Source organism: Streptomyces sp. WG7, from assembly GCF_049975785.1.
Taxonomy (GTDB): domain Bacteria; phylum Actinomycetota; class Actinomycetes; order Streptomycetales; family Streptomycetaceae; genus Streptomyces.
Window position 1 is genome coordinate 56028 of the sequence record NZ_JBNGGE010000031.1, and the last position, 43202, is coordinate 99229.

The following is a 43202-nucleotide window of genomic DNA, read 5'->3' on the forward strand; positions in this document are numbered from 1 at the left end:
GGCGAGGAGGAGGTCGAGGTTGGCCTTGTCGTCGCCGTGGGTGCCGGACCAACGGGCGGAGAAGATGCCGGGGGCGCCGTTGAGGACGTCGACGCAGAGGCCGGAGTCGTCGGCGACGGCGGGGTGGCCGGTGGCCTGGGCGAGGGCGTGGGCCTTGAGGAGGGCGTTCTCGGCGAAGGTGACGCCGGTTTCCCTGACGTCGGGGATCTCCGGGTAGGCGTCCGCGCCGACGAGGTCGTGGGGCAGGCCTGCGTCGGCGAGGATGGCCCTCAGTTCGGTGATCTTTCCGGCGTTGCGGGTGGCGAGGATCAGGCGGGTCATGGGTTCAGTATCGCGGCCCTCGCCGGCCCGCTCGCACCGCCCTTACGGCGTTGCCGGCCTTCGTCCCTTACGGCGTGCAGACCTTCGTCAGTTCGCCGGCGGCGTCGGTGACGGGGCTGAGGTCGGGGGTGTTGTCGCCGTTCTCGACCGAGGTGCGGACGTTGCCGATGGCCTTGCCGAGGTCGTCGACGGCCTTGCTGACGTCGGCGTCGTCGGTCTGGTCGCCGATCTTGTCGAGGTTCTTGTCTATGGAGTTGAGGGATTCCTCGAGCTGCGTCGGGTCGTTGGAGGCGTTCTCCACGGCCTGCTGGAGTGCGGTGACGCTGTCGGCGATGGCGTCGGCGGTCTGGACGCAGTCGAGGGCCTTGTCGACGGCGTCGCATCCGGTGGTGAGGCCGGTCGTCAGGGCGAGGGTCGCCACGGCTGCGGCGGTGACGGTGATGCGGCGAAGGCGTCGGTGGCGGCTCGCGGCCATGGGTCTCGGTCCCCCCTTGGGACAGGGCCGGGTGGCCCGTGTGCGGTCGGTGCGGCGTCGGGCGTACGGCGGGTGTGTCCGGCCGTACGCCCGTAGAACTGCTGTGCTTCTGTACTGCTAGTGACGCGGTGGTGGGCGGCGGAGTTGCGTGTCCGGGCCGTCTTTCTTGATGCGTCCTTGGGGTGCTCTTTACTTTTCGACGACCGTGCCGAGGGCCTTGCGCTGGAGTTCGGCGAGTTCGGTGCAGCCGGCGGCGGCGAGGTCGAGGAGGGCGTTGAGTTCGTCGCGGTCGAAGGGTTCGGCCTCGGCGGTGCCCTGGACCTCGACGAAGCGTCCGTCTCCGGTGCAGACGACGTTCATGTCGGTGTCGGCGCGTACGTCTTCCTCGTAGCAGAGGTCGAGGAGGGGGGTGCCGTCGACGATGCCGACGGAGACGGCGGCGACGGTGCCGGTGAGGGGCTTGCGGCTGGGCTTGATGAGTTTCCTGGTGGTCTGGGCCCAGGTGATGGCGTCGGCGAGGGCGACGTAGGCGCCGGTGATGGCGGCGGTGCGGGTGCCGCCGTCGGCCTGGAGGACGTCGCAGTCGAGGACGATGGTGTTCTCGCCGAGGGCCTTGTAGTCGATGACGGCGCGCAGGGAGCGGCCGATGAGGCGGCTGATCTCGTGGGTGCGGCCGCCGATGCGGCCCTTGACGGACTCGCGGTCGCCGCGGGTGTTGGTGGCGCGGGGGAGCATGGCGTATTCGGCGGTGACCCAGCCTTCGCCGCTGCCCTTGCGCCAGCGGGGGACGCCTTCGGTGACGGAGGCGTTGCAGAGGACTTTGGTGTCGCCGAAGGAGACGAGGACGGAGCCTTCGGCGTGCTTGCTCCAGCCGCGTTCGATGGTGACGGGGCGGAGTTGCTGGGGGGTGCGGCCGTCGATGCGTGACATGCGGGTGAGCCTAGCGGGGCATGGGGAGGGGCCCTTCCCGTGGTGTGTGGTGGGAGGGGCCCCTGGGGCGCTTTTGGGCGCCGGGTGCGGGCGTTCTTCGGCGCCGGGTGCGGGCGTCTTCCGGTGCCCGGTGCGGGCGTCTTCCGGTGCCCGGTGCGGGCGTCTTCCGGTGCCCGGTGCGCTGGGGGCGCGCTTACATCATGTCTTCGATTTCCGCGGCGATCGGGTCGGCGTCGGTGCCGATGACGACCTGGATGGCGGTGCCCATCTTGACGACGCCGTGGGCGCCGGCGGCCTTCAGGGCGGCTTCGTTGACGAGGGCGGGGTCGTTGACCTCGGTGCGGAGGCGGGTGATGCAGCCTTCGATCTCGTCGATGTTGTCGATGCCGCCGAGGCCGGCGACGATCTTCTCAGCCTTGCTGGCCATGTTCCTTCTCCCTGATCCGAACCGCTTTGTCGCAGTAACCCACAGTTGGCCCATCTTCGCGAGCGTTCATACGGTGTGTACCGAATGATGGCGTCACGTCAGCGGAACCGTCGTCAACTGGTCTACACCACCCGGCCGACGGCCGCCAAACCGCCTCCCGCCGAGGGGGACTCCGAGGGGACCGGAGGGAGACCGGATGAGTGCCGACAGCGCGGTCAGCCCTGCTCGTGCCCGTTGGAACAAGGGGTTCCAGGGCTTGCAGAAGATGGGCCGCAGTCTTCAGTTGCCCATCGCGGTGCTGCCCGCGGCCGGCATTCTCAACCGGCTGGGGCAGCCGGATGTCTTCGGGGACGACGGGCTGGGCTGGTCGAACGTCTCGAAGGTGATGACGGGCGCGGGTGGTGCGCTGCTGGACGGGTCGTTGGGGCTGCCGCTGCTGTTCTGTGTGGGTGTGGCCATCGGGATGGCGAAGAAGGCGGACGGTTCGACGGCTTTGGCGGCGGTGGCGGGGTTCCTCGTCTACTTCAACGTGCTGCGGCAGTTTCCGGAGGACTGTCCGGAGGGTTCGGAGGCGGTGGCGCAGGTCGGGTGCCGGCTGACGGACGGGTCGGGGGCGGTGACGGCGTTCACGTTCCAGAACCCGGGGGTGTTCGGCGGCATCGTGATGGGGTTGCTGACGGCGTATTTCTGGCAGCGGTTCCATCGGACGAAGTTGGTGGACTGGCTCGGGTTCTTCAACGGGCGCCGACTGGTGCCGATCATCATGGCGTTCGTGGCGATCGCGTTCGCTGCGCTGTGCCTGTGGGTGTGGCCGCCGATCGGTGACGGGCTGGAGGGTTTCAGTGACTGGCTGACAGGGCTGGGCGCGTGGGGTGCGGGTGTGTTCGGGGTGGCGAACCGGGCGTTGCTGGTGATCGGTCTGCATCAGTTCCTGAACGTGCCGATGTGGTTCCAGTTCGGTTCGTACACGAAGCCGGACGGCTCGGTGGTGCACGGGGACATCAACATGTTCCTGGCGGGTGATCCGGACGCGGGTCAGTTCACCTCGGGTTTCTTCCCGATCATGATGTTCGCGCTGCCCGCGGCCGCGTTGGCGATCACGCACTGTGCGAAGCCGCACCGGCGCAAGGAGGTCGGCGGTCTGATGCTGTCGCTGGCGTTGACGTCGTTCGTGACGGGGATCACGGAGCCGCTGGAGTACTCGTTCCTGTTCATCGCTCCGGTGCTGTACGCGGTGCACGCGGTGCTGACGGGTGTGTCGATGGCGGTGACGTGGGGGCTGGGGGTGAAGGACGGGTTCAGTTTCTCGGCGGGGCTGATCGACTACGTCATCAACTGGAATCTGGCGACCCGGCCGTGGCTGATCATTCCGATCGGTCTGTGTTTCGCGGTGGTGTACTACGTGGTCTTCCGGTTCGCGATCATGAAGTTCGATCTGCGGACTCCGGGGCGGGAGCCGGAGGAGGAGGTGGAGGACGTCACGAAGGTGTAGACCTCTCGTACCCTCACGTACCCTTTGCGGGTGGTCTTACGGAGGCCCTCGGACCGTTCGCCCGGTCCGGGGGCCTTCGGCGCGCCTCTGCGCGGGCGGGTGCGCGCACGTACGCGCGCGGGCGCGTGCGCGGTGCTGATCGGGTACGGGGTGTAGTGCCCCGGTCGCGGAATCGCGGGTTCCTTACGCGGCCTTCATCGTGCTACAACAGGTCTACACCACTGAGTGGTGTAGACCACCACCCGATGGAGGAAGTATGAGCACCGCCACCGACAAGGCGGCCCCCGCAAAGAAGCGGGGTTCTGGTCTTTTCCAGGGTTTGCAGAAGGTCGGCCGCAGCCTGCAGCTCCCGATCGCCGTGCTCCCGGCGGCGGGCATCATGGTCCGGCTCGGCCAGGACGACATCTTCGGCAAGGACGGCCTGGGCTGGGACCGGGTCGCCGCCGTCTTCAACAACGCGGGCGGTGCCCTGACCGGCTCGCTGCCGATCCTGTTCTGCATAGGCGTGGCCATCGGCTTCGCCAAGAAGGCGGACGGCTCGACCGCGCTGGCCGCGGTGGTCGGCTTCCTCGTCTACAGCAAGGTCCTGGAGGCCTTCCCGGTCACCGAGGCGGTGGTCAAGCAGGGCGAGGACGTCGCGGCGACGTACAACAACCCGGGTGTCCTCGGCGGCATCATCATGGGTCTGCTCTCCGCCGTCCTGTGGCAGCGGTTCCACCGCACCAAGCTGGTGGACTGGCTCGGCTTCTTCAACGGCCGCCGGCTGGTGCCGATCATCATGGCCTTCGTCGGCATCGTGGTCGGTGTCTTCTTCGGTCTGGTCTGGGAGCCCATCGGTACCGGCATCTCCAACTTCGGCGAGTGGATGACCGGTCTCGGCGCGGGTGGCGCGGCCCTGTTCGGCGGCGTGAACCGTGCGCTGATCCCGGTCGGCATGCACCAGTTCGTCAACACCGTGGCCTGGTTCCAGCTCGGCGACTTCACGAACGCCGCCGGTGAGGTCGTGCACGGCGACATCACCCGCTTCCTGGCCGGTGACCCGTCCGCCGGCATCTTCCAGTCGGGCTTCTTCCCGATCATGATGTTCGGTCTGCCGGCCGCCGCGATCGCCATCGCGCACTGCGCCCGCCCGGAGCGCCGCAAGGCCGTGATGGGCATGATGGTCTCCCTGGCCGCGACCTCGTTCGTCACCGGTGTGACCGAGCCGATCGAGTTCTCGTTCATGTTCATCGCGCCGGTCCTGTACGTGCTGCACGCGGTGCTCACCGCCATCTCGATGGCGATCACCTGGGGTCTGGGCGTGCACGCCGGCTTCAACTTCTCGGCGGGTGCCATCGACTACGCCCTGAACTGGCACCTGGCGACCAAGCCCTGGCTGATCATCCCGATCGGTCTGGTGTTCGCGGTGATCTACTACGTGACGTTCCGCTTCGCGATCGTCAAGTTCAACCTGAAGACCCCGGGCCGCGAGCCCGAGGAGGAGATCGAGGACCTCACGAAGGCGTGAGTCCCCGCCGTAGCGCATGACGCGGGCCCCGGAACCGGGATGGTTCCGGGGCCCGCGTCATGCCCGGGGCGCCTGCGTACGGGTTCGATCTCATACACCGTCGTACGGATCAGGTCTCGTACACCGTCGTATGGATCAGGTCTCGTACACCGCCGTACGGGTCAGATCTCGTACACCGCGCCCGGTGCGGCGACCTCCACCGTCCCGTCGTAGGCCTCGCGTGCGTCGGCGAGGTTGACCTGGGGGTCGGTCCACGGGGGGATGTGGGTGAGGACGAGGCGCCGGGCGCCGGCGCGGGCGGCGCTCTCGCCCGCCTGGCGGCCGTTGAGGTGCAGGTCGGGGATGTCTTCCTTGCCGTGCGTGAAGGCGGCCTCGCACAGGAACAGGTCGGTGTCGCGGGCGAGTTCGTCCAGTGTGGCGGTGACGCCCGTGTCGCCGGAGTAGGTCAGGGACCTGCCGCCGTGCTCGACGCGGACGGCGTAGGCCTCGACGGGGTGGGCGACGCGTTCGGTGTGCAGGGTGAAGGGCCCGACCTCGAAGGTGGACGGCTTGACCGTGTGGAAGTCGAAGACCTCGCTCATGGAGGAGGCGGAGGGGGTGTCGGCGTAGGCGGTGGTGAGCCGGTGTTCGGTGCCCTCGGGTCCGTAGACCGGGAGGGGGTCGCAGCGGCCGCCGTCGTGCCGGTAGTAGCGCGCCACGAAGTAGGCGCACATGTCGATGCAGTGGTCGGCGTGCAGGTGGCTGAGGAAGATCGCGTCGAGGTCGTAGAGACCGCAGTGGCGCTGCAGCTCGCCGAGGGCGCCGTTGCCCATGTCGAGGAGCAGCCGGAAGCCGTCGGCCTCGACGAGGTAGCTCGAGCAGGCCGATTCCGCGGACGGGAACGACCCCGAGCAGCCGACGACGGTGAGCTTCATGAAGCAGAAACCTCCGCTGGCGGGTGTGGAGAGACGGGGGTCGTGCGGTTTGTCGAGCGTAAGGCGCAAAACCTGCGGTCGCTCCTCCGCCAGGGGCCGTTGTGGGCGAACTCACCTGTGGTGTCACCGGTTCGGCTGGTCGCGGGGCGCGCGGGACCACCGGGGGGCGCGCGGGGGCGGTGTGCGCCGGTACGGTCGTCGGTATGGACACGTCCTGGTGGCTCGCTCTCGCGGCGGTGGTGCTGCTCGCGCTCGTCGCCGCGGTCGTCGACGGCTGGGGGCGGGGGCGTCGGCCGCCCCGGCCGGGCGGCAGCCGGCGTCCGCCGGGGCGGCCGACGGGGCCGAGGGGGCGGGCGGCGCGGCCGCGGCCGGCGGAGATCTGGTGGGCGAACGTGCCGTACGAGGACCGTGACGGTGCGAAGGACCGGCCGTGTCTGGTGCTTTCGGTGCGCGGACGGCGGGTGCTGGTCGCGAAGATCACCAGCCGGTACCGGGACGAGCGGGCCGGGGTGGTCACGCTGCCGCCGGGCTCGGTCGGGGACGCGCGGGGGCGGACGAGCTTCCTGGAGACGGACGAGTTGCGGGAGGTTCCCCTGGGGGACTTCCGGCGCCGGGTGGGTGTGGTGGACCCGGCCCTGTGGGACCAGGTCCGTCACCTCGCGTCGTAGGGAACGTCGTGCGGAACGTCGTGGGGAATCCCGGCGAGCCCCGTCAGGCCCAGAGCTGGCCCTGGAGGGTGTCGATGGCTTCCTCGGTGGTGGCTGCCGTGTAGACGCCGGTGGAGAGGTACTTCCAGCCGCCGTCGGCGACGACGAACACGATGTCCGCGCTCTCGCCGGCCTTCACCGCCTTGTTGCCGACACCGATCGCGGCGTGCAGGGCGGCGCCGGTGGAGACGCCCGCGAAGATGCCCTCCTGCTGGAGGAGCTCGCGGGTGCGGGTGACCGCGTCGGCGGAGCCGACCGAGAAGCGGGTGGTGAGCACGGAGGCGTCGTACAGCTCGGGTACGAAGCCCTCGTCGAGGTTGCGCAGGCCGTAGACCAGGTCGTCGTAGCGCGGTTCGGCGGCGACGATCTTCACGTCCGGCTTGTTCTCGCGCAGGTAGCGGCCGACGCCCATGAGGGTGCCGGTGGTGCCGAGGCCGGCCACGAAGTGGGTGATGGAGGGCAGGTCGGCGAGGATCTCCGGGCCGGTGCCGGCGTAGTGGGCGCCGGCGTTGTCGGGGTTGCCGTACTGGTAGAGCATCACCCAGTCGGGGTGCTCGGCGGAGAGTTCCTTGGCGACCCGTACGGCGGTGTTGGAGCCGCCCGCGGCCGGCGAGGAGATGATCTCCGCGCCCCACATGGCGAGTAGGTCGCGACGCTCCTGCGAGGTGTTCTCGGGCATGACGCAGACGATGCGGTAGCCCTTGAGCTTGGCGGCCATGGCGAGCGAGATGCCGGTGTTGCCGCTGGTCGGTTCGAGGATCGTGCAGCCCTTGGTGAGGCGGCCGTCCTTCTCGGCCTGCTCGATCATGTGGAGCGCGGGGCGGTCCTTGATCGAGCCGGTCGGGTTGCGGTCCTCCAGCTTGGCCCATACCCGGACGTCGTCGGACGGCGAGAGCCGCGGCAGGCGCACCAGGGGGGTGTTGCCCACCGCGGCCAGCGGGGAGTCGTAGCGCATCGCCGATCAGGCCATACCGCCGGCGACGGCCGGCAGGATCGTGATGCTGTCGCCGTCGGTCAGCTTGGTGTCGATGCCGTCGAGGAAGCGGACGTCCTCGTCGTTCAGGTAGACGTTGACGAAGCGGCGGAGCTGGTCCCCGTTCGCCTTGTCGATGAGTCGGTCCTGGATGCCCGTGTGCCGGGTCTCGAGGTCGGCGAAGAGCTGGGCGAGGGTGTCCCCGGTGCCCTCCACGGCCTTCTGGCCGTCGGTGTACTGGCGGAGGATGGTCGGGATGCGGACCTCGATGGCCATGGCTGAGGGCTCCTGTCGGAAGGTGTCGTGGGTTCGGTGGGGCGCGCGGTGGCGCGCGGCAGCCCGCCGCGGCTCACGGCCGTACGGCGGCAGCGGAGATCAACAGATGGCGCTGTTCAGCCTGCACAGGTCGACGTGCAGGCGTGCCACGAGCAGCGTGCCCGGCGCCTTTTCGCTCACGTCGAGAAGAACCATGGGCTCATCGTATCGATTCCCGGTCCGGCTTTCGGAGTGTGATCTCACGTGATGGACTCATTCCGTCCGCCATGCGGTATCAGTAGGCGTCCACGACCTTGACCTCCTCCTCCGTCACCTCTCCGTCCAGGATCCGGAACGACCGGAACTGGAATTCGCCGGCGCCGTCGGTGTCCGCCGTGGAGACCAGGACGTAGTGGGCTCCGGGCTCGTTGGCGTAGGTGATGTCGGTGCGGGAGGGGTGGGCCTCGGTGGCGGTGTGGGAGTGGTAGATGATCACCGGCTCCTCGTCGCGGTCGTCCATCTCCCGGTAGAGCTTGAGCAGGTCCTGCGAGTCGAACTCGTAGAAGGTCGGCGAGCGGGCGGCGTTGAGCATCGGGATGAACCGCTCGGGGCGGCCCTCGCCCACGGGACCGGCCACCACGCCGCACGCCTCGTCGGGGTGGTCCTCGCGCGCGTGGGCGACGATCTGGTCGTACAGGGCCTGTGTGATGGTCAGCATGCGGCCAGCATAAGCAGAAGGACCGGTCCGTACCGGTGGGTGGTACGGACCGGTCCATATGCCGGACGACTTGAGCGGTGGCGGTCGGGGACACCGCGAGGGTTCCCGGTTGCCGGGCGTCCTGGGTGCGCGTGAACGCGCTGGTCAGCCGATCTTTTCGAGCTCCGGCTCGCCGGGCCGGTCGGTGATCTCCGGGTTGCGGGCCTTGAGTACCGCCCAGCCGATGCCGAGGGCGGCGGCCCAGCCGGCCATCACGTACAGGCAGACGCGGGCGTCGGCGTCGTAGGCGATGAGGCAGGTGACGAAGAGGAGGAAGGCGATGGCGATGTAGGAGCAGACCGAGCCGCCCGGGGCGGGGAAGGAGGAGGCGGGCAGGCGGCCCGCGACGACCTTGCGGCGGTAGAGGACGTGGCTGATCAGGATCATCAGCCACGTCCAGATGCCGGCGGCGGTGGCGATGGAGGTGACGTAGCCGAAGGCCTTCTCGGGGACGACGTAGTTCAGGACGACGCCGATGCCCATGAAGACGACCGAGACGCCGATGCCGATGGCCGGGGTCTTGGTCGACGACAGCCTGTTGAAGATCCTCGGGGCCTCGCCGTTGTCCGCGAGGGTGCGCAGCATGCGGCCCGTGGAGTACATGCCGGAGTTGCAGGACGACAGGGCGGCGGTGAGGACGACGAAGTTGACGATGCCGGCGCCGGCCGGGATGCCGATGACGGTGAAGGCCTCCACGAAGGGGCTGACGCCCTCGGCGAACTCGGTCCACTTGACCACGGCCAGGATGACGGTGAGGGCGCCGACGTAGAAGAGGGCGATGCGCCAGGGCAGGGTGTTGATCGCCTTGGGGAGGGTCTTCTCCGGGTTCTCCGACTCGCCGGCGGTGACGCCGACCAGTTCGACGGCGAGGTAGGCGAACATGACGCCCTGGAGGGTCATCAGGGAGGAGCCGATGCCCTTGGGGAAGAAGCCGTCGAAGGCCCACAGGTTGGAGACGGCGGCGGTGTCGCCGGCCTGGCTGAAGCCGAGGGTGAGTACGCCGATGCCGATCACGATCATGCCGATGATGGCGGTGACCTTGACCATCGAGAACCAGAACTCGATCTCGCCGAACAGCTTCACCGAGATCAGGTTGGCCACGAACAGCAGGACCAGGAAGACGAGGGCGGACACCCACTGCGGGATGTCGGGGAACCAGTAGTGGATGTAGATGGCGGCGGCGGTGAGTTCCGCCATGCCGGTGACCACCCACATCAGCCAGTACGTCCAGCCGGTGAAGTACCCGAAGAAGGGACCGAGGAATTCTCGCGAGTACTCGGCGAAGGAGCCGGAGACGGGGCGGTAGAGCAGGAGCTCGCCGAGGGCCCGCATGATGAAGAAGATGATCACGCCCGCGAGGGCGTACATGAGGATGATGCTGGGGCCGGCCTTGGCGATGTTCGCCCCGGCGCCGAGGAAGAGGCCGACGCCGATGGCGCCGCCGATCGCGATCATCTGGACCTGGCGGCTGTTGAGTCCGCGCTCGTAGCCCTCTTCGGGGGCCTTCTCCGTGTCGACCTGCGCAGAGGTCATGTGTGATGCGCCTTTCTCCATGCCGACCCGGGCCTCGACTCGGCCTCGGATCGGGTCTCGATCCCCCCGGATGATGGAGCTGAGCGGGCCTCACGTCCCGCTCGGTGCCTGGCCGGCGGTCCGCCGGCTCGGTGGCGCACCCGGTCGAACATTCGGGTGGTGTTCGCCGGGCGGTCGTGAAGATTTACCACGGTGGCGTCACTGATCACAGGGGCGGACTGTGACGTGTCACACGGACAGAAGCGAACAAAGGGCGCCCCTGCGGTGCAAAAAAGGGCGCCGGTTTGACGGGATCGTTATCCGGATTTGAATCTCCGCTGAGCGGTGTCGTCCCCGCGTGCGCGGAACGCGGACGTACCGTCCCGTTCAGGGCATCAGGGCATCAGGGCATCAGGGCATCAGGGCATCAGGGTCGCGACGAGCGTCTCCTGGAGTCCGCCGAGCCACAGGTAGGCCATCACCATCGGCTTGCGGGGGTCCTCGTCCGGGAGCCGGTAGAGCAGGTCGGTGTCGTGCTCGTCGGCGATCTCCAGCCGGGAGCCGATCGCGAGGCGCAGGTCGTTCAGGGCGCTCAGCCACTGCCGGGACTCCTCGGCCGACAGCTTCAGCACCGCCCCTTCCTCGCCCGCGGCCGCCGAGGAGAGGGCGTCCAGGGTGCGGATCACCGCGAGCGCGTTCTCCCGCTTGCCGGCCCTGAGGTCGTTCTCGGTGTAGCGGCGGAACTCGGCGGAGTGCGCCCGCTGCTCCTCGGCCTCCCTGGCCTGCGGGGTGCCCTCGGGGTCGCCGTAGGCGTCCGGGAACAGGCGCCGCAGCACCGGGTCGGAGGGCGGCTCGCTCGGGCCCTCGGCGAAGAGCTCGGCGAGCGGGTCGTCGGAGGCGTCCTCGGCGGGGCCGGGGCCGATCAGCTCCAGGAGCTGCACGGCCAGGGACCGGATGATGGAGATCTCGACGTCGTCGAGTGCGACGGCCGCGCCGCCGCCGGGGAGCGGTTCGAACTGTCCTGGCATGGAGGTGATTCAGCTACTTCCGTCCTGCGGGCGGGCGTGGGTCATTTCCGGTCCTGCTGGAGGGTGGCCCACAGGCCGTAGCCGTGCATGGCCTGCACATCCCGTTCCATCTCCTCGCGCGAGCCACTGGAGACGACCGCCCGGCCCTTGTGATGGACGTCCATCATGAGCTTGGTGGCCTTGTCCTTCGAGTAGCCGAAGTACGACTGGAAGACGTACGTCACGTAGCTCATGAGGTTGACGGGATCGTTGTGGACGATCGTCACCCAGGGCACGTCGGGCTCGGGTACGGCGAAGACCTCCTCCGCCGACTCGGTCTTCTCGATCTCCATGGGTGCGGCTGCCGTCACATGGCCCATGCTGCCACCACAGGGGGGCACTCGCACAAACGGGCCTGTGGCCGGCACCACGCTCCCATAAATCGTCAGACTGACGAAATGGGGGTACGATCCCGGTCGTGCTGCACACGCCGGGGGACAGCCCCCGGGCCCCCGGCCTGCTCGGGGGTGCCCGGAAAGCCATAGCTAGGAGAGTTCGGTGGACGTAGCGGACCTTGGGCTGCCGGTGGACGTTCCCTCGACGGCGCTCTTCACGGACCAGTACGAGCTGACCATGCTCCGAGCCGCCCTGCGGGCGGGTACGGCCGAGCGGCGGAGCGTCTTCGAGGTGTTCACCCGCCGGCTTCCCGACGGGCGCCGTTACGGCGTCGTGGCGGGCACCGGGCGGGTGCTGGACGCGGTGGAGAACTTCCGCTTCGACGCGGGCGTCCTGCGCTTCCTTCGCGAGCGGGGCATCGTCGACGAGCAGACCCTGGACTGGCTCGCCGGGTACCGCTTCAGCGGCGACATCTGGGGCTACCCCGAGGGCGAGGTGTACTTCCCGGGCTCGCCGATCATGCGGGTCGAGGGGACCTTCGGCGAGTGCGTGCTGCTGGAGACGGTGATCCTCTCCATCCTCAACCACGACTCGGCGATCGCCGCCGCCGCCTCCCGGATGTCCTCGGCCGCCGGGGACCGCCCGCTGATCGAGATGGGCGCCCGCCGCACCCACGAGCTCGCCGCCGTCGCCGCCGCCCGCGCCGCCTACGTCGGCGGCTTCGCGACCACCTCCGACCTGGCCGCCGGCTTCCGCTACAACATCCCCACCGTCGGCACCTCCGCCCACGCCTTCACCCTGCTCCACGACAACGAGCGCGACGCCTTCCGGGCCCAGGTGGACGCGCTCGGCCGGGACACCACGCTGCTGGTGGACACCTACGACGTCGCCGAGGCCGTCCGTACGGCCGTGGAGATCGCCGGGCCCGAGCTGGGCGCCGTGCGCATCGACTCCGGCGACCTGCTGCTGGTCGCCCACCGGGTGCGGCAGCAGCTGGACGAGCTCGGCGCCACGGAGACGAAGATAGTCGTCACCTCGGACCTGGACGAGTACGCCATCGCCTCGCTGGCGGCGGCGCCCGTGGACGCGTACGGCGTCGGCACCCAGCTGGTGACCGGGTCCGGGCACCCGACGGCCTCGATGGTCTACAAGCTGGTCGCCCGCGCCGAGTCCGGCGGTTCCACCGGCGAGGGGGCGCCGCTGGTGCCGGTGGCGAAGAAGTCCAGCGGCGGCAAGACCTCGGTCGGCGGACGCAAGTGGGCCGCCCGGCGGCTGGACGCCCACGGCTACGCCGAGGCCGAGGTGGTCGGCACCGGACCGGTACCCGCCGACCTCGCCGGCCGGCAGCTCCTCGTCGAGCTGGTCAAGGGCGGTGAGGTCGTGGCCCGTGAGCCCCTGGACGCCGCCCGGGACCGGCACGCGGCCGCCCGCGCCAACCTCCCGCTGTCCGCCACCCAGCTCTCCCGAGGGGAACCCGTCATTCCGACGGAGTACGTGCACGGGGGCTCGGGTAGCTAAAGCTGGTGCCCCCGATACGGGGCGCGCCCACTGTCCCCCGATCCCCGGCATCTCCCCCGTCCCTCCCCCTTCCTCCACATCCCCTCCACACGATCTCTCCCCCGCCCCACAGTCGCCCCAGCCGAAGGACACCGACCATGCGCCGCGCCTTGATCGTCGTAGACGTGCAGAACGACTTCTGCGAGGGAGGCAGCCTCGCGGTGTCCGGCGGTGCCGACGTGGCCGCCGCCATCACCGAGCTGATCGGGCAGGCGCCCGCCGGCTACCGCCACGTCGTGGCCACCCGCGACCACCACGTCGCACCGGGCGGCCACTTCGCCGACAACCCCGACTACGTCCACTCCTGGCCGGCGCACTGCGTGGCCGGCACGGAGGGCGTCGGCTTCCACCCGAACTTCGCCCCCGCCGTCGCCTCCGGCGCGATAGACGCCGTCTTCGACAAGGGGGCGTACGCGGCGGCCTACAGCGGCTTCGAGGGCACCGACGAGAACGGCACGTCCCTCGGCGACTGGCTGCGGACCCGGAAGATCGACGAGGTCGACGTCGTGGGCATCGCCACCGACCACTGCGTACGGGCCACCGCCCTGGACGCCGCGCGCGAGGGCTTCCGTACGCAGGTGCTGCTCGACCTGACCGCCGGGGTGGCCGCGGAGACCACCGAGCGGGCGCTGGAAGAGCTGCGGGAGGCGGGAGTGGAGCTGTCCGGGAAGCCGGTCGTCCAGTAGCGGGCGCCGCCGGGCGTCCGCCGCCGCGCGTGCGCTGCCCCGGCGCCCGTCCCGCGCCCTGGGGCGGTTCGCCTCACGTCTGGGCCGTCGGGCGTCTGATCAGGGCCCGGATGGGATGCCACAGCTCCTGGACCAGTTCCGGACCGCCCAAGGCGCCGGCCACCGGCGCCGTGCGCCATATGAGGCCGTCCGGATGGTGCAGGACCGCCGTGACCTCGTCCGGGGTCGGCGGTGCGGCGTTGCCCCGCAGGTAGACCGCGCGCAGGCCCAGGTTGCGCAGCCTGGTCAGGGCGCGCGCCCGGTTGAGCGCGTGGACGAGGACGCGCACGCTGCCCTCGGGGGCGGCGGGGCTCGGCAGGTTCAGTGCCACCACCACCGTGCCGTTCGGCAGCTTGCAGAAGCCTCCTGCGGCCATGCGGTCATACCCCCGTGTCAGCCGGTGTCGGTGCGGGTGTCAGTAAGAGAACCACAGGACGCACCTAAACACGGATCGGCGGCGACCCGCCAGGGGTCACCGCCGATCATGCCTTGACCTGGGCAGATGCTATTTACCTGCCCGCAGGACCGACCTCGAGCTCGATCGTCGAGCCGTTCTTGGCCTCCTTGAGGATCTCGATCTTCGTGTTGGTGTCAGTGATCCTGACGCCGCCGGTCGGGTTCGACTCGTCGTAGTAGTCGTTGGTGCGGTCGTTGAAGACCGGCACTCCCTTGGAGCCGGGGATCCAGGTCGCCACGTCGCTCTTGTGCAGCGTCATGCCGTCCGTGCGGTAGCGGCTGAACGGCGAGTCGTACGTCTGGACGCGGTTGCGCATCAGCGTGCCGTCGGAGTACTTCAGCGCGGTCGGGTGGGAGTCGACCGGGAGGAGCAGGCCGGTGCCCGGGTGCTGGCTGGTGTTGTTGTCCGCCTGGGAGGTGTCCCACTTCCAGATCAGCAGGCCGTTCTGGTACGCGTAGTGCTCCACCCAGTTCGGGCGCGACGTGAAGCCGAAGTTGTACGGGCCGGTCTTCAGCGTCTTGTCGTACGACACGTACTGCCGGTTCTCGGCGATGTAGTACTGCGCGTAGTCCTTGGTGAAGGACGCGCCGACGCGGGTGAAGCCGTCGGCCGTCCAGGCGGCGTCCGCGCTCTCGGCGTTGTCGGAGAAGAGCGTCTCGCCGTCGGCCGTCACCGTGATCCCGTCGGCCGCGAAGCCCTTCTGGGCCACGCCGCCGTCGGTCTGGTAGCGGAAGCGCAGGTCGATCTTCTTCCCGGCGTACGCGTCCAGCGGGTAGGCGAGCTTGCCGTAGGCCTCGACGGTGGCGCTCAGGGCCGGCTTGCCGCTGCCGTCGCGCTCGATCGGCCGACCGTCGAAGGTGCCGTCCAGGGCGGTCCAGTTGGCGCCGCCGTCGGTGGACACCTCGGCGTAGAGGTAGTCGTAGTTGGCCTCGATGTCGTACCAGCCGTCGAGGGTGAGGGAGGCCGACGTCCTTCCGGTCAGGTCGACGCCGCGGGCGAGCGTGTTCTTCAGGTTGTCACCGCTGCCGCTCCACCACTGGGTCTGGCCCTCGGCGGGGGTGACGATCTCGGTGGTGACCGCCTTCTTCGGCAGCTCGACGACCAGCGCCTGCTTGTGCTTGGTGTTGTACTCGGCGACGCCCAGCTTGTGCCAGGAGTTGACGCCCGCCTTGGCGGTGTCGTAGTTCAGCCAGCCCAGCTGGAGCTTGTCCCAGGCGGTCATGTCGCCGGGCAGGTCGCCGATCTCGTTGCGTCCGGTGCCCAGCCACGAGCCGGACGACATCAGCGTCCAGAAGCCGGTGGAGTTGTCGCCGCCGGCCGTGTCGTAGTGGTCCGGCAGGCCGAGGTCGTGGCCGTACTCGTGGGCGTAGACGCCGAGTCCGCCGTTCTCCGGCTGGATGGTGTAGTCGCCGACCCAGACGCCGGTGGAGCCGATCTGCGCGCCGCCGAGCTTGTTGTCGCCCGGGCCGGTGGCGCCGGCGTCGGTGCCGAAGGCGTACCAGCGGTGGGCCCAGATCGCGTCGGTGCCCTGGGCGCCGCCGCCCGCGGACTCGTCCTCGCCGGCGTGCACGATCTGGAAGTGGTCGATGTAGCCGTCGGGCTCGTTGAAGTCGCCGTCGCCGTCGAAGTCGTAGCGGTCCCACTCGTCGAAGCGGGCGACGTCCGCCTTGATCTGGGCGTCGGTGCGGCCGGCCGCCTTCTGCTGCTCGACCCAGGCGGTCAGGCCGTCGCTGACGACGTTCCACACGCTCGGGCAGTTGGTGTCGCCGCAGTCGTTGTTGCCGTAGCGGGCCTCGTTGTAGGGGACCTTGACCCAGTCGGAGACCTCGCCCTCGACCGAGTAGCGGCCGGAGGACTGCTTCTCGTAGTACGTCTTGACCGAGTTGACGCCCTTGCCGGAACCGAAGTACAGGTCCTGGAAGTGCTGCTGGTCGTAGTCGGCCTTCCAGGCCGTGGAGTTGTCCGTCGTGCGGTCCGGCTTGGCTATCCGGTTGTGCAGCGGGCCCGGGTCGCCGCCGTAGCGGCTGTCCACCTTGTCGCCGAACTCGACCAGGATGGTGAAGATCTTGTCGGTCTTCTCCCGGCCCAGCTCGACGTACTTGGCGTCGCCCTTCTTGCTCTTGAGCTGGACGACGTTGGAGCCGTCCTTCTTCTTCACCGAGGCCTTGCCGGATATGACCTGGTTCAGCGCCTCCTCGCGCTGGGCCTCCTGAGTGTCACTCATGGGGCCCTTGAGGTCATGGGAGTGCATGCCCTTCGCGGGATGCGGGTCGTGGCGGTCCACGGCCTCCGGCCGGGCGGGCGAGTCCGCCTGCGCCACGCCGGCCGCGGAGAGCGTGGCGGTGGCGGCGGCGAGTGCGACGGTGGTCGCCGCCGTTCTGAACGTCCAGGATCTGCTGGTCACTTGAGGTCCTCCCCCGCGTGCATGCGCGCGGATGGGGGGACAAGGACAGGGCAGGTCCGCGCACACGTGATCAACGCGTGTAGTCAAGTGACGACATTTGACTAGAGGTTCACCGGAAAAGACAGCCCTTGACTTGCGCAGGACAAGTGCACTATGCGGAGTCGGCGTTCGCTTTACGGACACCGAACCGTGACCGTCATGGCCGTCGTGGCCGCCTCGGGCCGTCGGCGTGGCCGTCGTGGCGCCCCCCGACGGGCGCGCGGGACTGTCCACTTCCCGGACGCCATGAATCCGTGCGCCCCCTGTGCATCGGCCCTGTCGGTTAGGTCACGCTTACTGCCGGTTCCACTCGGGCACACAGCGGGTTAGAGTCGCTTGGCGGAATGCCCGGGAGCCGGTGGAATGCCAGGCCGACGACCCGTCACACCCCAGATTGTCTTCCGAGGACACGATGGCCATGCCCCGTCCGACTGCCTCACAGTTCGCCTACGGTTCGTGCACGGTGATCATCTCGACGCTCGCCATGCTGCTGCTGTCACAGACGAGTTCGGGTCCCGGAATCGCCGTCATCGCCGTCGCGGCGCTGGCCCTCGGGCTGTTGGTCGCCATGACGGTGCCCCGGCCCGGGACGCGGAGGGTGACCACCGTGCCGGCGAGCAGGCCGGCCGCTGCCCAGGAACCGGTGCCGGCGGCACGGGTCTCCGCGGGCGCGGGCGAGCCGGCCCGAGGCCGCGCCGCCTGACACCTTTCCCGGGACCTCAACGGGCACTGACCACCACCGTCTTGGCAGCCTTGTCGTGCAGGCCCTGCTTGTAGGGCCGGTCGAAGAAGCTCCAGCCACCGGCGATGACCGTCCAGACACAGGCGCAGCAGAAGGCGAACGGGATCCACAGCACCAAGGCGCGGATCAACGACGTCTGCACCGAGGGTGTGGCGCCGTCGTCCAGGTTGGCCACCCGCAGTCCGAGCCACTTCTTGCCGAGGGTCTGACCCGTCTTGGTGGTCATGTACGTGTCGTAGGCGATGTAGAGCACCGCGGCGATCAGGGACTGCCAGAAGGAGTTGCCGACCGAGATGTTCTCGCCGTCCACCTGGTACTCCTGGACGTTGAAGGCCCAGCTGAGCAACCAGACCACGATGCCCACGAGGATCATGTCGATGATCCGGGCGAGTGTGCGCTTCGCGCTGTCGGCGAGCGGAGCCATGCCGGCCAGCGGATCGGTGGGGTAGGAACCGCCCCCGTACGGATCGCCGCCGTAGGGGCCGCCGCCACCGGGAGGCGGAGCACCGTAGGGACCGCCGCCGCCAGGGGGCGGAGCACCGTAGGGACCGCCGCTCCCGGGAGGCGGGGGCGCGCTGCCGCCGTACGGCGGGGGCTGGCCGGCGCCGCCGTGCGGGGGCGGGTTGTCGTACGGCGATCCCGTCCCGCCCCCGCCGGGGCCGGGGTCCGGCCCGGGGGACGAGGGACGCTTCCTGAACGGGTCGTCTTCCGGCGGCTGCCCGCCGGAGCCGGGGGGCGGTTCGCTGCTCATGGCCCGAGTCGACCGCGAACCCCCGGGCGGCGCACCCGGCGAGCCGCCGTCCGGAGTACGGGCGCCTCCGGCGACGGCGCCGGGACGGGCGGCGGCACGGGCCGCGTGACACGGGCTGGAGGGCGCGGGCCGGGGCAGGGTGAGCCGCGGGCCACAGGCGGCGCGTGTCTGCGGTTACGGCGCGTCGGGGCGGGCGGCCGAGACGGGCGTTCGCCGCCGGGCCCACCACTGCCGCGCCGGCCGAGCGGCAGTACGGGCCGCCGCACGGCCGGTGCGTGCCATGCGCGGCCGGGGGCGGCGTCGGCCCCCGGGTCAGCCGGCTACGAAGGTGCGGGCCGCCTTGTCGTGCCAGCACTGGTGCCACGGGCGGTCGAACAGGCACCAGGCGACGCCGACCACACCGACGGCCAGGAGGCCGGGGACGCTGTAGACCAGCCAGCGGCGCAGGGCCGCGCCGAAGGACGGGGGCTCGTGGGCCTCGATGTCCCGTACCTCCAGGCCAAGCAGCTTCTTGCCCAGGGTCCGGCCCCACTTGGCGGTGGGCAGCGCCTCGTAGACGACGCCGAAGAGCAGCAGGACGGCGAGCACGATGCCCAGGTACACGGACGTCGTGCCGTCGAGCAGCCACACCGTGACGGTCTCGCCGGAGAGCTTCGCCTCGTCGATCTTGTCGTTGACGTGGTCGATCCCCTTGATACCGAGGGGTACGGCGGCCGCCGCGGTGACGCACGCGAGGACGACGGTGTCGATCAGCCGGGCGGCCAGACGCTTGCCGAGCCCGGCGGGGCGGGCCGCCGCCTGGCGCCGGGCGGCAGCCTGGAACACGTCCTCGACCGGCGGTTTCCAGGGCGCGACGGGCTGCTCGTCACCACCGGCGCCCGCGAGCCGGTGCACCTGCTGCGCCCAGGAGGACTGCCCTCCACCGGGTCCGGACGCGACCGGGGCGGAGACGGCGGGCTGCTGGGGCGAGGCAGGCTGCTGGGGTGAGGCGGCCGGCTGCGGCACGGCGGCGGCCTGGTGCGGGAGGGCCGAGCCGACCGGCCCGACCGGACTGCCCTGGCCGGTGGGGCCGGTGGGGCCTCCAGTCTGCTGCGGGCCGGAGAGGGCCGTGGGGGTGGCGGCCGCCGGGGGTTGCGCGGCGGCCGCTCGGCCGGCGGCGGCCTTCCCGGCACCGAAGCCGGGGCCGGAACCGCGGCCGGAGCCGGATACGGATCCGGGGCCGGGGCCGGAGCCGCCCGCGGCGTCGGCGCGCGGGGAGAGCGCGCGGAAGGTCATGGTGCCGTCGTCGCCGGCGCCGTCCGGGGCCGGGGCGCCCTGGCCCCCTGCCGTCGGGCGCCGGAAGACGAAGGTACTGCCCGACCCGGCCTCCTCCGCCCCGCCCGCGGACGCGGCCCCCGGCCGGCGGCGCGGGACGGCAAGGCCCGCGCCGCCGGCCTTCGTTGAGCGCGGGCGCCTACCTCTGCCTGATCCTGAGGAAGGTGACGGAGTTCGCCGGGAAGGTGTACGTGAACTTCCCCGCCACTCCCGAGAAGGTCGACGTGACCGGGGTGACCGGCGCGTCCGTCTCGGTGTTGACCGCGTCCGGTTCGGCGGCCAGCGTGGTGACGCGGGCCTTGGAGGCGACCTTGGCGCCACCGAGGTCGACGGCCGTGCGGGCCGCCGTGTCCTGGGCGTTGACCACCTTGACGATCAGCTCGCCGGTGCGCTCGTCCTCCGTGACGATCTGGCGGAACGGCTCGGCCGGCTTGTCGTCGGTGAAGCTGCCCCACTCCTTCCCGTCGAGGTAGAGGGTCACCTGACGGCCCCGCACCTTGATGTCGATGTCGTAGGCGCGGCCCGTCTCGATCGAGCCGGCCTTCGACAGCAAAGTCGACTTGCCGCCGTCCGAGGCCTGTTCGACGGCGGACTGGGTGTTGTTCCAGCCGCCCAGGTTCCACCAGTAGTAGTTGCCGGTGTCCTTGACGCCGAAGGCGACGAGGAAGCCCTCCTTGCCGGACTTCTTCGTGGCCTTCACATGCAGGTCGTAGTCCTTCCAGGCGGGGTCGCCCGCCGTGACCAGGGTGTTTTCGGCGGCGGCATCGGTCTGGACGTACTGGCCGTCCTGGACGGTCCAGCTGCCGGTGCCCGAGTGGGTCCACCGGGAGGCGTCACCGGAGAAGTCGTCGGCCAGGAGGGTCTTCCCGTCGGCCGAGGTCACCTTCACGTCGTCGTACGCCGCGCTGGTCGCCCAGGTCGACAGGCCGACGGCGCCGGTGATGGGACCGCTGACGGCCGGCGTGCCGGTCGCCTTCGAGGGGACGACGCGGTCGCCGGTGTTGTTCATGAAGAGCTTCTGGACCTCGTAGTTGGCCGAGTTCCAGGACGCGTGGTTGTTGAACCAGATCATGTCCGGGCTCCACTGCACGTAGTCCTCGTTGGCGAGCAGCGGGGCGTAGGAGGCGAGCTTGACGATGTCCGCGTTGCGCTCCAGGCCGGTCATGAAGGCCGCCTCGGACAGGGCGTTCTTCCAGGCGTTGCCCTGGGAGGCGTACTCGCCGAGGAAGACCTTCGGGCCGTTCCTGTCGTACGAGTCGTAGCGGTCGTTGTTCTGCAGGAACCACTGCGGGCTGTTGTAGTAGTGCTCGTCGACCATCTCGACGCCGGCCTCGCGGTTCAGCTGCCAGGCGGTGTCGAAGGTGGTGCCGGAGTCGTCCGGGCCGGAGTTGGAGACCACGGTGATGTCCGGGTACTCCGCCTCGATCGCGGCGCGGAACTCCTTGAAGCGGGCCATGAACTCCCGGGGGAGGTTCTCCTCGTTGCCGACACCGATGTGGGTGAGGCGGAAGGGCTTCGGGTGGCCCATCTCGGCGCGCTTGGCGCCCCACTCGCTGGTACGGGGGCCGTTGGCGAACTCGATGAGGTCCAGGGTGTCCTGGATGTGCCGCTTCAGCAGGGCGTCGTCGGTGGTGGCCTTGTTCTGGCCGCAGCCGGTAACCAGGGCGGGGACGACGGGCAGCGGCATGGCGCCGATGTCCTCGGCGAAGCGGAAGTACTCGTAGTAGCCGAGGCCGTAGCTCTGGTTGTAGCCCCAGAAGTTGGCGTTGGTGGCGCGCTCCTCGACCGGGCCGATGGTGTCCTTCCACTGGTAGCTGCGTTCGCGCTCCCAGCCGCTCGCCTCGCTGTAGTCCTCCATGGAGCCGGTGTTGACCAGGCAGCCGCCGGGGAAGCGCAGGAAGCCGGGGTCGAGGGCCTCGATCTTCTCGGCGAGGTCCTTGCGCAGGCCGTTGGACTGGTTCTTGTAGGTGTCGCGCGGGAACAGCGACACCATGTCGAGGGCGGCGGGGGCGGTGGTGGCGACGGCGAGCCGGCCGCGGTTGCTGGTGCGGGTCGCCTTGAAGGTGGCGGTGTACTTGCGCCACTCGCCCTTCGCGGCGACCTGGCGGACCTTCGCGAGCGGGCCGGCGGCGTCCCGGAGGGTGACGGTGAGGGTCGTGCCGCTCTCGGCGCGGGCCCACACCGAGAAGTCGTACTTCTTGCCCTTCTCCACCCGGATGCCGGTGTTGTAGCCGGCGTTGGCGACGGAGGAACCGGCGTCCAGGGAGAGGTAGTTGCGGTTGCGCTCGTTGAGGCGGCCGTCGTCGTTCACCACCTCGGCGGTGCCGTCGGCCGTCCAGGAGGTGAGCGGCGTGTACGAGGCGTTGTCGGCGGTGGAGTACTCGAAGGACCGGTTCTGCACGAGCTCGGCGTACAGGCCGCCGTCGGCGGCCCGGTTGATGTCCTCGTAGAAGACGCCGTACATCGTGTCGTCGATCGCGGCGCCCTCGGCGGACGGGTCGACGGTGATCGCGTAGTCGGCGACGGCCTCCGCGTGCGCCGGGGACGGCAGCAGGGCCGAAGCCGTCAGCAGGGCGGTGACGCTGAGACCGAGTCTCCAGCGGGTGCGTGACATGGATACTCCGCGGCTCTCACTAGGTTGTTCGAGATATCGGACACTGGTCAGCACTTCGAACGGCAAGATAGGGAGGGGGTGGAGGCGCGTCAATGGGTCGCGCAGCAACCAGTGGGCCGGAGGCGGAAAGCGGGTGGAAATGAGCGAGTTGTGGCCGGTACCGGATGTGCTGGCGTTTCTCGCGGGCCGGTGGCGCACCGAACGCTCGGTGCGGGACCTGGCGAGCGGCGCGGAGGGCCGCTTCGTGGGGACCACGGCGTTCGACGCGATGGCCGGCGGCGGGCTGCTGAGCCGGGAGTCCGGGGCCTTCACCTGGCAGGGCGTGACCCGCCCCGCCGAGCGCACCCTGCGCTACGAACCCGGGGCCGCGCCGGGCACCGCCGACGTGCGCTTCGCGGACGGCCGCCCCTTCCACGGCCTGGATCTGACCTCCGGACGCCATGTGGCCGACCACCCGTGCGCCGCCGACCTCTACCGGGGCGAGTTCACCGTCCGGGACGAGGACCGCTGGCGGACCGTGTGGCGCGTGGGCGGCCCTGCCAAGGACCTGCTGCTCACGACGGACCACCTCCGCGAGAGCCCGGGTCCCCGCGCCGGCGGCCGGCCCTCCCCGGGACTCTAGGCAGGCGTCCCCGGGTCCCTGGGCAGGCGTCCCCGAACTCCAGGCAGGCGTCGCCAAACTCCAGGCAGGCGTCCCCGGGCCCCGGGGCAGGCTCGGCGCGTCGGTCAGGCCGGGATGCCCGCAGGGCTCGGGGGAGCCCTGCGACCCGTTATCGCGGCGCGTCCGCCCCGTCGCCCCTCGCCTCCGCGCAGGCCGTACGCAGGCGCCGCACCCCTTCCGCGATCTCCCCGACGCCCGCGACCGCGGCGAAGCTCAGCCGGAGGTGGGCGGCCGGGGGTTCGGCGCTGAAGTACGGGCGGCCGGGGGTGATGGCGACGCCCGCGCGCAGGGCTGCCGAGGCGAGCCCCGCCTCGTCCGTGCCCTCGGGCAGGCGCGGCCACAGGTGGTAGCCGCCGGAGGGGACGTGGGGCAGGGACAGCTCGGGCAGGTGCAGGCGCAGCGCGGCTGTCATCGCGTCCCGGCGGGCCTTCAGCTCCGCGGAGATGAACCGCAGATGGCGAGGCCAGGCGGGCGAGCCGACGAGTTCCAGCGCCGCCTCCTGAAGGGGCCGGGGCACGAAGAAGGTGTCGACGACCTGGATGGCCCGCAGCCGCTCCAGCACCGGCCCGCGGGCGGCCAGGGCGCTCACCCGGAAGCTGGGCGAGGTCGCCTTGGTCAGCGAGCAGACGTGGACGACGACGCCGTCCGGGTCGTCGGCGGCGAGCGGGGCCGGCAGCGGGCCCGCGTCCTCGTGCACCAGCCGCCGCACGAAGTCGTCCTCGACGACGAAGGCACCGGCCTCGCGGGCGATGCGCAGCACCTCGCCGCGCCGCTCGGGGGCGAGCACGGCACCGGTCGGGTTCTGGAACAGCGGCTGGCAGACGAAGACCCGGGCGCCGGTCGCCCGGAAGGCGTCGGCGAGCAGGGCCGGCCGCACACCGTCCGCGTCCACGGGGACCGGCACCGGACGGAGGCCCGCCGCACGCGCGATGGCCAGCATGCCGGGGTAGGTCGGGGACTCGACGAGTACGGGGGTGCCGGGCGGGGCGAGGGCGCGCAGGGCCGTGGTCAGCGCGGACTGGCCGCCCGCGGTGATCAGCACCTCCGCCGCCGTGATGGCCCCGCCGATCCCGCGGGCGAACCACTCCCGCAGCTCCGGCAGACCCTCCATCGGCGGCCGGCCCCACGCGCCGGGCCGCCGCCCGGCCCGGGACAGGGCCGCCGCCATCGCCCGCTCCGGCTGCAACGACGGGTGCAGGTAGCCGCCGTTGAACTCCACGACGCCGGGCGGCGGGGCGGCCAGCGAGACCAGGACCCCGGAGGCGTCCACCGAGCGCGGTACGAGGTCGGCGGCGCCGTCGGCGCTGAGCGCGACCTCCTGCCAGGAGGTGTCCCCGGAGGGCACGGCAGGCCGGTGCCGGTGGGCACGGAAGGCACCGGCGCCGGGCCGGGTGACCACCAGCCCCTCGGCGGCCAGCTGCGCCAGGGCGCGGGAGACGGTCACCGGGCTGACCCGGAACCGGTCGACGAGGGCCCGGCTGGACGGGAGCTTTCCACCGGGTGAGTAGCGGTCGAGTTCCCGCCGCAGTTGGTTCGCCAGATCACCGACGCTGCTACGCTCTTGCATGAGAGCACAGAGTAGCGCTACCAGCTCGACGGCGATAGCAGTCGGCGGTCCGGACACCTCCTCGGGCGCAAGCTCGTTCGGCACCCTCCAGGCCGCCCTCGGTGTGGTCGCCTTCTCCCTCACCTTCCCCGCCACCGCCTGGGGCCTGGAGGGCTTCGGCCCCTGGTCCCTGATCGCCGTGCGCAGCGTCCTGGCCGCGGTGATAGCCGGTGGCTGTCTGCTGATGCTGCGCGTGCCGCTGCCCGAGCGGCGGCACTGGTCCGGGCTCGCGGTGGTGGGCGGCGGCGTCGTCCTCGGTTTCCCGCTGCTGACCACCCTCGCGCTGCAGACCTCGACCACCGCGCACGCCGCCGTCGTGGTCGGCCTGCTTCCGCTGACCACCGCGCTGCTGTCGGCGCTGCGCATCGGCACCCGCCCTTCGCGCACCTTCTGGATCGCGGCGCTGGCGGGTGCGGCGGCCGTGCTCGCCTTCACGGTGCAGCAGAGCGGCGGCGCCCTGACCACGGCCGACGCCTATCTCTTCGGGGCTCTGCTGGTGTGCGCGGCCGGCTACACCGAGGGCGGCCGGCTGGCCCGGGTGATGCCGGGCTGGCAGGTCATCGGCTGGGCGCTGATGCTGTGCCTGCCGCTGACCGTGCCGATGGCCGCGGTGGCCCTGTCGTTCGAGCCGGTGCACCTGACGGCGCACGGCGTGACCGGGCTGCTGTGGGTGGCGGTGGGCTCGCAGTTCCTCGGCCTGGTCGTCTGGTACCGGGGCATGGCGGCCATCGGCATCCCGAAGGCCAGCCAGTTGCAGCTGGCCCAGCCGCTGCTCACACTGGTGTGGTCGGTACTTCTCCTGGGCGAGCACCTGACGGTGGCCGCTCCGCTGACGGCCGCGGCGGTGCTGGTCTGCATCGCGGTCACCCAGCGGGCCCGGGGGTAGGGCATGCCCCAGGCGGCACACAGGTGAGGAGGCCTCACAGATGCACGCGACCAAGGGCGACCAGCTCATCCAGCACGGACGGGTGGTCGGTGAACACGACAAGGTGGCGGAGATCGTCGAAGTGATGGGCGAGAAGGGCGCTCCCCCGTACCGGGTCCGGTTCGAGGACGGGCACGAGGCGGTGTGCTCGCCCGGCCCCGACTCCGAGATCCGGCATCGGGAGATCCAGCTCTAGCCGACGCCCGACGTCCGGCGCCCGTCCTGGCGGGAGGTGCCGGCCGGCTGCGCGTAGTGGTCGGCACTCACCCGCGCCATCGCGCCGGTCCGGTCGGCGGCGACGTCCTTCGCGGCGAAGAAGACGTGCCCGCGCACCTCGGGATACTGCCGCGCCAGCGTGAGGTGCCGGGACAGTTCGGCCGGGTCCTGCCAGGCGGCGGGCTGTGCCGGGTCGCCGGCCTTGTACAGCGCCTCCCCCACGTACAGCTGCGTCCGGCTGCCCCTGGCCACCTCCGCCCACCACTGGAGCAGCTTCGCGTAGTCGGCGGCGGCGAGACCGATGTTCCAGTAGAGCTGCGGCACGATGTAGTCGATCCAGCCCTCGCGCACCCACGTGCGGGTGTCCGCGTGCAGGTCGTCGTACGTCTGCACACCGGCCCGGGTGTCCGAGCCCTTCGCGTCGGTCGCCGCGTTGCGCCACACCCCGAACGGGCTGACGCCGAAGCGGGCGGCCGGCCGGACCTTCTGGACGCGGGCCGCCGTCTCGCGCACCAGCAGGTCGATGTTGTGCCGTCGCCAGGCGGCCTTGGAGGCGAAGCCGCTGCCGTGGGCGCGGTAGGTCGCCCCGTCGTCGAAGCTCTCGCCCGCCACCGGATAGGGGTAGAAGTAATCGTCGAAGTGGACGCCGTCCACGGCGTACTTCTCCACCGCGTCCATCATCGCGTCCTGGACGAAGGCCCGGACCTCGGGAAGCCCCGGGTCGTAGTAGAGCTTGCCGCCGTACCGCACCACCCAGTCGGGGTGCCTGCGCGCGGGGTGGGTGGGCACGAGGAGGGCCGGGTCGTCGTGCGTGGCGACGCGGTACGGGTTGAACCAGGCGTGCAGTTCCAGGCCGCGGGCGTGGGCCTCCTTCACGGCCGTGCCCAGCGGGTCCCAGCCCGGGTCCCGGCCCTGGCTGCCGGACAGGTACTGGGACCAGGGCTCGTACGCCGACGGCCACAGCGCGTCGGCCGTCGGCCGCACCTGGAAGATCACCGTGTTGAGACGGTGCCGGACCGCCGTGTCGAGGTGCTCGACGAGTTCCGCGCGCTGCTCGGCCGCACGCAGCCCCGCGCGGGTGGGCCAGTCGCGGTTGGCCACCGTGGCCAGCCACATGCCCCGCATCCCGGTGACGGCACGGCGGGCGGGCGGCCGCGCGGCGGGACCCGGCACCGCCGGCGGGGTCTGCGCGGCCGACGGGACCGGCGCCGCCGAGGCCCCGGGCGCCATGCTGAACGCCGACAACGCCGCCACCGCGAAGGCACGACGCGAGACACGGCCCATGGGGAGACCTCCTGAACGCAGTGGATCCGCGCGGTCACGGATCGTGGACGGGCTCCCAGCATGCCCGACCCGGGCGACGGATCCGTGGCCATTCGGGGGTAACGTGCACGATCGGAGCAGACGCCGGGGACCCCGGCGGAGCTGCCTCAAGTCGTGGAGTCAGCGAAAGGGACGATGTGACCGGCATCTCGGGAGATATCGCACGCGTCGGCGTGGTGGGCTGCGGTCAGATGGGAGCGGGCATCGCCGAGGTGTGCGCCCGCGCCGGTCTGGAGGTGATGGTCGCCGAGACCACCGGCGAGGCCCTGGAGATCGGCCGGACCCGGTTGTACAACTCGCTCGGCAAGGCCGCCGAGCGCGGCAAGATCACCGAGGAGGAGCGGGACGCGACGCAGGCGCGGCTGAGCTTCACCACCGACCTCGGCGAGTTCGCCGACCGTGATCTGGTGATCGAGGCCGTCGTCGAGAACGAGCTGGTCAAGACCGAGATCTTCCAGGTGCTCGACCAGGTCGTGACCCGGCCGGACGCGATCCTGGCCTCCAACACCTCCTCGATCCCGCTGGTGAAGCTGGCGGTCGCCACCTCGCGGCCCGACCACGTCATCGGCATCCACTTCTTCAACCCGGCCCCGGTGCAGCAGCTGGTCGAGCTGATCCCGGCGCTCACCACCTCCGAGGGCACGCTCAGCCGGGCGCAGCTCTTCACCGAGAAGGTGCTGGGCAAGCACTCCATCCGCGCCCAGGACCGTTCCGGCTTCGTGGTCAACGCGCTGCTGATCCCCTACCTGCTCTCCGCGATCCGGATGTTCGAGTCGGGCATCGCCAGCCGCGAGGACATCGACAACGGTATGGAGATGGGCTGCGCCCACCCGATGGGCCCGCTGAAGCTGTCCGACCTGATCGGCCTGGACACGGTCGCCTCGGTCGCCTACTCCATGTACGAGGAGTACAAGGAGCCGCTGTACGCCGCTCCCCCGCTGCTCCAGCGCATGGTCGACGCGGGCCGGCTCGGCCGCAAGAGCGGATCGGGCTTCTACTCCTACGGCTGATCACGCTGAGCTACGTGTCGCGGGCCCGGTACCTGGCAGGTGCCGGGCCCGCGGCATTCACACGGTGTGTGCGCTCCGGGCTCGCATATGCCCTCCGCACACGCTCCCCATGCGCCCACCAGGCGGGTTGACTCACGATGCACATGCAAGGGATGTGAGACGACTACGGAAAGGAGCGGTTCGTGACCGCCGATCCCGAGCATTCCGTCGCACAGGGAGAACTCGCAGAGTTACGGCGCCGGCTGGACGTGGCCTACGCCCGCGTCGAGGGCGGACTGGCTCTGCTCTCCCACCGCACCGAGGAGGCCGCCAAGGAGCTGGAGGACCTGAACGCACGGCTGACCGCCCTGGAGCACGCCCGCTGGCCGCTTCCCTCGCTCGCGGTCGTCACGGCCGTGGGCTCCCTGGTGGTGGCGGTCTGGCAGGCCCTCGGACGCTAGACGCCGCCCCGGCCGGGCGGGGTGTCCTGCCCCAGCCTGAGGTGGTGCAGCAGGAGCAACGCGGCCGCCATGCTGGCGGCCGGGACCTCCCCGCGGGCAACCATGTCGGGAACGAGCTTGAGGGGGACCCATTCCCGGCGGTCCGACTCGAAGGCGTCCACGGGGTGTCCGACGTACGTGCCCTCGTCGGCCCAGTAGATGTGGTGCCGGGCGTCGGTGAGTCCGTTGGACGGTTCCACGCTCATGAGGTGGCGCAGTGGTCCCGGCCGCCAGCCGGTCTCCTCCTCCAGCTCCCTGGCCGCGGCCGCCGCGATGTCCTCGCCGTCCTCGACGACGCCGGCCGCGAGCTCCCAGCCCCAGCTGTCGGTGATGAAGCGGTGCCGCCACAGCAGGAGGACCTCGCTCGCCTCGTTGACGACCGTGGCCACGGCCACGGGGCGCATCCGTATGAGGAAGTGGTCGATGTGCCGGCCGTCCGGTAGCCCGACGTCGGCGAGATTGACGCTGAACCAGCGATTTGAGTACACAGTTTGTTCGTTCTGTTTCGTCCACTGCACGGTTCTGCCACCTTTCCTTGGGTAGGTGGCAATATCGCAGCAGCCGCGTCCCGGCAGCAGGCGCACGACGGCCGCTCACGGCGCAGCGGTGGGCGCAGTGCGTCCCGGGGGCGGGGCGTAGGAGCGGAACGTCAGAGCGGTACGCGCAGGGCGCCGTCGATGAGTTCGGCGGCCTCGGACGTGCCCGCGCAGCCGCTGCGCACCAGGTGCTCGCGTACCGCGCGCAGTCTGTCGCGCAGCCGCCGGGACTCCATGCCACGGGCCTGTTCGGCCATCTGCACCGCGGTGGCCGCCGCCTTGTCGGCGTTGCCCCGGCGCAGTTCGATCGTGCTGAGTATGGCGAGCCGGTGTACGCGACCCCGGTCGTGCGCGGGGTTGTCGACGGCCGCCGCGGCGTGCTCCCCGGCCGCCGCGAGCTCACCGAGGCTGAGCAGGGCCTCGGCGACCTGCACGTTGACCAGGCCGGGCTGGACGTAGCCGGTCTCGTCGGGTTCGTATCCGCGCCGGATGCGTTCGGCGGCCTGCTCGGCCCGACGGATGCAGGACAGGGCGCTGGTGCCGTCGCCGAGATGGGCGTACGCCTTGGCCTGCATCGCGTACAGGTCGGAGGCGAGCGCCGGGGTGATGTGCCGGCCGGCGGCGCGCAGGGCGGCCTCGGCGAAGGCCACGGCCTGCCGGTTCTCCCGCATGAACAGCGCCTGGTTGACCAGCAGCGCGATGACGTAGGCGCCGAGCCCCCGGTCCCCGCTGGCCTTCGCGAGCCGCAGGGCCTGGTGGAAGTAGCGCTGCGCGAGACCGTGCGCGTCGGAGTCGTACGCGCAGATGCCGGCGACCGCGACCAGGCCTCCGGTGGCCCGGTGCAGCTGGCGGCCGGTGGCGTCCGTGTAGCTGCCGCGCAGCAGCGGGGCGGCCTCGGAGTTGAGGAAGCCGACGATGCGGGCGCGGGTCGCCATGCCGCCGGCCTTGCGGTACATCTGCTCGTAGTGGGCACGGGCGCAGCGCAGCATCTCCAGGTCGCCCGCGGTGACCCGGTACCGGCCGCCGCGGGAGACGTCCACGTCCTCGGGCGGGTTCTCCCACTCCCACACCGGCATCACGGCGGGTGTCCCGGTGAGCGCGGGGGCGCCGAGAATGTGCGGGCGCTGCTGCTGGTCGGAGCGCCACAGGGCGGTCGCGCGCTCCACGAAGCCGGACAGCGTGCCGGTGTGCGGGGCGGCCGGTTCGCCGGGCACGCCGAGGCCGATGTCGTCGAGGGTGACGGGGCGCTGCAGCCGGGACGCGAGGACCTCGCAGATCAGGTCGGGCACCTGGCCGCGCGGCCGCTGTCCCTTCAACCACCGCGCGACGGCGGTGTGTTCGTACCTCAGCGCGAGCCCGCGCGCCCGTCCGGCCTGGTTGACGTGCGCGGCCAGTCCCGCGTGCGAGATCCCGGCCTCGTCGAGGATCGCGTCGAGCAGGGTGTTGGGCTGCATGGGTGCCCCCCGGTGACTCGGTGCCGACAGCGTAGTGCGTCGGCCTTCACACGGGGTGTGAACGGAGTACGCGCATCCGTACCGTGTGCGCGCTGTCGCGGAGAGTTCCCGGGCCGATTGACTGAACTGCCTCGAAAGAGGCCGGCCGGGCCGCCGGCTCCCCCTCGTACAGTGCGGCGGCCCGTGTGCACGCCGTCCGCCCGGCCGCCTGCCCGACACTCCGTGGCGGGGCGGACGGCTCCGCCGGTTGCGCGGTCCGACTGAACACCGTTCAGGTGTGGGTGCGTTCTCGGCTGCGGGTGCGTGGCGGCTGGTCGCGCCCCCGGAGGGACGTCACCTTGACGCCGACAAGGGGCGCGGGGAACTGCGCGACCAGCCACCGACTACCCGCAGCCGCCGACCGGCAGAAGCCCCCGCCCCCTGGGCGAACCGCTAACTACGCAGCACCGCTCCGACCCGCTCGCCCGCGAGGGCGACCGCCGCATCGCGCGCAGCCGACGCCTCGTCGACCGTCAGCGTCCGGTCCCCCGCGCGGAAACGCAGCGCGTACGCCAGGGACTTGCGCCCCTCACCGAGCTGCTCCGCGTTGTCGTAGACGTCGAACAGCCGGATGGACTCCAGCAGTTCACCGGCGCCCTCGCGCAGCGCGGCCTCGACCTCCGACGCCGGCACGAACGCGTCGACGACCAGCGCGACGTCCTGCGTGGCGACCGGGAACGTGGAGATGCCCGGCGCCTGCGGCGTGTCGTCGCCGACGCGCTCCACGGCGTCGAGGTCCAGCTCCATCGCACAGGTGCGCGCGGGCAGGCCCAGCGCCTTCAGGACGCGCGGGTGCAGTTCACCGGCGTGACCGACGACCCGCTCCTCGCCGTCCACGGTGAGGAACAGTTCGGCGCAGCGTCCCGGGTGCCAGGGGCCGTACTGGCCCTTGCGGACGCCCAGTTCGGCGCCGGCCTCGCGGGCGACGGTCCGGGCGGCCTCGACCGCGTCGGCCCAGTCGGCCGGACGGCCCTTGCCCCACCAGCCGGCCTGCTCGCGGGCGCCGGCCAGGACCACGGCGACGTGCCGCGGCTGGTCGGGCAGCGCCGCGTCCAGCGCGGCGAGGTCGTCCTCGCCGGGGCGCCGGTCGACGGGCAGGTTGGCGGCGACGCGCTGCTCGTCGCGCGGGTGGAAGACCAGGCCGGTCTCGAACAGCGCGAGGTCGTGCGAGCCCCGGCCGTCGTTGCGGCGCAGCGCGCCGAGCAGCCCCGGCAGCAGCGTGGTCCGCAGCGCGGGCTCCTCGTCGCTGAGCGGGTTGACCAGCTTGACGACGCGGCGGGCCGGGTCGTCGGCGTCCAGCCCGAGCTGGTCGAAGACCTGCTCGCTGACGAACGGGTAGTTCGGCGCCTCGACGTAGCCGGCACCGGCCAGTGCCCGGCCGACCCGGCGGTGCAGCCGCTGCCGGGAGGTCAGGCCGCGGCCCGCCGGGGGCCGGGGCAGCGTGGAGGGCAGGTTCTCGTAGCCCTCCAGGCGGATGACCTCTTCGGCCAGGTCGTTCCGGTCGGTGAGGTCGGGCCGCCAGGACGGCACGGTGACGATCAGTTCGTCCTGCCCGTACACGTCGCAGCCGACCTGCTGGAGGCGGCGTACGACGGTCTCGCGGCCGTACTCCACGCCCGCGACCCGGTCCGGGTGACCGGCCGGGACGCTGATGGTGTGCGGTGCGGACGGGGCGCTGATCTCGGTGACGCCGGCCTCGGCGGTGCCGCCCGCGAGCAGCACGAGCAGGTCGACGGTCCGCTGGGCTGCGGCGGCCGCGGCCTGCGGGTCGACGCCGCGCTCGAAGCGGCGGGAGGCCTCGGACGACAGCTTGTGCCGGCGGGCGGTGCGCGCGATGGCGACCTGGTTGAAGTGGGCGGCCTCGATGACCACGTCGGTCGTCGCGTTGTCGGCATCGCCGTGGTCGGCGATCTCGGTGTTGGCGCCGCCCATGACGCCGGCGAGCCCGATCGGGCCGCGGTCGTCGGTGATGACGAGGTCCTCGGCGTGCAGCTTCCGCTCGGTGCCGTCGAGGGTGACGATCTTCTCGCCCTCCTCGGCCCGGCGTACGCCGATGGTGCCCTGGACCAGGGAGCGGTCGTAGGCGTGCAGCGGCTGGCCGAGCTCCATCATCACGTAGTTGGTGACGTCGACGGCGAGCGAGATCGGGCGCATGCCGACCTTCTGGAGACGCCGCTGGAGCCAGATCGGGGAGCGGGCCTCGGAGCTGAGGCCGGTCACCGTGCGGGCGGTGAAGCGGTCGCAGCCGGTGGGGTCGGCGATCTTCACCGGGTAGCCGTAGGCGTTCGGGCCGGGTACGTCGAGCAGGGCCGGGTCGCGCAGCGGCAGGCCGTAGGCGATGGCGGTCTCGCGGGCGACGCCGCGGATGGACAGGCAGTCGCCGCGGTTGGCGGTGACGGCGATGTCCAGGACCTCGTCGACCAGTTCCAGCAGCTCGATGGCGTCCTTGCCGACCTCGGTCTCCGGCGGCAGCACGATGATGCCGTGCGTGCCGTCGTCGCCCATGCCCAGCTCGTCGCCGGAGCAGATCATGCCGTGGGACGTCTTGCCGTAGGTCTTGCGCGCGGAGATCGAGAAGCCGCCCGGCAGGGTGGCGCCGGGGAGGACCACGACGACCTTGTCGCCGACGGCGAAGTTGCGGGCGCCGCAGACGATCTCCTGGGGCTCACCGGTGCCGTTGGCCTGGCCCACGTCGACGGTGCAGAAGCGGATCGGCTTCTTGAAGCCCTCCAGCTCCTCGATGGTCAGCACCTGGCCGACGACGAGGGGGCCCTTGAGGTCGGCACCGAGGTGCTCGACGGTCTCGACCTCGAGTCCGGCCGAAATGAGCTTGGCCTGGACGTCGCGGCCGGTCTGTGTGGCCGGCAGGTCGACGTACTCCCGCAGCCAAGAAAGCGGGACCCGCATCAGATCTCCATCCCGAACGGCCGGGTGAAGCGCATGTCACCCTCGACCATGTCTCGCATGTCCTCGACGTTGTGGCGGAACATCAGCATCCGCTCGATGCCGAACCCGAAGGCGAAGCCGCTGTACTTCTCCGGGTCGACGCCGCAGGCGGTGAGCACCCGCGGGTTGACCATGCCGCAGCCGCCGAGCTCGATCCAGCCCTCGCTGGAGCAGGTGCGGCAGGGCCGGTCGGGGTTGCCGACGGACGCGCCCTTGCAGACGTAGCAGAGCATGTCCATCTCGGCGGACGGCTCGGTGAAGGGGAAGAAGTTCGGCCGCAGCCGGGTCTTCATCTCCGCGCCGAACAGCGACTGGACCATGTGGTCCAGGGTGCCCTTGAGGTCCGCCATGGTCAGGCCCTCGTCGATGGCGAGCAGCTCGACCTGGTGGAAGACGGGGGTGTGGGTGGCGTCCAGCTCGTCGGTGCGGTACACGCGGCCGGGGCAGATCACGTAGACCGGCGGCTCGCGGTCGAGCGCGGAGCGGATCTGCACGGGCGAGGTGTGGGTGCGCAGCACGACGCCGGACTCGGTACCGCCGTCCGGGCCCTGGACGAAGAAGGTGTCGGCCTCGCCGCGGGCCGGGTGGTCCGGGCCGATGTTCAGGGCGTCGAAGTTGAACCACTCGGCCTCGGCCTCGGGGCCCTCGGCGACCTCGTAGCCCATGGCCACGAAGACGTCCTCGATGCGCTCGGAGAGCGTGGTGAGCGGGTGGCGGGCGCCGGCCGGTACGCGGTCGTGGGGCAGCGTGACGTCCACGGCCTCCTCGACCAGGACGCGCGCGTCCCGCTCGGCCTCCAGCTCCTCCTGGCGGGCGGCCAGCGCCTTGTTCACGGCGCCGCGGGCCATGCCGACGCGCTTGCCGGCCTCGGCCTTGGCCTGCGGGGGCAGGGCGCCGATCTCGCGGTTGGCCAGCGCCAGCGGCGAGGTGCCGCCGGTGTGGGCGACCTTGGCCTCCTGGAGCGCGTCGAGGGAGCTCGCGGCGGCGAAGGCGGCGAGCGCCTCGTCCCGCATGCGCTCGATCTCTTCCGGTTTCAACGCCTCGACCTCGACAGGGTCGTACGACTTATTCGGTGCCGACATCTCTTCCCGTGCTTCCGATTGGCTGGCTGATGGTCCCCGTAACCGGCTCGTGGACGAAGCGTCTCGCTCCGGGCGTCTCCGCTCGGGGCGTCTTCGCTCGGGGCGTCTCCGTCTGCGGGACACAAAGGTGCCAAAGGCCGAGTCTAACGGGGTGGAGGAAGGCGAACGCGCCCGTGGGGTCCCGGACCGTCTCAGGTGAGGTACGCGGGGGCCGCCACGGGCAACGTAAATCGGAACTCGGCGCCGCCACCCGGGGCGCGGCCGACCGTGATGGTGCCGCCGTGGGCTTCGACGATGCCCTTGACGATGTAGAGCCCGAGGCCGGTGCCACCGCGCTTGCTGCCCCGCCAGAAGCGGGTGAAGACGCGGTTCATGGATTCCTCCGGGATGCCCGCCCCTTCGTCGCTCACCGTGACCGACGTGCCGGTGTCCTCCCCTTCGCGGGGCGACGCCGTGGGCGTGACGTCAATAGTGACGGTTCCCTCACCGTGCCGCACGGCATTTTCCAGCAGGTTGCTCAGCACCTGGTCGACCTTGTCCGGGTCGGCCCACAGGTCGGGCAGGGGCTGGGCGATGCGGAGCAGGAAGCGGTCGGCCTCCTGGCCGGCGGCGACGTACGCCTGGATGTGGCGGCCGACGGCGGCGCCGATGTCGACGGGCTGGCGGCGCACCTCCAGCCGGCCCGAGTCGATGCGGGAGATGTCCAGCAGTTCGGCGATGAGCCGGGTGACCCGGTCGGCGTCCGCGTCGACGGTCTCCAGCATCAGCCGCTTCTGGTCGTCGGTGAACCGCTCCCACTTGGCCAGCAGGGTGGCCGTGAAGCCCTTGACGGAGGTGAGCGGGGAGCGCAGTTCGTGGGCGACGGTGGCGATCAGCTCGGCGTGGCTGCGTTCGGTGCGGCGGCGGGCCTCGGTGTCGCGCAGGGTGACGACGACGCGGTGGACGGGGCCGAGGCGCTCGGTGCGGACGTAACGGGCGGAGACGAGCACTTCACGCCCGCCGGGGAGGAGCAGGTTCCGCTCGGGTTGGCCGACGCGGATGGCGAGCCCGCCGTAGGGGTCGGTCAGCTGCCACCAGCGCCGGCCCTCGAGGTCCTCCAGCGGAAGGGCCTTGTCCAGCGGCTGTCCGAGGGCTTCGGCGGCCGGGGTGGCGGTGATCCGGGCGGCGGCCGCGTTGCAGCAGACGACCCGGCCGTGCTCGTCGGCGACGACCAGGCCGTCGGGCAGGTGGTCCGGGTCCATGCCGAGGTCGGCGAGACCGCCGGGTGTGCGGGGCGCGGGCGGACGCGGCGCCTCCCGTGCACCCGGTGCGCTGCTCGTGCCGACGCTCATCCCCGTACCCCACCTCTCAACCGCGCAGGGGCCTTGAGCTGGTCACCCTACTAGCTCTCGGTGACGGAGCGGCACCCTCCGGCGGCGCGCTGTGCACGCGCCGACGCGTAGAGACATACGGCGGCGGCGGTGGCGAGGTTCAGGCTCTCGGCCTTGCCGTGGATCGGGACGCGCAGGACGGCGTCGGCGAGGGCGCGGGTCTCCTCCGGGAGCCCCCAGGCCTCGTTGCCGAAGACCCAGGCGGTGGGTCCGCCCATGGTGCCCGCGTCCAGTTCGGCGTCGAGGTCGTGCTCGCCCGCGCCGTCGGCGGCGAGGACGCGGACCCCGGCGTCCCTCAGGCCGGCGACGGCCCGCTCGACGGGTACGCCGACGGCGACGGGCAGGTGGAACAGGGAGCCCACGGAGGCGCGTACGGCCTTGGGGTTGTACAGGTCGACGGAGGCGTCGGTGAGCACGACGGCTTCGGCGCCGGCGGCGTCGGCGCAGCGCAGCACGGTGCCGGCGTTGCCGGGGTCGCGGACGTGGGCGAGGACGGCGACGAGTCCCGGCCGGGCGGCGAGGATCTCGTCGAAGGGGGTGTCCACGAACCGGCACACCCCCACCAGGCCCTGCGGGGTGACGGTGGTGGAGATGTCCTCGATCACCTGCTCGGCGGCGAGGTGGACGCGGGCGCCGGCGTCCCGGGCCGAGCCGATGATGTCGGCGTACCGCTCGGCGGCCTCGACGGTGGCGAACAGTTCGACCAGCGTCTCCCCGTACGCGGCGGCCTCCCGCACGGCCTGCGGCCCCTCGGCCAGGAACAGCCGCTCCTTGCCCCGGAAGTTCCGCTTGCCCAGCCGCCGGGCGGCGGCGACACGGGGGGACCGGGGGGAGATCAGCTCGGGGGCAGCAACCATGCGACTTACCTTCAGGGGAGTGACCTAGGGGCGCGGGGAACTGCGCGACAGGCCACGACGACCCCGCACCCGCGATACGACAGAAGACGGCAGACGCGGACGCAAACGGACCCGCAGGTAACCCCGCGGGTCCGTGCAGTCACGTCGGCTCAGAGCCGGCGCGGCGTCACGCGGCCTTCGGCGCGTTGACGTCGCTCGGCAGCGCCTTCTGGGCGACCTCGACGAGCGCGGCGAACGCGTTCGGGTCGTTGACGGCCAGCTCGGCGAGGATCTTGCGGTCGACCTCGACGTTGGCGGCCTTCAGGCCCTGGATGAAGCGGTTGTACGTGATGCCGTTGGCGCGGGCAGCGGCGTTGATGCGCTGGATCCACAGCTGGCGGAAGTCACCCTTGCGCTTCTTGCGGTCGTTGTAGTTGTAGACCAGCGAGTGGGTGACCTGCTCCTTGGCCTTGCGGTACAGGCGCGAACGCTGACCGCGGTAGCCGGAGGCCTGCTCGAGGATCGCCCGGCGCTTCTTGTGGGCGTTGACTGCCCGCTTGACGCGTGCCACTTTTTAACTCCTTGTAGCGGGGCCGCGGTGGTCCTCACGCGGCCCGGTATCGAATGGGTCCCGGTCCTGCCGTACGGCGCTCAGTGGCGCCCGTACGTCACTTGCCGAGAAGCTTCTTGATCTTCGCGGCGTCGCCCGGGGCCATCTCGGCGTTGCCGGTGAGGCGGCGCGTCACGCGGGACGACTTGTGCTCGAGCAGGTGGCGCTTGCCGGCGCGCTCACGGAGCACCTTGCCGGAGCCGGTGATCTTGAAGCGCTTGCTGGCACCGCTGTGCGACTTGTTCTTCGGCATAGCGCCGTTCTCTCCTCGTCGGTGGCGCTCCGATGCCCGGTCGTGAAACCGGGCACGGTGGAGCGTCGCTTGTATCGGTTACGTCCTGGGGACGGTGTCCCCCGGAGTCACGCCTCGGCGGGAGCCTCGGCCGGGGCCTCGGCGTCCACGTCGTCGGCCTCCGCGGCGTTCTGCGACTTGCCGGGGTTGGCCTTCGCGTCGGCCTTGCGGGCCTCCTGCGCCTGGCGAGCCTCGGCCATCGCCTCGGTCTTCTTCTTGTGCGGACCGAGGACCATGATCATGTTTCGGCCGTCCTGCTTCGGGTTCGACTCGATGAACCCGAGGTCGGCCACGTCCTCCGCGAGACGCTGCAGCAGTCGGTAGCCGAGCTCCGGCCGGGACTGCTCGCGACCACGGAACATGATCGTGATCTTGACCTTGTCGCCCTGCTTGAGGAACCGGACGACGTGACCCTTCTTGGTGTCATAGTCGTGCGGGTCGATCTTCGGCCGGAGCTTCATCTCCTTGATGACCGTGTGCGCCTGGTTCTTGCGCGCCTCACGGGCCTTCATGGCCGACTCGTACTTGAACTTCCCGTAGTCCATGAGCTTGCACACGGGCGGACGGGCGTTCGCCGCGACCTCGACGAGATCGAGGTCGTACTCCTGCGCAAGCTCCAGGGCCTTGGCAAGCGGGACAATCCCGACCTGCTCGCCGCTGGGACCGACAAGTCGCACCTCGGGAACGCGAATCCGGTCGTTGATGCGGGGCTCGGCGCTGATGGATCCTCCTCGGTAGCACCACGCGACGGTCTGGCGGACAGCCGCGTAACGTCTGTGTTCGATAGACCTAACCGCGCCGGCGCAACAAAAATGCCCCGGACGATCACAGGCGGGGCTCCTCGAACTACTACCGGAGCACCGCCGCGATGACGCGGGGCGCGATTTCGGGCCGGTCACCGCCGCTGGGACGGGACCGCCTGACCGGTGACCCGCCGTCCATGGGACGGCCAGGTGGGAGTTCGAAGCCTCCACTTGTGGGCCGGGCCCGCTGCCGTGGGGGGCATGCGTGTCCGACCGGTCGTTACACAAGGTTAGCAGCTCCGGAACGCGTGCGCTAACCGGTGCCGCCCGGCCCTCCTGCTGTCAAGAGGGCCGGTGCGGGGCCCTATCGTGTGCGGCATGAGTGAGACCCCTCCTGAGACGCCCGACTTCGATGCCATGACCCGCGACATCGCCGAGGTCCCCGCGGTCGAGGTGATCGTGACGGTCGCCGTCAACCTGATGAGCGCCGCCGCCGTGAAGCTGGGCCTGACCGAGGAGGGCGAGGCGCACAAGGACCTGGACGAGGCCCGCAAGCTGGTGCACGCGCTGGCCGGTCTGCTCGACGCGACCGCGACCGAGATCAGCTCCTTCCACGCGGCTCCGCTGCGCGACGGCCTGAAGTCGCTCCAGCTGGCCTTCCGCGAGGCGTCGCTCGTTCCGGACGAGCCGGGCCAGGGTCCGGGCGAGAAGTACACCGGCCCGATCTACGGCTGAGCCGCCACCGGACGGCATGAGCCACCCCCGCACGTACTGAGAGCTACCCCCGCACGTACAAGGGCTCGCCCGGCGGCGTCGCCCCGGCCGGCAGCAGTGCCAGGTCGAGGCCGCGCTCCAGGCGGGCCCTCAGTGTCTCGTCGGCGGCCAGGCGCTCGGCGACGGCGCGGGCGGCCCGCGCCTGGTCCACCCCGGGGTCCAGGAGCAGCGCCAGGGTGCCGTCGGCCCGGCCCGGCCCGAGGTGCGCCCGGAGCACGGCCGGCTCGGCGGCCACGGCGGTGCGCACGGCCTCGGTGACGGCCGGGTCGGCGAGCGGATCGGTCGTCGTACGGCCCTCGGCCAGCGCCAGCAGCGCCGCTCCGGTCAGCTCGAACGGCACCGGTCCGGCCAGGTCCAGTACGACCGTGTCCGCCTTCTCGTGCGCGGCGGCCTGCAACGCCTGGTGCACGGGTACGGCGACGGGGCGGGCCCCGGGGTCCCAGCGGGCGAGCGAGTCGGTGGACGTGAAGGCGGGCAGGGCGGTGCGGCCGCCCGCCTTGAGGGTCGGCACCGCCATGTCGCTGGTCTTCTCGCGCCGCAGCCCGCCCACCCGTCTCCCGCCGCCACCCCTCCGAGGAGCTTCGTGCTCCTCCGCGTCGTCCTCTTCGACCTCGCCCAGAACGGCCACGACCGGCACGAGCAGCCGGGCACCCCCCAGCGCCTCCAGCACGGCCGGCAGGGCGGTGCGGTCCTCGGCCCAGGCAGCGAGCGCCGCGCTCAGCCGCGGGTCGGCGGAGCCGTCGTCGTCGGAGTAGCCGGAGTCGGGAATGTTCTTGTTCGCCACGGTCCCCGACCCTATCGGGGGGTGGGCGACGGTCCTCACCGGCCTCTCGGGCGTCTCCGAGCGGTGTTCGAGGACCGTGCCGCGGACCGCGGGGCGGGGACGGCGCCGTATCGTCGTCGGCCTCGGCATCCGCGGGCGGGGAGGCATCGGTGGAGAGGGTCGGACCGGTCGTGGACCGTGACGCGCGGCTGGCCGCGGCCATGGCGTCGGTGACCGTGGCGGACGGCGCGGAGGTGTCGGTGGCGGTGCTCGGCGCCGACTCCGGCGAGAGCGCCTCGTACGGCGCGGGTGTCTTCGACACGGCGAGCATCGTCAAGGTCGACATCCTGGCGGCGCTCCTGCTCCGGGCACAGGACGCGGGGCGTGCGCTGACCGCCGAGGAGAAGGCGTACGCCGTCGCGATGATCGAGAACAGCGACAACGACTCGGCGTCGGCGCTGTGGCGGGCGATCGGGACGGCGGACGGGCTCGACGCCGCGAACGAGCGCTTCGGGCTCACGCGGACCGAGGGCGGTGAGGGCCCGCTGTGGGGGCTGACGCAGACCACCGCCGCCGACCGGATCGCCCTGCTGCGGCAGGTGTTCGTGGCGGAGGGCTCCGAGCTGAGCGCGGCCTCCCGGGCGTATGTGCGGGGGCTGATGGGGCGGATCGCCGACGGTCAGCGGTGGGGTGTGTCGGCGGCGGCCGACGACGGTCGCGGTGGTTCGGCGTGGGCGCTGAAGAACGGCTGGCTGCGGCGCGGCACCACCGGGCTCTGGGTGGTCAACAGCATCGGGCGGGTCGCCTCGGGCGGCCACGACCGCCTGGTCGCGGTGGTGTCGAGGGGGCACGCGACCCTGGCGGAGGGCATCTCGCTGACCGAGGCGGCGGCGAAGGCGGCGGTGTCCGTGTTCGCCGGGGCAGGCGGCGCCGCCCGGGGTCAGAGGTCGTCGTAGTGTTCGCGGCGGCCCCGCCACAGGACGACGGCCGCGACCACCAGGACGCCGCCCGCGCCGCCGGCCAGCGGCGCCGCCCAGGCAGACGTGTCGTCGTCGGAGGCGGGGGCGTCCGGACCGGAACCGAAGTACTCGTCGCCGTACGCCGCAGCCTTCAGGCCCTCCGGTTCCAGGCGGGCGGCCGCCTCGATGGCGGCGGCGGGGTCGACGAAGCCGTAGCCGCGGGAGTCGTCGCGGCCCTCGGCGGGGGCGTTGCGGGCGGTGTCCTCGAGGAGGCTCTTGACCTGGGCCGGGGTGAGGTCCGGGTGGGCCGACTTCACCAGTGCGGCGGCGCCGGAGACGAAGGCGGCGGCGGCGCTGGTGCCCCAGCCCTCGTAGTACCGGTGGTCCGGGTCGGCGATGATCACGTCGACGCCGGGGGCGCTGACCGTGGCGTACCAGCGGCGGGTGGAGAAGGAGGCGCGGGTGCCGTAGCGGTCGACGGCGGTCGCGGCGATCACGCCCGGGTAGGCGGCCGGGTAGGAGATGTGGTCGCCCAGCTCGCCGCCGTTGCCGGCCGAGGCGACGACGACCACGCCCTTCGTCAGGGCGTACTGGATGGCCTCGTCCTCGGTCGGTTCGGGGTGGGCGGAGGCGGAGTCGTCGCCGAGGGAGAGGTTGATGATGTGGGCACCGTGGTCGGCGGCCCAGCGGATGCCCTCGGCGAGGGCGTTGCCGCGGGTCTTGCGGGCCTTGGCGCGGGAGTCGTCGCCGTCCTCCAGGATCACGCGCACCGGCAGGATCTTCGCCTCCGGGGCGATGCCCATGACGCCGTCGGCGTTCCCGGGCCCATGGCCGTGACCGGCGATGATCCCGGCCATGGCGGTGCCGTGCCGGGCCCATTCGCGATCGCCCTCGCTCGCGCCGAAGCCGACCAGGTCCTTGCCGGCGAGGACGTTGCCGGCCAGGTCGGGGTGGTCGGCCTCGACGCCGGTGTCCAGGACGGCGACGGTGACGCCGGCGCCCTGGGTGATGCGCCACGCCTCCTGGGTGCGCATGGCGTCCAGGGCCCACTGCTGGGCGCGGATGCCGTCGGCGTGCGCGGCGGACGCCGGGACGAGGACGAGGGCGGCGGCGAGCAGGAGGCTCAGGGCGCCGCCCGCCCGGCGGGGGCCGAAGGCGTTCACGACGGGTGCTCCGTGGCCGTGCCGACGTTCTTGCGCAGGGCGCGTTCGACGCGGTCGGCGAGGCCCTGCGCCTCGTGGCCGAGGCCGGCCTGGGCGGGGGCCGAGGTGGCGCCGGACTCCATGGCCTCCTCGGCGGGCTCCGGCTCGTCGACGGTGCGGCCGTCGGCCCAGCCGGAGACGGCGTAGACGACGACGGGGGCGTCGGTGAGGACGGAGACGGTCCACGAGGCGCGCTGCCGGGCGCCGAAGCCGGCGGCGACGGTGTCCTTCGCGGCGTACGGCCGCGGCATGAGGTCGGCGCGGCGGCCCAGGCCCTCCTTCTCGAACCGGCCCGCCAGCGAGGTCATGGCGGCGGCGTCGGCGTTGGCGAAGAGCAGGCCGACGGTGGTGACGTGGCTCCGGGTGGCGTCGGTGTAGGTGGCGCGCAGCAGGCGCCGGCAACCGACCGGTTCGAGGACCTTGTCCAGCAGGGGGTCGAAGGCGCCGACGCAGTCGCTGTCCGGGGCGACGGCGACACGCGTCCAGGTGCGGTCGGCGCCGCCGGGCCCGGCGCCCTGTCCCTGCACGGTGGGCGGGAACAGCCGGTCGACGGGGACGCTGTGCCACAGTTCCGCGGCCTCGGTGAACGCGCTGCGCGCGCCGCCGTCCCCGGAGTCCCCGGCGAGCCAGCTGCCGGTGACGGCACCGGTGACGAGCCCCGTCCCGAGCACGAGACAGACGGCCGCGGCGACGGCCTGGGGCCGCAGCCGCCCACCGAGCGGACGCGGCCGGGCGAGCCCGTCGTACCCCTCGGGCTCCGCGAACGACACCCGCGGCCGCCCGCCGCCGGGCGCCGTCGGGGCGCTCCAGGACAGGGCGGGGTCGGGGGCGCCGGCGGAGCCTTCCGCCGGCTCGGCCGCCGGTCGCGACATCTGCTCCCGCTCCCGTTCCCGCTTCGGCTCCGGTGCCTGCTCCTGCTCCGGCTCCGGCGGGATCGGCCGGAGGCGCCTGGTCGTCTCGGACGGCGTCTCCGCGGGGGCGCCGGGGCGGTGCGCGGGGGAACCGGCCGGACGCTGCGGCGCTGCCGCCTGCGACGCGGCGCCCTCGGGCGGGGGCCCCGCGGGGGCGCCCGTACGCCGTGGCGGGGGCGCGGCGGCGTG

General features: G+C 71.6%; 44 protein-coding genes (1 of these 44 only partly in view). 13 read left to right on the forward strand and 31 right to left on the reverse strand.

Annotated elements, in window-relative coordinates; genetic code table 11:
• The 4 genes from rdgB to ACP4J0_RS26445 all read right to left on the reverse strand — a co-directional run.
• On the reverse strand, positions 1-321 hold the 5' portion of the coding sequence (rdgB, locus tag ACP4J0_RS26430; RefSeq protein WP_426601230.1) for an RdgB/HAM1 family non-canonical purine NTP pyrophosphatase. The gene continues 282 nt to the left of window position 1, outside the view; 321 of the gene's 603 nt are visible here — the first part of the coding sequence; its start codon is at positions 319-321; the stop codon falls past the left edge of the window.
• Between the two features lie 67 nt (positions 322-388).
• Positions 389-796 (reverse strand): hypothetical protein, encoded by a 408-nt coding sequence (locus tag ACP4J0_RS26435; RefSeq protein ID WP_426601231.1) that lies wholly within the window; start codon positions 794-796, stop codon positions 389-391.
• Between the two features lie 189 nt (positions 797-985).
• Positions 986-1726 carry a ribonuclease PH gene (rph, locus tag ACP4J0_RS26440; RefSeq protein WP_426601232.1) on the reverse strand — a complete coding sequence of 247 codons (741 nt, stop codon included), beginning with the start codon at positions 1724-1726 and terminating at the stop codon, positions 986-988.
• A 193-nt stretch (positions 1727-1919) separates the two neighbouring features.
• Entirely contained in the window at positions 1920-2153 is a 234-nt protein-coding gene (locus ACP4J0_RS26445) for a glucose PTS transporter subunit EIIB (RefSeq protein WP_003975905.1), read from the reverse strand.
• A 196-nt stretch (positions 2154-2349) separates the two neighbouring features.
• Between ACP4J0_RS26445 and ACP4J0_RS26450 the strand changes: the two genes are divergently transcribed.
• Together ACP4J0_RS26450 and ACP4J0_RS26455 are read left to right on the forward strand one after the other, a co-directional pair.
• A complete protein-coding gene (locus ACP4J0_RS26450; RefSeq protein ID WP_426601233.1) occupies positions 2350-3645 on the forward strand; it encodes a PTS transporter subunit EIIC in 1296 nt (431 codons plus the stop codon).
• A gap of 256 nt (positions 3646-3901) precedes the next feature.
• On the forward strand, positions 3902-5152 hold the full coding sequence (locus ACP4J0_RS26455; protein WP_426601234.1) for a PTS transporter subunit EIIC: 1251 nt from the start codon (positions 3902-3904) through the stop codon (positions 5150-5152).
• Positions 5153-5313: 161 nt separating this feature from the next.
• Here ACP4J0_RS26455 and ACP4J0_RS26460 read toward each other — a convergent pair whose 3' ends face one another.
• Entirely contained in the window at positions 5314-6066 is a 753-nt protein-coding gene (locus tag ACP4J0_RS26460) for an MBL fold metallo-hydrolase (RefSeq protein ID WP_426601235.1), read from the reverse strand.
• Positions 6067-6269: 203 nt separating this feature from the next.
• Between ACP4J0_RS26460 and ACP4J0_RS26465 the strand changes: the two genes are divergently transcribed.
• On the forward strand, positions 6270-6734 hold the full coding sequence (locus ACP4J0_RS26465; RefSeq protein WP_426601236.1) for a type II toxin-antitoxin system PemK/MazF family toxin: 465 nt from the start codon (positions 6270-6272) through the stop codon (positions 6732-6734).
• 43 nt (positions 6735-6777) lie between these two features.
• Here the strand turns inward: ACP4J0_RS26465 and ACP4J0_RS26470 are convergent, their stop codons facing one another.
• From ACP4J0_RS26470 to clpS, 7 genes are all read right to left on the reverse strand, one after another.
• Positions 6778-7728 (reverse strand): PLP-dependent cysteine synthase family protein, encoded by a 951-nt coding sequence (locus tag ACP4J0_RS26470; protein WP_426601237.1) that lies wholly within the window; start codon positions 7726-7728, stop codon positions 6778-6780.
• 6 nt (positions 7729-7734) lie between these two features.
• Positions 7735-8022 carry a MoaD/ThiS family protein gene (locus ACP4J0_RS26475; RefSeq protein ID WP_426601238.1) on the reverse strand — a complete coding sequence of 96 codons (288 nt, stop codon included), beginning with the start codon at positions 8020-8022 and terminating at the stop codon, positions 7735-7737.
• A gap of 99 nt (positions 8023-8121) precedes the next feature.
• Entirely contained in the window at positions 8122-8217 is a 96-nt protein-coding gene (locus ACP4J0_RS26480; RefSeq protein ID WP_310873142.1) for a putative leader peptide, read from the reverse strand.
• Positions 8218-8296: 79 nt separating this feature from the next.
• Positions 8297-8719: a Mov34/MPN/PAD-1 family protein gene (locus ACP4J0_RS26485; RefSeq protein WP_426601239.1), complete on the reverse strand. Its 423-nt coding sequence runs from the start codon at positions 8717-8719 to the stop codon at positions 8297-8299.
• 144 nt (positions 8720-8863) lie between these two features.
• Positions 8864-10291: an amino acid permease gene (locus ACP4J0_RS26490; RefSeq protein WP_426601240.1), complete on the reverse strand. Its 1428-nt coding sequence runs from the start codon at positions 10289-10291 to the stop codon at positions 8864-8866.
• A 398-nt stretch (positions 10292-10689) separates the two neighbouring features.
• Complete coding sequence (locus tag ACP4J0_RS26495; RefSeq protein WP_426601241.1) at positions 10690-11298, reverse strand: DUF2017 domain-containing protein; 609 nt, start codon at positions 11296-11298, stop codon at positions 10690-10692.
• Between the two features lie 41 nt (positions 11299-11339).
• A complete protein-coding gene (gene clpS, locus ACP4J0_RS26500) occupies positions 11340-11657 on the reverse strand; it encodes an ATP-dependent Clp protease adapter ClpS (RefSeq protein ID WP_073723603.1) in 318 nt (105 codons plus the stop codon).
• 178 nt (positions 11658-11835) lie between these two features.
• Between clpS and ACP4J0_RS26505 the strand changes: the two genes are divergently transcribed.
• The gene (locus tag ACP4J0_RS26505) at positions 11836-13191 is read left to right on the forward strand and encodes a nicotinate phosphoribosyltransferase (RefSeq protein WP_426601242.1); all 1356 of its coding nucleotides are present in this window, start codon (positions 11836-11838) and stop codon (positions 13189-13191) included.
• A 137-nt stretch (positions 13192-13328) separates the two neighbouring features.
• On the forward strand, positions 13329-13916 hold the full coding sequence (locus ACP4J0_RS26510) for a nicotinamidase (protein ID WP_426601243.1): 588 nt from the start codon (positions 13329-13331) through the stop codon (positions 13914-13916).
• Between the two features lie 73 nt (positions 13917-13989).
• On the opposite strand, the gene ACP4J0_RS26515 is transcribed toward ACP4J0_RS26510, so the two are convergent.
• Together ACP4J0_RS26515 and ACP4J0_RS26520 are read right to left on the reverse strand one after the other, a co-directional pair.
• Entirely contained in the window at positions 13990-14331 is a 342-nt protein-coding gene (locus ACP4J0_RS26515) for a hypothetical protein (protein WP_426601244.1), read from the reverse strand.
• Between the two features lie 133 nt (positions 14332-14464).
• Complete coding sequence (locus ACP4J0_RS26520) at positions 14465-16816, reverse strand: immune inhibitor A domain-containing protein (protein ID WP_426601245.1); 2352 nt, start codon at positions 16814-16816, stop codon at positions 14465-14467.
• Positions 16817-17273: 457 nt separating this feature from the next.
• Between ACP4J0_RS26520 and ACP4J0_RS26525 the strand changes: the two genes are divergently transcribed.
• Positions 17274-17558: a hypothetical protein gene (locus ACP4J0_RS26525; protein WP_426601246.1), complete on the forward strand. Its 285-nt coding sequence runs from the start codon at positions 17274-17276 to the stop codon at positions 17556-17558.
• A 16-nt stretch (positions 17559-17574) separates the two neighbouring features.
• On the opposite strand, the gene ACP4J0_RS26530 is transcribed toward ACP4J0_RS26525, so the two are convergent.
• From ACP4J0_RS26530 to ACP4J0_RS26540, 3 genes are all read right to left on the reverse strand, one after another.
• Positions 17575-18348, reverse strand: coding sequence for an RDD family protein (locus ACP4J0_RS26530; protein WP_426601247.1), 774 nt, complete (start codon positions 18346-18348; stop codon positions 17575-17577).
• 312 nt (positions 18349-18660) lie between these two features.
• On the reverse strand, positions 18661-19623 hold the full coding sequence (locus ACP4J0_RS26535; RefSeq protein WP_426601248.1) for an RDD family protein: 963 nt from the start codon (positions 19621-19623) through the stop codon (positions 18661-18663).
• A 178-nt stretch (positions 19624-19801) separates the two neighbouring features.
• On the reverse strand, positions 19802-22276 hold the full coding sequence (locus ACP4J0_RS26540) for an alpha-L-arabinofuranosidase C-terminal domain-containing protein (RefSeq protein WP_426601249.1): 2475 nt from the start codon (positions 22274-22276) through the stop codon (positions 19802-19804).
• 139 nt (positions 22277-22415) lie between these two features.
• Here ACP4J0_RS26540 and ACP4J0_RS26545 point away from each other — a divergent pair, with 139 nt between their 5' ends.
• Complete coding sequence (locus tag ACP4J0_RS26545) at positions 22416-22898, forward strand: DUF6314 family protein (RefSeq protein WP_426601250.1); 483 nt, start codon at positions 22416-22418, stop codon at positions 22896-22898.
• Between the two features lie 148 nt (positions 22899-23046).
• Here ACP4J0_RS26545 and ACP4J0_RS26550 read toward each other — a convergent pair whose 3' ends face one another.
• Positions 23047-24504, reverse strand: coding sequence for a PLP-dependent aminotransferase family protein (locus ACP4J0_RS26550; protein ID WP_426601251.1), 1458 nt, complete (start codon positions 24502-24504; stop codon positions 23047-23049).
• Between ACP4J0_RS26550 and ACP4J0_RS26555 the strand changes: the two genes are divergently transcribed.
• Both ACP4J0_RS26555 and ACP4J0_RS26560 read left to right on the forward strand, forming a co-directional pair.
• Complete coding sequence (locus ACP4J0_RS26555) at positions 24503-25429, forward strand: DMT family transporter (RefSeq protein ID WP_426601252.1); 927 nt, start codon at positions 24503-24505, stop codon at positions 25427-25429. The genes ACP4J0_RS26550 and ACP4J0_RS26555 overlap by 2 nt on opposite strands.
• Before the next feature lie 40 nt (positions 25430-25469).
• Positions 25470-25664: a DUF1918 domain-containing protein gene (locus tag ACP4J0_RS26560; protein ID WP_426518696.1), complete on the forward strand. Its 195-nt coding sequence runs from the start codon at positions 25470-25472 to the stop codon at positions 25662-25664.
• Here the strand turns inward: ACP4J0_RS26560 and ACP4J0_RS26565 are convergent.
• Positions 25661-26968 carry a glycoside hydrolase family 10 protein gene (locus ACP4J0_RS26565; protein ID WP_426601253.1) on the reverse strand — a complete coding sequence of 436 codons (1308 nt, stop codon included), beginning with the start codon at positions 26966-26968 and terminating at the stop codon, positions 25661-25663. The two genes, ACP4J0_RS26560 and ACP4J0_RS26565, sit on opposite strands and share 4 nt — an antisense overlap.
• A gap of 176 nt (positions 26969-27144) precedes the next feature.
• Between ACP4J0_RS26565 and ACP4J0_RS26570 the strand changes: the two genes are divergently transcribed.
• Both ACP4J0_RS26570 and ACP4J0_RS26575 read left to right on the forward strand, forming a co-directional pair.
• Positions 27145-28017 (forward strand): 3-hydroxybutyryl-CoA dehydrogenase, encoded by an 873-nt coding sequence (locus tag ACP4J0_RS26570; protein WP_426601254.1) that lies wholly within the window; start codon positions 27145-27147, stop codon positions 28015-28017.
• A gap of 182 nt (positions 28018-28199) precedes the next feature.
• Entirely contained in the window at positions 28200-28457 is a 258-nt protein-coding gene (locus tag ACP4J0_RS26575) for a hypothetical protein (RefSeq protein ID WP_426518690.1), read from the forward strand.
• Here ACP4J0_RS26575 and ACP4J0_RS26580 read toward each other — a convergent pair.
• From ACP4J0_RS26580 to infC, 9 genes are all read right to left on the reverse strand, one after another.
• A complete protein-coding gene (locus tag ACP4J0_RS26580; RefSeq protein WP_426601255.1) occupies positions 28454-29014 on the reverse strand; it encodes an NUDIX domain-containing protein in 561 nt (186 codons plus the stop codon). The two genes, ACP4J0_RS26575 and ACP4J0_RS26580, sit on opposite strands and share 4 nt — an antisense overlap.
• 131 nt (positions 29015-29145) lie before the next feature.
• Positions 29146-30486 carry a transcriptional regulator gene (locus ACP4J0_RS26585; protein WP_426601256.1) on the reverse strand — a complete coding sequence of 447 codons (1341 nt, stop codon included), beginning with the start codon at positions 30484-30486 and terminating at the stop codon, positions 29146-29148.
• 432 nt (positions 30487-30918) lie between these two features.
• The gene (pheT, locus tag ACP4J0_RS26590) at positions 30919-33432 is read right to left on the reverse strand and encodes a phenylalanine--tRNA ligase subunit beta (RefSeq protein ID WP_426601257.1); all 2514 of its coding nucleotides are present in this window, start codon (positions 33430-33432) and stop codon (positions 30919-30921) included.
• Entirely contained in the window at positions 33432-34553 is a 1122-nt protein-coding gene (pheS, locus tag ACP4J0_RS26595; RefSeq protein ID WP_426601258.1) for a phenylalanine--tRNA ligase subunit alpha, read from the reverse strand. Before pheS ends, pheT begins: the two co-directional genes overlap by 1 nt.
• 191 nt (positions 34554-34744) lie before the next feature.
• Complete coding sequence (locus tag ACP4J0_RS26600) at positions 34745-35884, reverse strand: ATP-binding protein (protein ID WP_426601259.1); 1140 nt, start codon at positions 35882-35884, stop codon at positions 34745-34747.
• Between the two features lie 50 nt (positions 35885-35934).
• Positions 35935-36780: a TrmH family RNA methyltransferase gene (locus ACP4J0_RS26605; RefSeq protein WP_426601260.1), complete on the reverse strand. Its 846-nt coding sequence runs from the start codon at positions 36778-36780 to the stop codon at positions 35935-35937.
• Positions 36781-36946: 166 nt separating this feature from the next.
• A complete protein-coding gene (gene rplT, locus ACP4J0_RS26610; RefSeq protein WP_003977226.1) occupies positions 36947-37330 on the reverse strand; it encodes a 50S ribosomal protein L20 in 384 nt (127 codons plus the stop codon).
• Positions 37331-37427: 97 nt separating this feature from the next.
• The gene (rpmI, locus tag ACP4J0_RS26615; RefSeq protein WP_003977225.1) at positions 37428-37622 is read right to left on the reverse strand and encodes a 50S ribosomal protein L35; all 195 of its coding nucleotides are present in this window, start codon (positions 37620-37622) and stop codon (positions 37428-37430) included.
• 107 nt (positions 37623-37729) lie between these two features.
• Positions 37730-38383 carry a translation initiation factor IF-3 gene (gene infC, locus ACP4J0_RS26620; protein WP_426601264.1) on the reverse strand — a complete coding sequence of 218 codons (654 nt, stop codon included), beginning with the start codon at positions 38381-38383 and terminating at the stop codon, positions 37730-37732.
• 399 nt (positions 38384-38782) lie between these two features.
• On the opposite strand from infC, the gene ACP4J0_RS26625 reads away from it, so the two are divergent.
• Positions 38783-39139 carry a DUF1844 domain-containing protein gene (locus tag ACP4J0_RS26625; RefSeq protein ID WP_375915133.1) on the forward strand — a complete coding sequence of 119 codons (357 nt, stop codon included), beginning with the start codon at positions 38783-38785 and terminating at the stop codon, positions 39137-39139.
• Between the two features lie 43 nt (positions 39140-39182).
• Here the strand turns inward: ACP4J0_RS26625 and ACP4J0_RS26630 are convergent, their stop codons facing one another.
• Positions 39183-39962, reverse strand: coding sequence for an SseB family protein (locus ACP4J0_RS26630; RefSeq protein WP_426601261.1), 780 nt, complete (start codon positions 39960-39962; stop codon positions 39183-39185).
• Between the two features lie 200 nt (positions 39963-40162).
• Between ACP4J0_RS26630 and ACP4J0_RS26635 the strand changes: the two genes are divergently transcribed.
• Complete coding sequence (locus tag ACP4J0_RS26635; protein ID WP_426601265.1) at positions 40163-40897, forward strand: serine hydrolase; 735 nt, start codon at positions 40163-40165, stop codon at positions 40895-40897.
• Here ACP4J0_RS26635 and mycP read toward each other — a convergent pair.
• Positions 40882-42063 (reverse strand): type VII secretion-associated serine protease mycosin, encoded by a 1182-nt coding sequence (mycP, locus tag ACP4J0_RS26640; protein WP_426601262.1) that lies wholly within the window; start codon positions 42061-42063, stop codon positions 40882-40884. The genes ACP4J0_RS26635 and mycP overlap by 16 nt on opposite strands.
• The coding region (locus ACP4J0_RS26645; RefSeq protein WP_426601263.1) for a hypothetical protein at positions 42060-43202 on the reverse strand (1143 nt) is incomplete at its 5' end. The genes ACP4J0_RS26645 and mycP, both read right to left, overlap by 4 nt.

Excerpts from the sequence above, each read along its gene's own strand:
- ACP4J0_RS26460 (WP_426601235.1), bottom strand. The coding sequence starts at position 6,066 with ATGAAGCTCACCGTCGTCGGCTGCTCGGGGTCGTTCCCGTCCGCGGAA.
- ACP4J0_RS26515 (WP_426601244.1), bottom strand. The coding sequence starts at position 14,331 with ATGGCCGCAGGAGGCTTCTGCAAGCTGCCGAACGGCACGGTGGTGGTG.
- ACP4J0_RS26600 (WP_426601259.1), bottom strand. The coding sequence starts at position 35,884 with ATGAGCGTCGGCACGAGCAGCGCACCGGGTGCACGGGAGGCGCCGCGT.
- ACP4J0_RS26540 (WP_426601249.1), bottom strand. The coding sequence starts at position 22,276 with ATGTCACGCACCCGCTGGAGACTCGGTCTCAGCGTCACCGCCCTGCTG.
- ACP4J0_RS26535 (WP_426601248.1), bottom strand. The coding sequence starts at position 19,623 with ATGACCTTCCGCGCGCTCTCCCCGCGCGCCGACGCCGCGGGCGGCTCC.
- ACP4J0_RS26530 (WP_426601247.1), bottom strand. The coding sequence starts at position 18,348 with ATGAGCAGCGAACCGCCCCCCGGCTCCGGCGGGCAGCCGCCGGAAGAC.
- ACP4J0_RS26555 (WP_426601252.1), top strand. The coding sequence starts at position 24,503 with ATGAGAGCACAGAGTAGCGCTACCAGCTCGACGGCGATAGCAGTCGGC.
- ACP4J0_RS26545 (WP_426601250.1), top strand. The coding sequence starts at position 22,416 with ATGAGCGAGTTGTGGCCGGTACCGGATGTGCTGGCGTTTCTCGCGGGC.
- ACP4J0_RS26475 (WP_426601238.1), bottom strand. The coding sequence starts at position 8,022 with ATGGCCATCGAGGTCCGCATCCCGACCATCCTCCGCCAGTACACCGAC.
- ACP4J0_RS26585 (WP_426601256.1), bottom strand. The coding sequence starts at position 30,486 with ATGCAGCCCAACACCCTGCTCGACGCGATCCTCGACGAGGCCGGGATC.
- ACP4J0_RS26435 (WP_426601231.1), bottom strand. The coding sequence starts at position 796 with ATGGCCGCGAGCCGCCACCGACGCCTTCGCCGCATCACCGTCACCGCC.
- ACP4J0_RS26485 (WP_426601239.1), bottom strand. The coding sequence starts at position 8,719 with ATGCTGACCATCACACAGGCCCTGTACGACCAGATCGTCGCCCACGCG.
- ACP4J0_RS26625 (WP_375915133.1), top strand. The coding sequence starts at position 38,783 with ATGAGTGAGACCCCTCCTGAGACGCCCGACTTCGATGCCATGACCCGC.
- ACP4J0_RS26445 (WP_003975905.1), bottom strand. The coding sequence starts at position 2,153 with ATGGCCAGCAAGGCTGAGAAGATCGTCGCCGGCCTCGGCGGCATCGAC.
- ACP4J0_RS26490 (WP_426601240.1), bottom strand. The coding sequence starts at position 10,291 with ATGACCTCTGCGCAGGTCGACACGGAGAAGGCCCCCGAAGAGGGCTAC.
- ACP4J0_RS26465 (WP_426601236.1), top strand. The coding sequence starts at position 6,270 with ATGGACACGTCCTGGTGGCTCGCTCTCGCGGCGGTGGTGCTGCTCGCG.
- ACP4J0_RS26605 (WP_426601260.1), bottom strand. The coding sequence starts at position 36,780 with ATGGTTGCTGCCCCCGAGCTGATCTCCCCCCGGTCCCCCCGTGTCGCC.
- rpmI (WP_003977225.1), bottom strand. The coding sequence starts at position 37,622 with ATGCCGAAGAACAAGTCGCACAGCGGTGCCAGCAAGCGCTTCAAGATC.
- ACP4J0_RS26470 (WP_426601237.1), bottom strand. The coding sequence starts at position 7,728 with ATGCGCTACGACTCCCCGCTGGCCGCGGTGGGCAACACCCCCCTGGTG.
- ACP4J0_RS26550 (WP_426601251.1), bottom strand. The coding sequence starts at position 24,504 with ATGCAAGAGCGTAGCAGCGTCGGTGATCTGGCGAACCAACTGCGGCGG.
- ACP4J0_RS26560 (WP_426518696.1), top strand. The coding sequence starts at position 25,470 with ATGCACGCGACCAAGGGCGACCAGCTCATCCAGCACGGACGGGTGGTC.
- ACP4J0_RS26450 (WP_426601233.1), top strand. The coding sequence starts at position 2,350 with ATGAGTGCCGACAGCGCGGTCAGCCCTGCTCGTGCCCGTTGGAACAAG.
- pheS (WP_426601258.1), bottom strand. The coding sequence starts at position 34,553 with ATGTCGGCACCGAATAAGTCGTACGACCCTGTCGAGGTCGAGGCGTTG.
- ACP4J0_RS26565 (WP_426601253.1), bottom strand. The coding sequence starts at position 26,968 with ATGGGCCGTGTCTCGCGTCGTGCCTTCGCGGTGGCGGCGTTGTCGGCG.
- ACP4J0_RS26480 (WP_310873142.1), bottom strand. The coding sequence starts at position 8,217 with ATGGTTCTTCTCGACGTGAGCGAAAAGGCGCCGGGCACGCTGCTCGTG.
- pheT (WP_426601257.1), bottom strand. The coding sequence starts at position 33,432 with ATGCGGGTCCCGCTTTCTTGGCTGCGGGAGTACGTCGACCTGCCGGCC.
- ACP4J0_RS26495 (WP_426601241.1), bottom strand. The coding sequence starts at position 11,298 with ATGCCAGGACAGTTCGAACCGCTCCCCGGCGGCGGCGCGGCCGTCGCA.
- ACP4J0_RS26455 (WP_426601234.1), top strand. The coding sequence starts at position 3,902 with ATGAGCACCGCCACCGACAAGGCGGCCCCCGCAAAGAAGCGGGGTTCT.
- ACP4J0_RS26510 (WP_426601243.1), top strand. The coding sequence starts at position 13,329 with ATGCGCCGCGCCTTGATCGTCGTAGACGTGCAGAACGACTTCTGCGAG.
- clpS (WP_073723603.1), bottom strand. The coding sequence starts at position 11,657 with ATGGGCCATGTGACGGCAGCCGCACCCATGGAGATCGAGAAGACCGAG.
- ACP4J0_RS26525 (WP_426601246.1), top strand. The coding sequence starts at position 17,274 with ATGCCCCGTCCGACTGCCTCACAGTTCGCCTACGGTTCGTGCACGGTG.
- rph (WP_426601232.1), bottom strand. The coding sequence starts at position 1,726 with ATGTCACGCATCGACGGCCGCACCCCCCAGCAACTCCGCCCCGTCACC.
- ACP4J0_RS26635 (WP_426601265.1), top strand. The coding sequence starts at position 40,163 with ATGGCGTCGGTGACCGTGGCGGACGGCGCGGAGGTGTCGGTGGCGGTG.